The organism is Sanguibacteroides sp. AM78-02pH3A (assembly GCF_027666085.1).
Lineage (GTDB): Bacteria > Bacteroidota > Bacteroidia > Bacteroidales > Marinifilaceae > Gabonibacter > Gabonibacter massiliensis.
Map to the genome: position 1 here is coordinate 1 of NZ_JAQEHX010000005.1, position 57671 is coordinate 57671.

Sequence of the window (57671 nt, forward strand, 5' to 3'; positions counted from 1 at the left end):
GCTCGCTTTTTGTCACTTCAATATCTTTAAGAACTCGTCTGCTTATTTAGCTCCCTTCCCCTCGATCTTCCCGCGGAAAGCGGGTGCAAAAGTAGGGCTTAATTTTCAACTTCCAAATTTTTCCTCCACTTTTTTAAAAGTTTTTTTTCAACTCTCCATACTCTCCCCCGCCGGAAAAATCATCCACCATTCACCTTCTCACGACTACTCCACCTCCCACCATTCCTTTCTAACGTCATGAACTCTTTCTCTCTCGAAAGCGGGTGCAAAGATAAAAAATGAATCTATCCCTTTCCAAATTTTTACGCCTTATTTTTTCAAAAAAATAACGAAATCACTATTCCGTCTATCTCTCAACGACTTTCGGGCAAAAACAACAACAGTAAATTGCAAATTCTCAAATCACGAAATCGTCTAACCACTAAATCTCCCGCTCCCGTCATCTTCTTATCCCCGGTTTTCACAATTGTTTTAAAGCTAATTTGATCAACTCCTCCACACTGCTCACACTTCCGGTAGCACATATTTTATCCAACGTCTTTACCACCTGCGCACGTGCAAAACCGAGCATCACCAAAGCCGCTAAAGCCTCCTCTTTCATCGTATTGGACAATACTCCCATATTTTCCAATACCACACCCTCCTTACCCACTTTATCCTTTAACTCGATAATTACCCTTTGAGCCGTTTTTATACCTATTCCCTTCACACTCTTAATCGCATTTACATTTTCGGTTACGATAGCCCCGGTAATCTCTTCCACACTCATAGAGCTCAACATGACATTTGCCGTATTCGCCCCAATCCCCGAAACTGATATCAAAGAACGAAACAAACTCCGCTCCTCTTTGGTGAAAAAACCATAAAACAGATGTACATCTTCCCGTATAACTTGATGAATATAAAGCAAAACCTCTCGTTCCGAAGCGATCTTAGAATAAGTATTCAACGATACATGAATATTATATCCGATTCCTCCACATTCGACAACCACATAGGCAGGAGTAGCCTCTATCAGTATTCCTTTAATATATTCGTACATAATAAACCTGAATTAAAATACCCTTAAGGACGGAATCCGATGATTTCCCGAACTTCCTTTATCGTCTTCTCCGCACTCGTTCTTGCTTTTTCAGCTCCCATAGCCGCAATCTTATCCAAATAAACCGGATCGGCCGAGTATTCCAGAATCCGCTCTCGGATGGGGGTACAAAATTGAATAATATCCTCGGCTAACTGCTTTTTCATATCCCCGTAACGAATCTCGCAAGCATTATACTTATCATTGAAATAAGCATAAGTATCTTTGTCGGAAACCACTTCCATTAAAGTAAATAAATTTTGTATCACCTCAGGCTTTATGCTATTAGGTTCAGTCGGCCCGCTATCGGTTACCGCTTTCATCACTTTTTTACGAATTGTAGCGGCATCATCGATCAAGTATATGGCGTTACCCTCGGATTTACCCATTTTCCCCGAACCATCCAAACCGGGAATCTTCACCGCTTCCTTGGAAAAGGTAAATGAAGCCGGTTCCGGAAAAAACTCCCGGCCATACATCGTATTGAATCTCCGGGCAAATTTACGAGCCATCTCCATATTCTGCTCCTGATCTTTACCAACCGGTACTTTATGTGCTTTATGAATAATAATATCAGCGGCCATAAGCGTCGGATACGTCAATAATCCGGCATTTACGTTATCAGGCTGTTTCCGGGCTTTTTCCTTAAATGTTGTCGTACGCTCCAATTCACCCAAATAAGCATTCATATTCAGGAAAAGGTATAGTTCCAAAATCTCCTTCACGTCACTCTGAACATAGATCGCCGATTTTTCCGGATCTATGCCACAAGCTAAGTATTCGGCTAAAATCTTTCGGACACTTCCCATGATATCGTCCGGACGAGGATGCGTAGTCAACGAATGCCAATCGGCAATAAAAAAGAAACAATTATATTCATTCTGCATCTGAATAAAACTCTTTACCGCACCGAAATAGTTTCCTAAATGCAAATTACCCGTAGGTCTAATTCCGCTTACTACTGTTTCCATCGTTAAAAATTTTCAATGTTTACGAATGACAAAGATATATTTTTATTCCTTTTAGAACAATATAATCGGTTGCTCTTCCTCCCAATACCGAATTTCAAAATTATTTTTTTACGAAAAAACGAAGAAAAAGTTACGTTCAAATCCTTCATTTTAAGCTTGAATACTGACCTTTCCAGCACATGCACCAGCTCATTTTACACAACTTACTGATTGTCAAAATAAAAAATATTGAAAAAAAAAGATGTTCTTATGTTGTTTTTTCCTACATTTGAAACGAAAACTCAAATTTAAACTTTAATTTAACATGGAAGGATACGAAAAAAATGAAGGTATGGAAATGAATGATCGGGAAGAGATCTATTCAAAACCAGTGAGAGCAGGGAAAAGGACCTATTTTTTCGATGTAAAAGCTACTCGTAATAATGATTATTATTTAACGATTACCGAGAGTAAGAAAAAATTTGACAAAGAAGGTAATCAAAACTACGAGAAACATAAAATTTTCTTGTACAAAGAGGATTTTGAAAAATTTGCAGAAGGCCTGGATGAGGCTGTAGCATATATCAAAGCGGCTCTGAACGGCGAGTTGCCGGAATCTCATCAAGACAGAAGCAATGATTTCGATGACATTGATTTCGACGATTTATCAAAATAAAAAAAGAGGCTTAAGCCTCTTTTTTTATGGTAATAATCCATATGGTATTTTAGCCAAACCTTCAGCCAGTTGATTTATTCCTTTTTCCAGCTTTCCTTTCAGCATCATTTTCATCACGACATTCAAATCCGCCTCAAAAGTGATCCGCATACGGGTGTCGTAAGGTCCATTCTCCAACAATTGAATCCACATACTAAAATCAAAAGGAACACGTCCGTCTCCTCCCAATTTTATGAGTTTAGGCTCTTCCCGCTCCACTATTTTCATTCCCATCTCCCCCACACCTTTGATTATGAAAGAACAACTATCCTCCGTCGTACGAATATCTTCAATTTTATCCGAAATAGAAGCCATCTGTTCCCCTCCCATCTGGCGGGCCATATTAATAATGGTCCCTATCCGATTGAAGTCGGAAAGAAAATTATAAACCCTATCTATTGTACATTCAATTCTCTGAACATCGCTTACAACCTTCGTAGACATAAACAATATTTATTTATAGGTTTCAGGACTCAATCTCCACTCTTTCAATTTTTCAACCTCATTCGAATGAACATAACCCGTTCTCACGGCTAAATCGATCATCGCCCCATAATTACTCAACGTATCCAAAGCACAATGAGCAGCAGCAAAATTATCTTCCGCTTTCTGAAAACCGTACGTAAAAATAGCTGTCAATCCCAGCACGTTACAACCAGCGTTCCGTAAAGCTTCCACGGCTTGCAAGCTGGAGCCGCCTGTTGAAATCAAGTCCTCAACCACTACTACCTTCTGTCCGGGCTTACAGTCCCCTTCAATCAAATTCTCCAATCCATGATTTTTAGCCGAAGACCTGACATACACAAACGGTAAGCCTAACTCCTGAGCAACTAATGCTCCTTGTGCTATCGCTCCGGTAGCGACACCGGCAATGACCTCCACTTGAGGATATTTACTCCGAATTAATTCGACGAATTGATCCCTGATATAGGTACGAACTGCCGGAAAAGATAAAGTCTTACGGTTATCACAGTAAATCGGCGATTTCCAGCCGGAAGCCCAGGTAAAAGGGTCAGAAGGTTGCAATTTAATAGCTTTTATCTGCAATAAATGAGAAGCTACCTGCTCAGCTACACTATTCATTTTACACTTTATTTAATAGTTATTCATTCTCTTTCGGCGTGCAAAGGTACGAAGTATTTTTTAAAGCGCTCTCTACGACCCGTAGAATTTCAGGATATTCTTTTTCCAGTTTTCCTGAACCGCACAACTCCACAATTTCCCGTAATCCGGGAATAATAGAATCGATAAAATGTTGTTTCCTTTCGTGTATACCCCTCAAACCGAAAGCCCCCATAGCCTGCAAAAGACGTATCAACACGAAATGATAATAAGCCTTACGAAATATCTTCGCCCGCTCTTTACTATAAGTAGATAATCGCCGGATATAATAATCCAGCAATTCATTTTTTTGCTCTTCCGGCATCTTCACCACGGCATCATACAATAAAGAAGCCACATCATAATGCAATGCTCCCTGACGTCCACCCTGGTAATCGATAAAATAAACATCATCATCCGACACCATGATATTTCGTGACTGGAAATCCCGGAACATAAAACAATCGGCTGCCACTACCGCCAAATGCTTTGTCAACCGGTCAAAATCATTCTCCAATTTCTCCTCGTCCGCTTCCACTCCGGCCAACCGTAAAAAGCAATATTTAAAATAATTCAAATCCCAACGAATACAACGCTCATCAAAAACAGGACGAGGTAAACAAGCCGAATAATCCAATCCTCTCCCCCCTATCCATTGAAAACGCAATAATTCAGACAAGGACTTTCTATACAATTCCATCGTGTGTTCGCTCAATCCCTTTTCCTTCCGTTCCCGCTCCACGATATCCAACAGCATATCCGTTCCGAGATCTTCCTGTAAATAGAACTTTCCGTCTTCCGACACCCGATATATTTCAGGTACATGCAATCCCTTTTCTTTAAAATTCCGGGAAAATTCAACGAACAACCGGTTTTCCCTCAAGTTTTCATGATACACGCCGATACAGGAAAACCTCTCGTCTTTCATACGATAATATTTTCTTGCAGAACCGGATAAAGGCAAGGCCTCCATGCTCTTTACCGCATGTCCCGCGTACGATTTAAAAAGAGATTCCAACTGTTCTTCCATAAACTTTATTCGTTATTACTCCCCGCTTTACTTCTACGGTAATCCAAACACAGGTTACGCCGCTTACCGATAATATACCTCCCCAAAATTAAAACATCGACCGACAACAAAGCGCATATCCTTTTCATTCTCCGGTATGAATGCAAAAGTAAAGCAAATCGCCCATAATCCAAAACCTTCCCATCCAAAATAAAAATCCTGCCAATCATCACATTAGCAGGATTTGTGCCCAAGACAAGACTCGAACTTGCACAGCCGAACGGCCACTACCACCTCAAAGTAGCGTGTATACCAATTTCACCACTTGGGCATTTAACGCTGCAAAGATATTTTTTTTCTCCAAAAAAAAGAAAGATATCCCCCAAAAAATACGCAAGAATCCGAGCCGAACCCCAAAATATACCTTATATCTTACTTCACCTCGCACCAAACGGTTTTTGCCACACAATGCGTCTTTTCACGAGTTTCATTCATCACCCGGTGAAAAATAACGGTTTCGCCTTCCTTCTCCGCAACCCGTTGTTGGCAAGAATATATCTCACTATCAGGCATAATCTCATGCTCGTACACGATCTCTAACTCTCTTAATTCGTGATTTTTCAAAAAATCAAAAGGCAACGAATTGGTCACCCATCCGACATAAGTAGCCTGCGTCACATGCTTATTAAAGTCAATGTTATCATAAGTAGCCACGAAATGGCGTCCCGATTCGTACTCGAAAGGAACTTCTTTGGTGTTCAAATCAAAACCAAGTTTTCTTTCAAGGCCTTCACAAGATCTAGCCGCTTCAATTACCACTTCCGGCAAACGCACGGGACGACGGCGAGCCAGATCGATAACCATCCATTCCGAGGTCGCCCTTAACAAGACCTCACCTTCCGTCGTCATCATTTGAAAATCCCGAAGAGCAAACAGACGATCGATTCCGGAAGGCCAAGTCTCCAAAATAACGGTATCATCTTTCTGCGGCATACGCGACACCACTATATGCAATTTATGTAACATCCAGGTCAACCCCCGAGCATTCAGAGTCCCCACGTCAAATTTCAACAACAACGTCTGCTCGTTAGCAATATCATTAAACAAATCACATAACGTTTTCACGAAAAGCCTCTCCCTCAAATCGGTGTAATGCGTGCAAATCTTTATCTCGTCAGTATGCTTCAACATTTTATATAACTTTGGTTTACTAATTACAAATCAGATACACATGTTCAGGATCTCAGATTATATTGACCTCCGGTTCTAACCAAATACCAAATTTCAAAAAAACTGATTTTTTTATCTCGTTAGCCAAATGGGCCACTTCAACTCCATTGGCCTCTCCTTTATTTATCAATACCAACGCTTGCTTATCATGAACCCCGGCGTTTCCGATACCCTTCCCTTTCCATCCGGCAGCCTCAATCAGCCAGCCTGCAGCCACCTTTACCCACTCTTCATCCACGGGATACAAGGGAAGTTGCGGGTAACTTTTCGAAAGAGTATCCGACAGTTCCTTAGGCACCACGGGATTTTTAAAAAAACTTCCCGCGTTGGGCCATACCTTCACATCGGGTAATTTAGTATTACGAACGCGTATCACAGCCTGTCGTACATTTGCTAACGATACCCCGCCCAATCGATCGACCTCCTCCCGGATGCTCCCGTAATTCAAATTAAAACGAGGTCGCTTGGAGAGACAAAAAGTAACATACGTAATGATAAACCGATTTTTCCATTCATGTTTAAAAATGGAATCCCGGTATCCGAAACGACATTGATCGGCATGGAAGCCAACAACCTTCCCCGTCTGCAGGTCAATTGCCCGTACCCCAGATATAACCTCTTTCACCTCGACTCCATAAGCCCCTATATTCTGAACCGGAGTAGCCCCGACATGCCCGGGAATCAACGACAAATTTTCTATCCCGTAATACCCGCGTTCAACCGTCCAAGCCACAAAATCATCCCACACGACACCGCTTCCGACCTGAACGATTACCTCATGTTCATCTTCCCGCAGTATAGTATATCCCTCCATTAGCGGATAAAAAACAACTCCCGGAAAATCCGTCGTAAACAAAAAATTACTTCCGCCGCCTAAAATGATAATTTCTTCCGGGTTCAACTCGTAATCCGTTACAAACTCTGAAAGCTCTTTTTCCCGATCACTTTCCACGAAATACTTACAGGTCGCATCCATGCTAAACGTATTGTGCGCTTTCAAATTATAATTCTCCCGAACTCTTATCATCTATTTTTCATTTAAATTTATCATCAGCAATACGGCAAAGGTAAAACATATCACAAATAATTCATTAATTTTGTCTGTTTAATCTACACTTGTATGATGCAATTACCAACTCTTTTCAGCGAACGCATGAGTCAAATTCTCGGACAAGAAGCGTCGGATTTTTTCGAAGCATTAAATAACGCGTCTCCTGTTTCCATTCGATTGAATCCTCACAAACAAACGCCCCTGCCCCCCTTCCAAAACCTGATCGACACCCCGGTTCCCTGGTGTAACAATGCATTTTACCTGAAAGAGAGACCCCTGTTTACTTTAGACCCGTTTTTACACGGGGGAGTTTATTACGTGCAAGAAGCCTCTTCCATGTTTCTCCAAACAGTCCTTCAACAAATTACGGGCCATATCCCATTGAGGGTTTTGGATTTATGTGCCGCCCCCGGAGGAAAATCCACCCTGTTAGCCGCAAAACTTCCCCAGGGTTCCTTATTGGTTTCAAATGAAGTCATTAAATCCAGAGCCGTAATCCTAAAAGAAAACATGATCAAATGGGGTAACGACCATACGGTTATTACCCAAAGCGATCCGCAACAATTTTCCTCTTTCACCGGAGCCTTCGATCTTATTCTGGTAGATGCCCCCTGTTCGGGCGAAGGTATGTTTCGGAAAGACCCTAAAGCCATCGAAGAGTGGAGCGAAAACAACTTACGTCTATGCGAAGAAAGGCAAAAACGGATTCTATCGGACATCTGGAACGCCTTAGCACCCGGGGGATATCTGATTTACAGCACATGTACCTATAATCCGGGAGAAAATGAGAAAATATTAGAATGGCTTTTAACCCATTACGATGCCACCTCCATCGAGATACGACATCCCTTCGAAAAGATCACGAAAGCAAAATCTTCTGCCCACGGCTATCGTTTTTATCCCCATCACACGCGAGGAGAAGGATTTTTTATAGGCGTAATGCAAAAAAACAACGGGGAAAGATTCCAAATCAAAAAAGAAAAACGGAACAATAAAAACAAAGAGATCGGCCTGCCCAAAGAATTCAACATCTACCTGCGGAATCCCGATCTTTACTATGCCTATCAGAAAGGAGACACGATAGGGATTATCCCCCGGGAACATGCGGATTTTATTCAACAATTATCCTCTAAAGTCGACCTATTGTACAAAGGGTGCGAATTAGGCGAAGTCATAAAAGGAAAAAACAAACCGACACATGCCTTGGCCCTATCTCCCGTTCTGGCGAAAAATAATATACGGATACAAGAGGTAGATTTACAGACAGCGATTCGATACCTGAAAAAAGAAGAGCTGCGGTTCGAGGCTCCTCAAGGAGAATGGATCCTGATATCCTACCTCTCTACCCCCTTAGGATGGGTAAAAGAAGTAGGAAACCGAATCAACAATTATTACCCTAAAGAATGGAGAATCCGAAATTTCTGATTAACGATCCTGCTCCACGGAACAATAACGTTTAATAATATTGTAAGAGTCCGTAATTCCCAATTCACCCGCTTTACTGAGATCAGCATTGGCCTGAGCTTTATTCCCCTTGTAAATATACAACAACCCTCTATTGTAATAGGCTTCGGCAATATCTTTATCCTTTTCCAATAATTGGGTATACAAATCGATAGCCTCATCCACTTTCCCGCTCTTCGCGTAAACGTTAGCAATATTAAACATCGCGAATACGAAATCGGGATCGATCTCCAAACATTTGTTGTAATCATCTAATACCGTGGAATAATCGACAACCCGCACGACCTTTTTATCCTCCCCTACGACCCGGGAGGTTTTCTCTTCCACGGACTCGATGTAATCATACATCTTCATCCGGGCTCCGGCCAAATTTAACCGGGCAAACAAATGATTCGGATCTCGTACCAAAATCGCCTTGAAATCCTCTATCGCATCGGTATATCTTCCGAGTTCCAAGTAAAAACCTCCCCTTAACAAAAGGGCTTCTATATCATCTTTATCCCGTCCTATCCTCTCCGACAAAACTCGTATCTGATTATCTAAAAATTCTGACGGGAAATGAAACTTTTTATCGGATATAGTCAATGCCGGATTATAATTATGAGACTGATTATAAGTCATAATATGCTTATTGAAATACTGGACCTTACCTTTCCTCAAGGTATCTATATCCAGGTATTGTACCAGAAATACATCCTGCAATCTTATAATCACCTCCTTATCCTGCAAACGACCGTTGATGACATCTTTTATCCTGTCCGTACGGGAATTGATGTCTATCAGTCTTCTGAAATTCTCCGTCGTATCGACCAAAGCATTCCGATCCCCGTCTTTCATCTTTTTATAACGATCCAAAATCTCTGCCGCCTTGTACTGATCCTTCTCGGCCTCCGCGTAATCGTGTTTCCGTGAACTTACCATGGAACGAGCTTGATAAGCTTTTACAAAATCGGGATAAAGCGAAATACTCTCCGTAAAGTCATAATAAGCGCCGTCTAAATCCTTTATCTCCATTTTCAACAATCCCCGGTTAAAATAGATCAGAATATTATCCGGATTCATCTTCAACACCTGATCGAAATCTTCAATAGCGCGGTTGTAATCCCCCACCTCTGCCCTTAACAAAGCCCGATTATAGTACGCGTAGGCATAAGTACTATCGATCTGAATCACGGTGGTATAATCATCCAACGTCTCTTTGTATTTTTTCATTTCATACCAAGCGTAGGCCCGACTCATCAATATTCTCTTATTTTGGGGATTTATCTTCAATGCCTGATTGTAATCTTCTATGGCATCATGATATTTCTTCTGCTGAAATTTCAAATATCCCCTCAACCCATACGCTTCATCGGAAAACATATTCAATCGGATCGCGGCATTACAATCCGCGATGGCTCCGGTCACATCCTCGAGCTTATCCCGCATGATCGCCCGGTTCAAATAAGCGGCCAACAGTTTATTGTCAATAATCAAAGCTTTCGAATAATCTTTTTCCGCCCCTTTATAATCTCCCATATCAGCCTTTGTTATGGCCCTATTGGCATACACGTATGCATCTCCTGGATTTATAGAAACAGCCGTATTGTAATCCTCCAGAGCCTGCTCGTATCTTCTCAGGTTATGCCAGGCTATACCTCTGTACATAAAAGCATGAAAATAATTCGGATTCAGGTCTATCGCCTTCGTGTAATCCTGAATGGCCCCTTCGTAATCTTCCAGGTTTAGCTTAGCCAACCCCCGGAAAAAATAAGGTTCGGACAAATAAGGCTTTACCCGTATAATATTATTGAAATTTTCAATGGCACTCACGTAATCGTCAAAATAAATAGCACTTTGCCCCATACGCATCATATTTGTCGTATTCCATTGAGCAAATAGGCTCAATCCCCACCAACAAAAAAATATAAGGAAGACAATCTTTTTCATTTTTCTGCTCCTGTTGTCTATTATTTCATGCCTTAAAGGTAATAAAAAAAAGGGAAGCACAAAGCCTCCCTTTTTCTTTATGATTAAAATCCTACGATTAATAATCGTTTCTCTTATCTTCCTTAACATCGGGAATAAATTTCCAAGTAGCAGCATAAACACGAACGCCATATTCATCCGTACCACTACCGCCGGTCGTATAGTATCCGTAACCGCCCACGGCAAACCCTACACCCATGGTCACATTAGCCGCATAATAAGAAAGGTCTTCCATCTGATGCCATTGATCGCGGTTATGATTGTATCTCCAAACAGTTCTCGGAGCTGTTCCTCCCATTCCCGTAGCCACATAAGCATAAGGTTGTCCGTCTTTTCCCTTATCGGAAATAAACGTGATAGCATAAGCACGAGGAATACGATCATAATCCTTATCCTGTTTTACATCCGGCTTATTCGTCAAAGCACCCATCGGAGTCCATGTTTCCGTTGTGAAATCAAATTTACTCATATCGCGCAAAACACCCGCACCATCCGTACCTAAACAAACATAAGCATAACCTCCTACAACGAAAGCAGAGGCACCGTAGCGTTTATCTCCGATAAATCCACTTTTCCCGTCCAAAATCTTCCATTGTTGTCCGGCACCGGCCTTCGGATCGAATTTATAAAAATCTTTGTAGATGAGATCCTGATTATTTTCACGATTACGACCCGTACCCACATAACCGTATTTGTCATTAGCAAAAGCAACGGCATCGCGACATTTAACAGGTAAATTATCTATTTGACTCCAAGCTCCTTTTCCTCCGTCAGCAACCGGATCGAACTCCCAAAAATCATCATAATATTTAAGTGTCGTGGTATTCGTATTCGATCTGTAACCAGAACCCACATATGCTTTATTCCCGATAACAAAAGCAACGGCAGCATGACGGGCCTCTCCCGGGAAATCGTTAATCCTCGTCCATGAACCACTCGTGTAATCGAATTTCCAAAAATCCTGATACTCCGCATCATTATTACCGTATCCTAATCCCACGTATGCGACATCGTTAATTACAAAAGAAACAGCTCCCAAACGATCGGAACCCGCGAACTGAGAAGCCTTTGCCCAGTCACCCAAATGGTCGTCATCTGATCCACAGGATGCAAAGAAAAAACCTAAAATAGCTAGAACTAAAAAATTAAATGTTCTCATACTTATTTATTTACCTATTTGTTTATTGTTATTTTCTAACTTTTCTATATTATACTTTTATCTTTTCTACCCAAAAAGGATAGGCAAAACTACACATTTTATCCACAAATCCAATAAAAAAACAGGTGAAATATATCTTGTTATTCTTTTTTACACTTTATTCCGATAAAATACAATCGCTCCTTTCGGTTTTTTAGAAAATAGTTATACCTTCGCATTCTGTTAATTCAAAATAAAACTACAACATGAGAATATTCTTTCTGATAGGCTTTTTCTTTATTGTATTGTATGCTTGTGACAATGATTTAAATACCATCGGGGAAAATCTGATTCCGAATACCGGCTACGTGGAAGTGCGAAAATATAATATAGACAAAACTTCCACCATACGTTTGGACTCTTTTCCCACTTCCAGTCTTTCCTACATGATCATGGGATCGATAAAAGACGATTTCACGGGCAGAACGACAGCGACACCTTATTTCCATCTGGTTAAAACGGGATATGAAAAAAACCTGAATTTTGAGAGGGAATATGTTTACGACTCCTTGACCCTGCATTTCAAATACAATCAAGTCATTGCCGGAGATACGAGTCAACACCAGACCTATTATCTATATAGGCTAACAGAATTTCCTGAATTTGATTACCTTAATCCTTTTTTCTATAACACGGATTCACTTCCCCGGGCAAGCGAACCTATCTCCACTTTAAAAATTTATCCGCAAAAGGAGTATCTGTCGAGAGCTTATTTTAAAGTAGACGATGAATTGGGGAAAAAACTCTTTGACCTTATGCGGGCAAGAGATACCGTCTTTAGCAATGGACTGGATTTCTTACGCTACTTCAAAGGCCTATCCATTGTTCCCGATAAAGATAACAGCAACCTGATATCCATTGACGCCACTTCGGCCAACCTGTATTTACGTTGTTACTATCATTTCGGAGAGACCAAATACTGGTTTGATATTCCGACAATAGGGTCATCCGGCAGTTATTACAATTTTACCAATTACAAAAACGATCCTCCGCAAGAATTGGCCCATGTAACCCAAACCGACTCTTTGCAGTATGTAAAAGGCGGATTGGGGGTAGTCCAAGGACTGAACGGATACATGCTGAAGCTCAATTTGCCTTTTATCAAAAATATCGATTCCTATCGCACCATCGTCAGGGCCGAAATAGAATTAAAACCCTATTTCAACGTCTATTCCAAGGTACCGGATGCCAAACAATTGGGAGTGTTCGTGTCTGACCGGGAAAACGGGTTAAAAGGGATTCTGTTGAACGGAAGCGGACAACAGGTTTATGGATACTTATACCAAAATTCGACGAACGTAAACGATCGGAAATATACCATAGACATCACGGATTACTATAACAGTCTGGTAAGCGGAGTTCCTCCTATCGATCAAAACATCCATCTATTGTTAGGATTACCCGGTACGTTGCGTTCGCAAGATAAAATAAACCTAATGGAAGGAAATATCAGCAGCTCATTTAATCGTGTAGTACTGGAAGAAGTTCCGGTTTTACGGCTCTATTATACACAATATAAATGATAAAGCAGTTATCAAATATGAATTTTATGAGAAAAATAGTTTTTAGTATCGTCATATTCCTTTGTTCAATCAGCGCATTCGGTCAAAACAATTCAGGTACTCCGTATTCCAAATACGGCTTAGGCCTTTTTCCCGATAATTACGGTCCTTACACGGCCATGGGCGGCGTGTCCGTTGCCATGCGGGACAATTACAATATCAACTTTATGAATCCGGCTTCTTATACGGCTTTGGATACGCTCCGTTTCTATTTTCAATTGGGGGTCAGCGGAGAATATGTTGATATTTCAACAAACAAGGAACATTCCAAATATCAAGTCGCTCAAAATGCCTCTATAAACATGGCTTTCAGACTATACAAAAAATTATTCATGTCTTTCGGTTTCAATGAAAAAAGCGATATCGGATACGATATTTTGTATAACAACGAAGTAATCGGCGATCCGAGCATGCGTTTTCTTCAACACATAGAGGGAGAAGGAGGTTTAAACGAAGCCTATCTCGGTTTGGCTTATCAATTCGGAAAGCTCTCCATCGGAGTAAACTCCTCTCTGATATTCGGTAAATTAGAAGAACGTCAGACTTTACAAATATTACCTGTCGGTAGTGGATATTATCTAAAAACCCGAACCCAAACCAATGTTTTCGATGCACTATTCACGATGGGAGCCCAACTGCCGTTACAATTAAACAAAAATTCAAATCTGACCTTAGGAACCAGTTTCAATTTCGGAACCAATTTCCATGGGAAAAAAACATTTGAAGCCTATAAAATCAGTATGGCAACCGGAGCTCAAACTCCTATCAACGACGAAAAATGGGAAGACGGGAATATTCATTATCCTTTCAAAATGATTATCGGTACAACTTACGAATATAAAAAACGATGGTTGATTTCCGGAGACTATACGTTTCAAAACATGTCTCAATATCAAGAATTTGGCGGAGAAAGAGTGTATAAAAATTACCATAAAGCTGCATTAGGGGGATATTTCCAACCGGATGCAACCGGACGTTATTGGTGGCAACGTAACAAATATATGGCTGGTACGTATTTTACAAGGTCCCATATAGATTTGAACGATCATTCCATCAATACTTATGGGATCACGGTCGGATCTCAGATTCCGGTTCGACTTCGGACACAGGAGTTAATGTTAGGCGTTGCCTTCGATTTCGGTATGAGAGGGACCCGTTCTGACAATTTAATTCTGGAGAAATATGCTAAAGTAAGAATTAATATTGCTTTCAAGGAGATATGGTTCATGAAAAGCAAAATTAATTAGTAATTAAAAAGTTTATATTGAAAAACCCAAAACATGAGAAAAATTTTATTCACTTTTGCAGCAGCAGGTTTAGCACTTGTAGCATGTAATAACCAAAGCGGTTATACGGTAACCGGAAACATAGAAGGTCTGAAAGAGGGTAAGGCCTATATGGTAAACGTAGACAACGGAAAGGTAGATACATTAGCCTCTTCCGACATCAAAAATGGTAATTTCACATTCAAAGGCAACGTCAAAGGGATAACCGCCGCATTTATAACGGTGCAAGGTCAAAGAGGCGGATTACCCATTTTTCTGGAAAATGAAAAGTTCACGGTAAAAATAAATCCGATGAACCCCATGGAAACCAGTGTAAAAGGTGGAGCCGCCCAAAAACTAAACAATGAATTCAACGACATTCAATTAGGAATATACAAGCAACAACAGGTACTGAATCAAAGCTACATGCAAGCTCAACAAGCTCAGGACCAGGCCAAGGCTGACTCTATTGCCAACGTATACAACCAATTGGTTGAAAAGGCGATGGCAAAAGAAGATTCTTTGATCAAAGCAAACCCCGACTCCTACGTATCGGCACATATGGTTGCCGCCATGATGGGAGAAATGGAGTTAGAGGCATTAAAAGGGAAATACGCGTTACTGGGAGAAAACGCCAAAGCAACGATTCCCGGACAAAAAATCGCCCAACACATTGCCCGCCAAGAGAGCGTTGCCATAGGACAAATAGCCCCGAATTTCACACTCGACACTCCGGAAGGGGGAACCATTTCCTTATACGACATCAAAGGGAAAGTTAAATTAATCGATTTCTGGGCATCCTGGTGCGGACCCTGTCGGCAAGAAAATCCTCATGTGGTTGCTCTTTACAAAGAGTTCCATCCGAAAGGTCTCGAGATCATCGGTGTATCTTTAGATAATGACAAAGCGAACTGGGAAAAAGCGATCAAAGACGACGGTTTGACCTGGTACCAAGGTTCCGATCTGAAAGGGTGGCAATCGGCCGTAGCGCAATTATACGGAGTAACGGCAATACCTCATACCGTATTGTTGGATGCAAATAATAAAATTGTAGCCAAAAACCTAAGAGGCAACGAATTAAAAGCAAAAATAGCCGAAATGCTAAAATAATTGTTTTTAACAATCATTAAAAAAGAAGAGGGTAAAAATAAGTTTATACCCTCTTCTTTTTTGCTACTTTTGTTTCATGCAGGAAAACAGAAAAAAGGTTCCTGCCGGTAACGATAATCGGTAAGTATATATTCTATGTATAAAATTCTTCTGAATCTTGTAATTTGTTCGCTTATCTCTCATACGATCTGGGGACAAGACACCATCGGAAAAGTAGACTCCATCCTTTCGACAATGACTTTGGACCAAAAAATCGGACAACTGTTCATGATTGCCGCTTACAGTAACAAAGATGCCGATTATGAAAAAGAATTAGAAGAAACCATCACCCGGTATCATGTCGGAGGAATCATTTTCTTTCAAGGTTCCCCTGTTCGTCAAGCCCTTATGACCAATCATCTTCAACAACTATCTCCCATCCCTCTATTAATAGGGATGGATGCTGAAAGCGGTCTCGGCTGGAGAATAAAACAGGCTATGGAATTTCCGAATCAAACATTATTGGGAGCCATACGCGACAATGATCTTATCTATCGTATCGGACAATCGATCGGTGAAGACTGCCGCCTGTTAGGAGTTCATGTCAATTTTGCCCCGGTTGTCGATATCAATACCAATCCCAAAAACCCGATTATCGGAATACGTTCTTTCGGAGAAAAGAAAAAAAATGTAAGCCAAAAATCCATTGCTTACATGCAAGGATTGAGTTCTCAAAACGTCATGGCTGTAGCCAAACATTTCCCGGGACATGGAGATACGGATGTCGATTCGCACTTAGCCCTTCCGTTAATAAAATTCCCTGCAACGCGTCTGGATTCTGTCGAGTTATATCCCTTTAAGGAGCTCATAGAGGCCGGAGTTCCGGGAGTAATGGTTTCCCACCTGAACGTCCCGGCCTACGATACCGCCAATCTTCCCGCCTCCTTGTCCCCCCGTATCGTGACGGAACTTTTAAGAAACCAACTCCGTTTTGAAGGATTGTGTTTCACGGATGCGATGAATATGAAAGGGGTAACTCTCGGAAGAGCCAAGGGTAAAGCAGACTTGTTAGCCCTGATGGCAGGCAATAATGTTCTCCTGTTTCCGGAAAACATTGCCGCCTCAATCAAGAAAATAAAAGAAGCGATTAAAAACGGTAAAGTAAGCGAAGAGCTCATCCACGAAAGATGCAGACAGCTCTTGTTGGCGAAAGAAAAATACGTCATGCCTTCCTATTATCCGATCGATACGAACCGGCTTATCCAACGCCTGAATACGCCGCAAGATTCGGGAATCCTGCAAACGGCTTACGCTAAAGCAATTACATTAATAAAAAACAATGATCTTTTATTACCCTTCACAAAATTAGATACGTTGCGTATGGCTTCCTTAAACTTCGGCGACAGAAAAGCGACCGCCTTCGAGAACATGCTTTCCAACTATGCACCGTGTGATCATTTTTCCATAAGTAATGAAGCTTCTCCGGAAAAAATACAACAACTACTCAAAAAATTAGCTTCATATAACTGCATTATCATATACAATAGCGCCGCGCGCAACAGCATGGCCCGGCAATTCGGAGCCTCGTTACAGTTATCGAATATCATTAAAAAATTAAAAGGGAAACGCCTCGTTCTATGCCATCCGGCTACACCCTACGGCGTAGATCTATACAGCTATCTCCCCGTAGATGCAATACTTATCAGTTATAGCCACGATCTCCCGGCACAGGAATTTTCAGCTCAAGCCTTGTTCGGGGGAATCCGCGTAGAAGGGAAATTACCGGTCAGTATCAACCTCAGCTATCCTGCCGGAACAGGCCTAACGACCCCCAAAATCCGATTAGGATACCATCTCCCCGTTTTAAGCGGAATGGATAGCTTTGTATTACAACGCATCGACAGCATCTGCCAGGCTGCCATACAAGCAGAAGCAACTCCCGGCTGCGAGGTACTTGTGGCAAAAGACGGCTATATAGTCTATAACAAAGCCTTCGGATATCATACCTATCAAAAGAAAAAACCGAACCGGACAAACGACATTTACGACATAGCCTCCGTAACAAAAATCGCGGCTACACTCCCTACCGCAATGATGCTTTACGATGAAAAAAAAATAGCGTTGGATTCACCGATTTCCCGTTACTATCCACCAATCATACAAACGAACAAGGCAAATATTACAATTAGAGAAATTCTCCTGCATATGGCCGCCTTAAAACCGGCCGTTTCTTTTTTTTATCATGCCATAGATAAAGGAAAATTATCCGGTCGTTTGTTCTCTCCGCGCAGAACGAAAGAAAATTGTCAGAAATTACGAGAGCGCCTCTATCTGAACCCGCATTTCAGTTACCGGGACAGTACGTTCTGCCACGAACCCCGAGAAGATTACACTCTAATATCTCCTCATTTCTATATTCACAAACAATTTAGGGATTCCATCCATGAGATCCTACTGAATAGCGAATTATTGCCGCAAAAAAAATACACGTACAGCGATATCGGATTCGTTCTTTTAAAAGATATTTCGGAATCACAGACATCGACCTCTTTCGATCGTTTTTGTAAAGAACAACTATTTAAACGCATCGGGGCAAACAACACGGCTTTTCAAGCCTATCGGACACTCAACCCGGAGCGCATCGTACCTTCGGCGGAAGATCTGGTTTTTAGGAAATCTCTACTGAAAGGATATGTACACGATCCCATTGCAGCCCTACTAAACGGAATATCCGGAAATGCAGGTCTTTTTACGAACACCGGAGACTTAGCCAAAATCATGGCAATGTATCTGAATCACGGCGAATACGGGGGAGAACGCTTCATCGACTCGGCAACCGTAGCCCTTTTCACAAGCACCCAATTACCCGCAAAACTAAATCGCCGGGGATTAGGCTTTGACAAACCTGAACAGGATGCCTCTAAAACCAGCCCCGCTTGCGCGGCGGCTCCCCTGTCCAGTTACGGACACAGCGGTTTTACAGGTACAATCGCCTGGAACGATCCGGATAATAAAATGATATACATATTTTTATCGAACCGAACGTTCCCCAATGAATACAACGATAAACTTATTCAAGAAAACATCCGTACCAAAATCCAAGAAGTTCTTTACAAGGCATTATCAACACCGACACAAGCCCCCCTTTACACCCCTTAATTACGGAAATAATTCTTTATATTTAGAATGATTTTAAAATAGCTGAAACCGTTCCATATGCCGGAAAAAAAGGTACTTTTGTTGACGCAAAAGAATTTAAATAGTTATCAATAAATAGACTTAATTATGAGTAATTTCTTAACATCGTCGATCGGGAAAAAGATCATTCTGAGTTTATCGGGTCTTTTTCTTATTGCGTTTTTGTGCATTCACTTGGCACTAAATCTACTTTTAATTGTGGATAATAGTGGTGAGTTATTTAACATCGGAGCTCATTTCATGGCAACCAATCCATTAATCAAAATCATCGAACCGATTTTGGCTTTGGGATTTATCATTCACATCGTATTAGCCTCCATCTTAACGCTCCAAAACAGAAGTGCACGTCCAGTCAAGTACGATTTGCGGAACCAAACAGGTAACTGTACCTGGTCTTCCAGAAATATGTACATCTTGGGAGGACTGGTTTTAATCTTTTTGGTTGTACACCTCTGGAACTTCTGGTGGAAAATTAAGTTTGCAGGAGATCCTCTTTTAACGGAAATCAACGTGGATGGAGTGGCCATGGAAAACACTTACGCTTTGGTAGCAGGATTATTTAAATCCAGCATCATCTACGGTTTGATTTATATCTTAGGCGGTGTATTCTTAGGTCTTCATCTCACTCACGGATTTTGGTCGGCATTTCAATCCATCGGTTTTTGTAACCAGATATGGAGAAAACGATTGGAATGTCTTGCTAAAATTTTCGCGATTATCATTGCCGCAGGATTCAGTATTATCCCACTCTATTTTATTTTGGGTTTAGGTGGTAATTAATAACCGCTAAGTTCCTATGAGAAATCTGAATCTAAAAATCAAAATTAAAACTTATTCGTTATGACAAAATTAGACGCAAAAATACCTGCAGGACCGTTAGTAGAAAAATGGTCGAACCATAAAGCTCATATTGGTGTTGTCAGTCCTGCTAATAAAAGGAAATTAGATATTATTGTCGTAGGTACCGGACTTGCCGGCGGATCTGCGGCTGCCAGTCTTGCAGAACTTGGCTATAACGTTCTCGCTTTCTGTTATCAGGATTCCCCCCGTCGGGCTCACTCCATCGCCGCACAAGGTGGTATTAATGCAGCAAAAAACTACACGAACGATAACGACTCCGTTTATAGGTTGTTTTACGAAACCATTAAAGGAGGAGACTATCGGGCCCGTGAAGCTAACGTATATCGTCTGGCAGAAGTAAGTAATGCCATCATCGACCAATGCGTGGCTCAAGGAGTTCCTTTCGCACGTGATTACGGCGGCCTTTTGGCAAACCGTTCATTCGGAGGTGCTTTAGTTAGCCGTACGTTCTATGCCCGCGGTCAAACCGGACAACAATTATTGCTTGGCTGTTACGGAGCCATGAATCGCCAAATCGAAAAAGGACAAATTAAAGTATATAACCGCCATGAAGTTTTAGACGTAGTTCTTATCGAGGGAAAAGCAAGAGGAGTCATCGCACGCGACTTGGTAACCGGTAGAATCGAGCGTTTCGGCGCACACGCCGTTGTACTGGCAACCGGAGGTTACGGTAACGTGTTCTTCCTCTCGACAAACGCCATGGGATGTAACGGAAGTGCCGCATGGCAAGCTTACAAACGAGGTGCATTTTTCGCCAATCCTTGTTTCGTACAAATTCACCCGACCTGTATTCCGGTACACGGAGAACAACAAAGTAAACTGACGCTGATGTCCGAGTCATTACGTAATGACGGTCGTGTTTGGGTTCCGAAAAAAATAGAAGATGCTAAGAAATTACAGGCCGGAACTCTAAACCCGAACGATATACCCGATAAAGATCGCGACTTTTACTTGGAACGTCGTTATCCGGCATTCGGAAACTTAGTTCCTCGCGACGTGGCCTCCCGTGCCGCCAAAGAGAGATGCGATGCCGGATTCGGAGTAAATAACACGGGTAAAGCCGTGTTCCTGGATTTCAAATACGCCATCGACCGTTTGGGAAAAGAGACCATCGAAAAACGTTACGGAAACTTGTTCCAGATGTACGAAAAGATCACGGCTGTCGATCCTTACAACAACCCGATGATGATCTACCCGGCTATCCACTACACCATGGGAGGTCTTTGGGTAGACTACAACCTGATGACTACCATTCCGGGTTTGTATGCCATTGGAGAATGTAACTTCTCTGACCACGGCGCCAACCGCCTCGGTGCTTCTGCCTTGATGCAAGGCTTGGCCGACGGTTATTTCGTACTGCCGTATACCATCGGTGATTATCTGGCAAAAGATATTCAAACACCGAAAATTAAAACCAATACACCGGAATTCGATGAAGCAGAAAAACGGGTAACCGACCGTTTGCGCAAACTATACGATATAAAAGGAAGTAAGTCTCCGGATCATTTCCACAAACTATTAGGACATATCATGTGGGACTATATCGGAATGGCCCGTGACGCGGAAGGTTTGCAAAAAGCAATAAAATTAATTGCCGAACTAAAAGAAGAGTTTTACAAGGATCTTCGTATCACCGGAGAATTCACCGCTATGAACAACGAGTTGGAGAAAGCCGGACGTATAGCAGATTTCTTAGAGATCGCCGATCTGATGGCTCACGATGCCTTGGATCGTAACGAATCTTGCGGTGGACACTGCCGTTTGGAATCTGTTACGGAAGAAGGCGAAGCAAAACGGGACGACGAGCATTACCAATATGTTTCCGCGTGGGAATATAAAGGAGAAGGTACAGCTCCCGAATTGCACAAGGAACCCCTTGTATTCGAAAATATTGAAGTAACCCAACGCTCTTATAAATAATGACAATTCAAATTGTAGGCATCGACATGAATAAATTACCTGCAATTCAGCATTTAAAACAAAATTGGTTATGGCAGATAAAATATTAAAAGAACTAACTCTGAAGATCTGGCGTCAAAAAGATGCCAAATCCAAAGGCGGGTTTGAAACATACAAAATCCATGATATCTCTACCGGCACTTCATTCCTTGAAATGTTGGATATCCTCAACGAACAGCTTGTAAGCGAGAACAAAGAACCGGTTGCATTTGACCACGATTGCCGCGAAGGTATTTGCGGAACATGCAGTCTGTTTATCGACGGTCGTGCTCACGGACCGGACGATGACGTGACTACCTGTCAATTGCATATGCGCCGTTTCGAGGACGGAGCGACCATCACGATCGAACCTTGGCGTTGCGGAGCTTTCCCCGTAATCAAAGACTTAATCGTTGACCGCGGAGCATACGAGAAGATTTTGCAAGCAGGCGGATATGTATCCGTGAACACGGGAGGCGTTCCTGATGGTAACGCGATTCCTATCGCTAACGAAAAAGCAGAAGAAGCCATGGATGCGGCAGCCTGCATCGGATGCGGCGCTTGTGCAGCAACCTGTAAAAACTCTTCAGCCATGCTTTTCGTTGCGGCTAAAGTCTCACAATTGGCATTATTGCCTCAAGGTAAAATCGAAGCGGCACGCCGGGCAAAAGCCATGGTTGCCAAAATGGACGAACTCGGATTCGGAAACTGTACCAATACAGGGGCCTGTGAATCCGAATGCCCCAAGAGTATCTCTATCGAGCATATCGCCCGTCTGAACAGAGAATACCTGAAAGCAAAATTAAAAGACTAAATAAGAATTTTTTCGCGAAGAAAAGGTCGGAAGATTTTTCCGACCTCTTTCTTTATTAGTAGATTTAAAGATTCTTTTATTTAGTGATTTAATTTGAATCTCCCGATTGTAAATTTTAAATTGTAGATTGTAAATTAATCTCTGAATATCTATAACATGGGCAGTTCATAAAATCGAAATTCAATCCCTTGATCACAGAATCCTTCAATTCCTTTTATTTACAATCGTCAATCTGCAATTGATAGCACTTTAACCCCGTCCCCAAGTGCTATTATCCTGGAAATATTTGCATCGATCTGGTATCGCAAACAACCGAGACAAATCAACAAAACACTCGAGGAATTAAAAGAATTTGAAGAGAAATAGTTTCTTTTTTGCGAATAGCTTTTAAATTTGCAATGATAAAATAAACCATGAAACTATTTTATAGAGAAATCGGACAGGGAGATCCTTTGATTATTCTTCACGGTTTATGGGGCGCCTCGGAAAATTGGCTTCCCATCGCCCGTTTATTAGAGGACAGGTTCAGGGTAATCCTACCGGACGTTCGTAATCACGGTCAATCGCCGCACTCGAACGAAATGAATTACGACGTGATGAGTGACGATATCATAGAATTGATCGAATCCTTGCAATTACCGGTACGCCCCTGCATCGCCGGACACTCCATGGGCGGGAAAATAGTCATGGCCATACTCATGAAAAAACCGGAACTTATCCGCAAAGCCGTCGTCGTCGATATCGCTCCCATAGCCTACACTTCTTCCGACGGTGGAAGGCATAGTAAAATCATCGATTTCATGTCTGCCTTCAACCTTCGTTCGTATCAAACGAGAGAAGAGATAAAAAACGCTATTGAAACCCGTTTCAAAACACCCCAATCTCAGCAATTGTTTTTGAAGAATATCCGGAAAACAAAAAACGGATTCGAATGGAAAATCAATCATGAATCCATACAAAAACATTTTCAGGAAATCAGCGGCTGCCCTTCCCGTCTCCCCCTGTCGCAATACACTCGAGAGATCCTTTTCATCAAAGGAGAACATTCCGACCTTATTCCGACGGACAAGACTTTCTTGTATGAACAATTTCCGGCTGCCCGCTTCATTCAAATACCCGATTGCGGGCATTGGATCCATAGCGAACAGCCGGAAAAATTAGCACAAGCCATTAAAACATTTATTCTCCCCAAACAAAAGCTTTCGTCACATAGCTAATGGCCTGGATGTTCCGATCGGCATTATTATCGTATCTTCCGATTCCAGGCTCATACAGGATAGCCGACAACCGTATTTTATACACCTCTCCTTTTACCAAAGAAGACAATCGATTCTCTACCTTTCCTTGTGTCGCTTCCGTTATATTCAACTCCCCCGTTCCTGCCAGCACTTCACTTTTGAAAAACGGATTATTAGCATCCGAATTTTTATCCAACACCTCAACCTGATAATATATATTCGACTCTTCAACAGGAGTCCAGGTAACGTCTATGCCCGTAGAAGTAGCCGTCGGCTTCCACTCTGCCCTTAAATCAAAGGCGTGCTCCGGAACATTCGAATCATACAAACTTTCATCGAATTTCACATTCCATTTGGAACCGATCTTACAATAAAACCTTACCCGATCGCAGTTTCCGGTGAAATCGATATTTTTCCGGTAGACCAAACTTCCAAGATAACTTCCTCTATCCAAAGGAATTTGTCCTCCTTCCGCATCCGACACGATGGCATAGGCCTCCCGGATCGAACCGTTCCCGCTTATCTTAAACTCCAGCGTTCTTTTCCAGGTTCCCTCCTCACTCGAATATTGATTAACCCAGTAAGCATCTCCGCTCAAGTTTTCCAAATAAGAAAGTCCCTCGTTGTATTCGCGGGCTCCCCATCCGTCATGCAAGGACAATATTCCCTTCCCGCATCCCAATACATTCCATGTCTTCTCTTCTCCGCTATCGTCTGTTATCCTCAAAGCATTATTTTCCAAATCCCTCCATTTTCCGGCAATCGTATCTTTCAAACCGCTATATTCCACACCAATCAAATTTCCGTTATTATCAAAACGAATCACCTCCAGTACATCATTCGTCCGGTAACCCAACTTATTGCCTATCCAACCGTTATAATACCAATTCTTACCCGTCAGATCATTCCGATTCAACACAAATTCTTTGTCGTCGCTATCGCTACACGCACCTAAAATAAGTAAAGTCATAAAGGCACCTAAAATTCTCATGTTTCCCATTTTTACTACGTTATTTTCTATTCTTAGAATCAAAATTACATTTTAAAGCGAAACTCACGCTAAGATTATGCATTTTTAATATCTTTGTCTTCATACAATAATTATGCCTAATACAAACAGAGAAGATGTTGTACCCGTTAAAATTTCATCCGATTCTAAAAAAAACACTTTGGGGAGGCCATAGGTTAGCCTATAAAAATGAGAATCACATGGAGACCGAGCACATAGGAGAAAGCTGGGAAATCTCAGCCGTACAGGAACGCGTATCCGTAGTTTCTAACGGACTTTTGGCGGGAAATGATCTTCAGGAACTGATCGAAGTATACATGGGAGACTTGGTAGGAGATCGCGTGTACGAACAATTCGGCATCGAATTCCCGTTACTTATCAAATACATCGACTCTCAGGCCGACCTCTCCATTCAGGTTCATCCCGACGACGCCACGGCTAAGGAAAGACATAACGCCTACGGGAAAACCGAAATGTGGTATATCGTGGATGTCGAAAAGGAGGCTTCCCTGATTTTAGGTTTTAATAAACCTTTGGACCAAGCGGAGTATTTACAAAAGTTACACCAAAAAAAATTGCAGGAAATTCTAAACGTGGAACACCCGCACAAAGGAGATTGTTTTTTTCTCCCTTCCGGTTTGGTTCACTCCATCGGAAAAGGATGTTTTATCGCGGAAATACAACAAACCTCCGATATCACTTATAGAATTTATGATTACGACCGGAAAGACATAAACGGAGAACCGAGGGAATTACACACGGAATTAGCAACGAATGTTATAGACTACAACTATTACCCGAATCATAAAATCCATTATGCACCCAAAGATAACGAATCCGTGCAATTAATCGATTGCCCTTACTTTACGACTAACCTGCTCACGTTCGACAAAAACATAGAGAAAGAATACATCCGGTTGGACTCTTTTGTCATCTATATGTGTCTACAAGGAAAGTTCACCATCACGACAGGAGAATCCGAGCCCGTGGAGGTAAAACAAGAAGAAACGGTACTTATCCCGGCCTCTCTCAAAAATTTAACCCTCTACCCCGACGAATACACCAAAGTTCTTGAAATCTATATTGACGATTGACGATTGTAAATTGAAATGCAGGGTCCAATCTACAATCGTCAATCTCTGTAATCTCCCCATCTCAGAATCACTTAATCTCCTAATCACTTAATCTCCTAATCTCAGAATCATTATATCTCCCCATTTTTTGATCAACAATTAAAGAACGGCTTTTCGGATCCTTACCAATTTTTCCAATAGCCCTTCCAATAAATCCAAACGCAACATATTGGCTCCATCCGACTTGGCCCGGCTCGGGTCTGCATGCGTTTCGATAAAGAGTCCGTCCGCACCCACGGCAATCCCGGCCTTGGCAATCGTTTCTATCAACGCCGGTTGTCCTCCCGTTACGCCAGAAGTTTGATTAGGCTGTTGCAACGAATGGGTAACATCCACCACGACTGGACATTTACAAACATTTTGCATGATTTGGACACCTCTGAAATCGACCACTAAATCCTGATAACCGAAAGTGGTTCCCCTCTCCGTTACCATAACCTCGTTATTCCCCGACTCCCTGATCTTGTCTGCTGCAAAACGCATGGCTTCCGGGGATAAAAATTGTCCCTTCTTAATATTAACGATTTTTCCGGTTTTAGCGGCAGCAACCAACAAATCCGTCTGACGGCATAAAAAAGCCGGAATCTGCAATACATCCACGTATTCTGCGGCCAACTCGGCATCTCGTTCGCTATGAATATCCGTCACCACCGGAATCCCGAACTCCCGCCTCACCTTTGCCAATATTTTCAAAGCTTTTTCATCCCCTATACCCGTAAATGAATCCAGACGCGAACGATTGGCTTTCTTGAACGATCCTTTGAAAACATACGGTATATGCAAACGCTCCGTCACTTTTTTCACATGCTCGGCAATATGCAGTGCCATCTCCTCACCCTCGATCACGCAAGGCCCCGCCAGTAAAAAAAACATCTCTTTATCTATCAATTCCCTATACATAATCTATATCCTAATTAATTTCTATATTCTCAATTGATAACTCCTATTCTAATTGCAAATTACAGATTGTAAACCTGATAAATTCCGTGATTCAATGATTTAGTGATTCTGTGATTTAAATTTAATCACTTAATCTTCCAATCACTTAATCCTCTAATCACTTAATCTTCCAATCACTTAATCCTCTAATCTCTTAATCCTCTAATCTCTTAATCCTCTAATCTCTTAATCATTATATTACTAAATCACTTAATCTTCCAATCACTTAATCGCTCAATCCTTTAATCCACCATGTTCCATTGTTACTTCTTCCATCTGTTTTTCCACCACATCGCCAACCTTTCCCATATCTTCTGTTCCTGGGCATTGGATTGAGGTCTATAAAATCTTCTACCCTTCAACTCTTCCGGAAGATAATTTTGTTCCACGAAATTTCCCGGAAAATCATGCGGATACTTATAGTCCTGCCCGTAATTCAACTCTTTCATCAACTTCGTCGGAGCATTACGCAAATGCAGGGGGACAGGCGAATTACCCGTATTATGAACGGCCTCCATTGCCGCGCCGATAGCTAAATAAGCCGAATTACTTTTCGGTGACGTTGCTAAATAGATAACGCATTCGGCCAAAGGGATACGAGCTTCCGGCATTCCGATCTTATGAACCGCCTCAAAACAGGCATTGGCAATCAACATGGCATTCGGATTGGCCAAACCGATATCCTCCGAGGCGGATATGATCAACCGGCGGGCAATGAATTTCGGATCCTCCCCTCCCATCAGCATACGAGCCATCCAATACAGGGCGGCATCCGGATCTCCTCCCCGGACAGACTTTATCATGGCCGACACGATATCGTAATGCTGTTCCCCGTCCTTATCATACATCAAAGGGTTCTCGTGCAACTCCCGGTGTACGGCTTCATTGTCTATGACGATGTCCCCCTCTCCTAATCCGTTGACCACCAGCTCCAATATATTCAACAATTTCCGGGCATCTCCCCCACTATACGAGATCATCGCCTCTTTCTCCTTCACCACAATACGGCGGGTACTCAAGTAAAAATCTTTTTGGATAGCCCGGTCTATCAATTTCTCCAAATCGACTCTCTCCTGCGCTTTCAACACGTAAACCTGACATCTGGACAACAAAGGGGAAATAACCTCAAAAGAGGGATTTTCCGTGGTCGCTCCTATCAATGTCACCGTACCCTTCTCCACGGCAGCCAACAACGAATCCTGTTGTGCTTTGGAAAACCGATGGATTTCATCGATAAATAAAATAGGATTCGGGGTATTGAAGAACCGTTGATTTTCCGCCTTCTGAATTACCTCCCGAACATCCTTAACTCCCGAACTCACAGCACTCAACACGTAAAAAGGACGTTGCAACTGCTCCGCAATAATCATGGCCAAAGTAGTCTTCCCGACCCCGGGAGGTCCCCACAAAATAAAAGAAGAGACAACCCCGGAATCGATCATCTTCCGAAGTACCTTACCCGGCCCCACCAAATGTTGCTGACCGATGTAATCTTCTAAAGATTTCGGCCGCATTCGCTCTGCTAACGGTTTGTTATCCATCTCAATCCTTCTTATTGTAAATCGTAGATTTTAAATCAAGGAAATTCTGTGTTTCTGTGATTAAATTCGAATCTCTTAATCCTTCAATCACCTAATCACTAAATCTTTTAATCGCTAAATCTCTCAATCTACAATCATCTAATCACTTAATCCTCTAATCTACAATTTCAAATTTACAATCGCCAATTGTAAATCGTCATTTATCCACACAAAGATAACACAATATTTCCAACGAAATAAAAAAAAGCGGGTGATACCTCTCACCCGCCTATATTACAGCACACTACAGCTTTTAATCTTCTTTTTTCGGCAACTCGCCATTAATAGCAGCTTTCACCACCCCGATAGCTTCTTCTAAACCTTCTGCAAACTTCTCGAAATCTTCCTTATACAAAAATACTTTATGCTTCTCGTAACTCGGATTTCCGTCTTTATCAAATTTCTTTTTACTCTCGGTAATAGTAAGATAATAATCACTATTACGGGTTGCCTTCACATCAAAGAAATAGGTTCTTTTCCCTGCTTTCACTGCGTTAGAATAGATCTCCTCTCTATCAATCGTATCCATTCCTTCATTTTGTTCGTATCCTTCCATTGCTTTTGAATTTTATTTGACTTTGCTGCTCAAATGTAGGAAAAACAAAGTAAAAATAAACTTTTTTAATCCTTTTTTTTTAACCTTTCTCCCCGATCAACGTAAAAAAAAGAATAACATCATTTATACAGAATAAAATTTACCTTTTTCGAGCTATATATGCTTCAAAAAGCTAATTTTGAACTTATATTTTAAAATCCATATAAAAATGATCTGGAAAATTTTTCTCATCGTTCTCGTACTAATCGGATTGGCTGTTATCGGCCTGGGTATCTCCACTTTTTTTTCCAAAAAGAAAAAATTCCCGGAAACTCATATCGGACGCAATAAAGCCATGAACGACCGGGGAATCAGTTGTGCAGCCACGACCGATCGCAAAGAACGGGCGACCTACAAACCGATAGAGATTAAAAAGAACGACTAAATAGGTGAAAGTCTATAAGGACTGTATCTATTCAGTACATCACTCTCTTTTGATTTTAAAAAGTCCTCCAACAACTCGATTTGTCTCAAGGAGTGAATGTCGCCCGACAAATAATCGATCAAACCTCTTTTCAATAAAACGTAAGCCCCTTTCCGGGCCTCTTTTCCGTAATACCCCGTGAACGACAAAAGGTTGACCTGCAAGCGGCATCCTTTACCTTTCAACTCCCGGCACGCTTTCTCAATATCCTCACCGTAAAAACGATAACGTTCCGGATGGGCCAACACCGGTTCGAAACCCTCGGTTTGCAATTGAAATAACAACTCCTCGAAATAAAGAGAAGGAGCTAAAAAGCTATGTTCAAGCAACACGCGTTCCCCCCCGGATGCCATGATTTGTTTTTGCCCGATCAAATCGAACATATACCTTCCGACCCGATATTCAGCTCCGATATCGGCATCCAAACGAATATCCTCCCGCTTCAAACGCTCCTCCAACTCTTCCCATCGTTTTCCTATATTCTCCGGTCCGTTCATCAGCAAGGGATAAACGATATGCGGGGTAAACGTGAAGCGCTTCACGCCCAATTTCAACATACGCTTCACGATCTCCGCCGATTCCTCCACGGTTTTTACACCGTCATCCAATCCCGGCAAAATGTGCGAATGCAAATCGTGCCCGTAAAAGAAATACTGCTTCACCGAACGTTTCCTGAAAAACATAAGCTTTCAAATTTTCACGACGACGCCCTCTTGCAACCGGTACTTTTCCCCGCTTTCCGGACAAACAGCCACACCTTCCGCGTCAAAAATCAACCGGTGCCCGTACTCGCTCATCCACCCCGTCTGCCGGGCCGGATTCCCTATTACGAGAGCATAATCGGGAACCGTTTTGGTCACGACCGCCCCCGCCCCGATAAAAGCATATCTGCCGATATCGTGACCGCAAACGATCGTAGCGTTGGCCCCGATCGTGGCTCCCCTCTTTACAAGAGTTTTGGCGTATTGAGATTTCCGGTTCACGGCACTCCTCGGGTTCACCACGTTGGTAAAAACACAGGAAGGCCCTAAAAACACATCGTCCTCGCACGTTACACCCGTGTAAACGGATACGTTATTTTGTACCTTCACGTTATCTCCCAACACCACCCCCGGAGAGATCACCACGTTTTGGCCGATATTACAATTCTTTCCCAATATACAACCGTCCATGATATGGCTAAAATGCCATATTTTACAACCGCTTCCGATCCGGCACTCCTTATCGATTACCGCTGTCTCGTGCGCAAAAAATTCAGTCTTCATCTCTCTTTGTATTTTGTCCGTAACCATAACCGTATTTAGCCCCGTAACCATAGCCGTAACCGTATCCGTAACCGCCCCGTCTGATCTTTATCCCGTTGACGACGATCCCCAGGTTAGGCAATCGTTTTTTCTTTTCCAAATCCGTAACCAACCTTAAATCTTTCCGATCCAACAGGTGAGCCCGTACGACATACACGCAGGCATCGGCCAACCGGCTTAATGTAAAGCCTTCCGCCAAAATACCCAAGGGAGGAGTATCCAACACGATGCAATCGAACTCTTCCTTTAATTCCGTTATCAACTCTTCCATCCGGGGACTGGCTATCAACTGGGTAGGATTAGGAGGTACGCTTCCCCCGAATATAGCGTAAAGACAATCGTCTATCTTATTTATAATGTTCTTTTTATCATTTTCCATTCCGGCCAAGTAGGCGGACAATCCTTTATGATGATCGCATTTAAAATAGAGATCCATCTTCGGATTTCGCAAATCACAACCGATAGCGATCGTCTTTTTACCGGATTTGGCATAAGCGTTGGCCAAATGAGCAGAAACAAGAGATTTACCCTCTTGAGGAATGGTCGAAGTCACCATGATAACGGGACATTCCGCCTGCCGTACCATATAATTCAAGTTCTCCCGGATCAGATGCATGGATTCCGACATCATAAAATTCTCCTGAAAAACATCCCTCTCTCCTTCCGGCAGTTCAGGCGTACTTCCCAATACAGGAGCGTTCACGGCCTTCTCGACATCTTCGGTATCCCGCACCTTGGAGTCCAACACATCCAATAGAAATATTCCCCCGAAAGGCAATGCAACTCCCAACACCAACCCGATCAACAAAATCATGGATTTTTTCGGTGATACGGGACTCCCTTGCGTGTTCGGGTCTTCTATGATTTTCGCCATGGGTACGTACATCAATTTGGCGATCTCCGCTTCCTCCCGCTTTTGCATCAGGAACAGGAAAAGATTCTCCTTCAACCCCTGTTGCCGGGAGATCTCCCGGTACTGTTTCTCCTGCGTGGGTACCGACGTCAGCTTCTTATCCACCAACTGACTCTCTTTCTCCAAACTTTGTATCTTGATCTCCAATCCTTTCTCCACATTCTCTATCGCCATCCGGATATTCTCTTTCAATCCCCTTAACTGACTCTCTATTCCTTTTATCAAGGGGTTACTCTCCCGGGCCGTCTGCAACAATTTATTCCTTCGCAGGATCATCTCGTTATACTTCCCGATGCCGTTGTTCAACGCGACATCCGCCAACCCCAAGTTTTCGGGCAGCAAATGAAACCCAGCTTTCTGATCCAAAAAATCCCGTACGCTCCTCATCACGTCCAAATCAGTCTCTAATTTCAACAACTCGGCCCCGGCCGATTTTTTCCGCTCCATAATAAAAGTTGCATCCGAAGCCAAATCAGTCAGACGATTCTGTTTTTTAAAGTTTTCTGCCCTATCCTCGATTTCACTTAATTCCTGATTGATCACCTCTAACCGGCTATTGATAAAATCCACCGTATTTGTCGATACAATCCGCTTATTACTCACCCCGTTATCGTTATACGCCGCGATCAACCGATAAATCAAATCAATGGCCCGGGGAGGCAATTCGTCCTTCACGGAAAGTCCGACGGCATTGGTATTCTTCTCCAAATTACTTATATCGAGTTTTCCGTAAAATACATCCGTGGCCACAGGGAAAGAATTGATACTCACCCGGTATTCTCCCTCTTTTACGTTCGCGGGCTCTTTCTCTATCGAAATCGAATACCCCCCTACCGTTATCCTTTCCGAGTAGTTTCCCTTAAAAACAGATTCTCCCTCCGGGGTTAAAACTTCCACCCGATCATCTTTCCCTATACTCACATAAAACGAGGTATCCCGGATATTTTCCGGGTAATCGATCAAAATACGAAACGGGGCATTTTTATAAAATTCCTTTTCCCTTATTCCCCCTTCTTCAAAATAACGTACATTTAAATCCAACTCCTTCACCACCTCCCGCATCAGATTTTTCGAACGTAATTCGATCATCTCGTTTTCCACGAACACATCCCCCTGGAAAAAGCCCAACTCTTTCATCATGGCATTAGTTCCCAGCTCTCCCTTTCTCGAATCGTTTATCATTACTTTCGTTTCCACGTTATACACGGGGACCCGACTCATATAGTAATAAATAGCTCCACCTAAACACAACGGTACACTAATTGCAAACCACCACCATCTATACAGGATCTTGTTAAGAAACTTGCGGAAATCAAAATTTTCCTCCTCTTCCACCAAAAACAGATCATTGTTCAACTCATTCATAAGCCTGATATTATTTTACACACCCTATTACCTGACAATTAAAGCGATTATCGCCACCATCGTGGAGACGCTCGACAATATATAGGGTAGGAAAGCACCCGCATTTCCCCCGGCTATCCGTCCCCGGTTCGGCTCCACGTAAATCACGTCATTCTGCCGCAAAAAGAAAAAAGGAGTATCCATAAACTCCGTGGAGGTCAGATCGATCCGGGCAAACTGCTTCTCTCCGTCCACTTCCCGCACGACCAACACGTTTTTCCGTTTGGCATTAATCTGCAAATCCCCCGCCATTCCCAAAGCATCCAGAATGGAAATACGTTCTCCCAACACCTTATAGCTTCCCGGATTTTTCACCTCTCCCAATACGGTCACCCTGAAATTCAAATATTGTATGGTCACGATCGGATTCTTCAAGTATTTACCCAATCGCTCCTTCAGCGAATCGGCCAACTCGTTTCGGGTCATTCCCATCACCCTCAATTTACCCAACACGGGAAAATCGATACTTCCCTCCTTATCGACAAGATATCCCTGAGGAACCTGTTGATTAGACGAACCTACCGTCTCCCTCCCCAAACCGATCATCGGCGTATTAAAAGGAAGTGCCGCCTCCACATCGTCACAGGAAACGATGATCGACAACAGATCATCCGGCTGAATCACCGTTTTATACTCGCACTCGGCTTTAATACGTTTATTCACGTCGGCATCCTGTAAATAAACCACCTTTTTACTCGATCCGCAGGAGGCACACAACAGGCCCCCCAACAGAATCCACACTCCATTTTTCAAAAGTCCCATATAATTAAAATTATTGATTTAACGAAAGTCGAATAGACCTGAAAATTTATTTTTGATTTATGATTTACGATTTATGATTCAGTCAGTGATTTTGCCATCTTTAAATCGTAAATCTAAAATCCGAAACCATAAATCTTTTTAATCTCAGAATCCCTTAATTCATTTTCCTACTACCCGTTACGATTTTTCTCGGTAATGTCATTCATTACCGTCCATATTTTTTGTTTATTCCTCCAAATTAATTTTAGGAAACAGAGTAACTATTCAGAGAGATTATTTAAGAAATAGTTCAGATAAGTTCTCAAAATATCAGGATTTCTCCTTACATCCCAGATCATTGCAATATAAATTTTATCAGAACTCAAACAATAAAAAATTTTAGTTCTCTTATTGACGATTACTACACGTAAAGATTTTATTTCTCCCAATTCAACCTCTTTACCGATTAAAGGAGAATCTTTTAATAACGTAATTTTTTGATAAAGCGTTGCACGAACTCTCGAAGCTACCTGATGACTCCAAGATTGATTCAAATAAAAAATCAAATCCTTTAACGTAGTAATAGCCAAATCAGTCCACACTACTTCCATCCCATTTTTTTATCTATTTCATCAAACACTTCTTCCGTGGTGTAAAAAGGTCCTCCTTTGGCGATCAGTTTATCGGTATAATCAGCAACTTGCTGCAACAACTCTTCAGGCAATTCATATTCCTTCACTTTCTCTTCTTGTTTTAGTAATGAATTGACAAAACAATAAACCTCTTTGAGTTTATCTTCATTTAATTCCATCACTTTACGAAGGATATCAACACGTAGTGTATCTGCTGTCATTGCTTTCATAGTCTTTCTCCTTATTCTTACAAATATAGAAAATAATTTTGTCTATTCCTACCATTCATATTTTACTGAAATCATAATCTTCTGAATCGTCTAATCACAGAATCCATTAATTCTTTAAATCGTAAATCTAAAATCCGAAATCGTAAATCTCAGAATCACTTAATCTCTAAATCACTTAATCGTCAATTATTTATTGTCAACCGCAACATCACTCCCACGTTCTCCCGTAACAATTTTCCTTCGTCCCCATAAATTCCGGCTTCCGTTTTAAACGGTAATCTTCTCCAGGGAATTCCGACCTCCATTCCCCATGAACATTGTCGTTTTACCCGCTCAAAAGGCTCCCGGTATCTCCCGTAATTCAACGAATAGGAAAACCTTCCCAAATAAGAAACCTTCCCGGCAATCCACCCTTTGATCCCTAAATAATGAGCGATCACCCGGTTATTATACATCCCGATAACGAAGCCCTCCTTATTCTTTGGGTTCGGCAACAAAAAAGGCGTTCCGATGATTCGCCCGTCTGTCGTCCATCCCGATTTATATTCACCATGTAAAAAATAATCATCCCTTCCCCCCACCTTCTTCCATCCGTAGCCGGGAGCATCAGGATCTTGCTTTTCCATCTCCGCGGGAGTTGCCGGACGGTCGTGATACGGTCCCGACTGGTATTTGGTATAAAGGAACTCGTAGATCACATCCGTACACCATCCCGACCGATTCCCCGCCCCGTAATAAAAGGCATAAATCCCGTCGGGAAACGAACGGAAATCCGTTCCCGAACCATCCTCGAAAGGAATATCATGGTAAAACGTCAACGTGTAACGGTCTCCCTTGTAATTAATCCTCAAATGCTCCCGTCCCAAATGGTTTCCCAGGGCATTGTTCTGTGCACTGCCCGAAGCATCACTCCCTCCTTCGCTACCGACCACGATACGGATATAGTCTTTCAAAGAGGAGGGCTGTTTTCCCAAATCAGGTGAAATTCCGCCCCATTGGGCATAATGATCCAATCCCACGATGATATCCCATCGTTTATGCGGCGTAATCCGTAGAAATAGCGACTTATGATGCAGGCGCACCTTCTCCGCGTACCGTTTCCCGATCATCCGGTAATCCCCGTAACTAAAACGGAAAGCCAATACCTTGCCTATAAAAGGTAAAGGTATATACTCGCTACGCAAATTATACCCCGGATTCACCCGGGCATTACCCGATTGAACAAAATCCCCGTTGGTCGAAGAGACCCCGTTGTATTCCGTGTCCGGATGTATCATCCCGATATCCAAACGCAATCGCCTCCAACGGGCACTCGCGTACAACTCATCCACCGACACCCGGTTATTCCCTTTCTCACCTATCCCCACACCCGAAAAACCATAAGCCGTTTGGATCTTCCTTCCCTCCCGGAAATCGGAAAACAACCCAAGCCTCAACACCCCTCCCGCCCGATCCGGCATAGCTCCCCAGCGATCCCTACCCATCCAAAAAGGCAAAACACCCCCTCTCCCGGCATAACCGCTAAGCTCCCCGACATACCCCACCTCCCGCTTTTGCGCACAAAGAACAAAGGATAATAACAACATTATCCCGAATAAAATAGCCTTCAATAATTGTAAATTTTAAATTGTAAACCTGAGAAATTCTACGATTCAATGATTTAGTGATTCCGTGATTCTGTGATTTAAATTTAATCACTAAATCACCTAATCTCCTAATCCCTAAATCTCTTTATCTCCCAATCCCTTAATCATCTAATCCTTTTATTGGAAAAGAATCCCACTCTTTTATATTATAAATACAGTGCTATCCATCTGCTTTTGAATAGCACCACCCTAAAATTTACAATAAAATAACACATTTGATTTAGTGATTCCATGATTTAATTTGAATCTCCTAATTGTAAATTAGACGAATTCTGTGATTTAGTGATTCCATGATTATATGATTCAAATTTAATCTCTAAATCTCCTAATCCTTCAATCATCTAATCTCTTAATCCCCCAATCACTAAATCTTTTAATCTACAATCGTCAATCTTTTTAATCTCTTAATCCCCAATCACTAAATCACTGAATCCTTTAATCCCAGAATCCCTTGATTCTTTAAATCGTAAATCTTTTTCTGTCATTTAACCAATCCTATAGGATTACATTTTACATGTACCGATTTGATTTTCAAGTGCGATTGTTAATAATTTATGTTTTGGTATCACGTTAGTATCATTTTTTATCTTCATGATCCGGTAATATGTACCCGATCCGATTCCTCTCTTTTAATCCCCGGTCTTTTGCTTGCAACTCGGACAAGGTCTGATTTATTAATTCGAGTTGTATTCTAGTATCTTCATTTATGTCGTTTTGATCCATAAAAACCTCTTCCATGTACTGTTTAAGTTCCTTTATTCGATTTTCTAATACTTCGATTTTATCACCTGGAGGACTGTATAGAACTTGTCGCACGGCAATGAAAGCACGCATGATATTGATATTTATTTCGATGGCAACCTCACTATTCAAAATAGAAGAAAGCATCGCTACACCCGATTCTGTAAAAGCAAAAGGAAGGTATCTAATACCACCTCTCTTGTTTGAGGTCACAAATTGTGACCTCAAAGTACCGAATTCTTCTTTAGTAAGTTTAAACATAAAGTCCACAGGAAATCGTCTTATATTACGTTTTACGGATTGTTTCAATACCTTTGTTTCTGTTCCGTACATTTCCGCAAGGTCGAAATCCAACATCACCTTCTGACCTCGTATTTCATATATCTTACTTCGAATTAATTGTAGTTGATCCATTCTGATTGTAAATTAATTTACAATTTATGATTAAGATTCTGATCTTACCCTCTTTAAATCGTAAATCTTTTTAATCTCTTAATCCCCAATCACTAAATCACTGAATCCTTTAATCCCAGAATCCCTTGGTTCTTTAAATCGTAAATCTTTTTCTGTCATTTGACAAATCCTATAGGATTACGCGGCTTATTTTCCAATTTCTTTTGTGCTTGTAATTCTGCCAACGTTTGATTGATAAGCTCCAATTGCATCCGGGTATCATCATTAATATCATTGTAATCAACGAATACCGATTCTATGTACTTCTTAAACTTTTTTAATTCGCTTTGAAGCTCTGATACCTTATCCGCCGGGATCTCGCTTATCACTTGACGAACAGTAACAAAAGCACGCATTATATTGATATTTACCTGAATTGCAATATCGGAATTTAATATTCCTGAAAGCATTGCTAAACCTTGTTCTGCAAAAGCATACGGAAGTTTACGAACTCCACCCCAACTTGATCTTCCAAAATGGAATATCAAGTTTACTTTTAATTGATCAAATTCCTCTTCCGTGAGTTGAAACATGAAATCGCCGGGAAAACGTTTAATATTCCGTTGAACAGCCTTATTCAAATTACCGGTTGTAACCTGGTACAATTCAGCCAAATCTTTATCAATCATCACCTTCCGACCCCGTATCTCGTAAATCTTACTTCGAATTAGTTGTAGTTGACTCATTTGATTGTAAATTTTAAATTGTAGACCCGATAAATTCTGCGATTCAATGAATTAGTGATTCCGTGATTCAAATCTCCTAATCATTATATCTCCCAATCACTTAATCTCCTAATCACTTAATTCTTTAATCTCTAAATCACTTAATCATTATATTTCATTCCCGATACATTATCACGATATTTAGGCCTACAATACTTAAGTTTTTATAAGATTTCCGTTTTCACGACAAAGATTTGAACACTGACTCTTTTAAGCTATTGGTTTTACAATTTCAATTTTTAACCCGAGAGCACCAATAATACGATAAAACATAGCAACACTCGGAGTTATTACTCCGTTTTCAACACGAGAAATATATGATTTTGTTGTATTTATCCTTTTAGCTAATTCTGACTGAGTTACCTTTGCCTCTTTCCTCGCTTCTAATAAAATTTGCCCAGTATAGTAAGCATACGCCTCCTCGTCAAATTTTGCACGCTCGGGGGTCCCGGGAGCTCCAAACTCTTTTTCTAATTCTGCGCTAATATCAATTAACATGTTTTCTTTTATACACATAATATTCCTCCTTTATCTTTAAAGCCCTCTCTATCTCTGATACTAAAATTTTACGAGACTTTTTTTGAAAACCATTAAACAGTACAACTATTTTTTCCTCATCAAAAATAAAAAAGATACGATATATATTACTATTATACTGCATACGTAATTCATATAATTCATCACGTACAAATTTTATGAATCTTGTAGGAATACGATCTTCTGTCTCAAGTAACGAAAGTATATACTTTACCTTCAGCCTTTCTTTCTCTGTCAATGTAGAGAGAAATTCATTATAATACCGACCGTATGCTATTATTTTTCTTCTCACTTACAAATATAAATAAAGTTTCAATATAATACAACTCATTCTTTTTTCTTGGTAAAAAGACAACAAGTTAAAAAATCTTCATAAATCCATGAACAACAGTACTACCCGGAAATTACGCCGGATAGCACCATCATTACTAAACCTTAAAACTATTATTATGAAAATATCAGGTCGAATAATGCAATCTGGCTCTAAAACGAGCATTCGGCACCGTACTGTGAACATGAACCGAAATCGTGGTGTTCTTGCCGAAATAGGTTTGTAAACTACAACTCACATTCCCGCCGGAAGGAATCCCGTACCAATCGCCTCCACCGCCTTTCGAACTTCTGACCGACACGTCGAACAAGGCATTAGGCGGGGCCAGAATCGTGGCAGTAGCTTTGATCGTGGCACCCCAACCGTTTTTATTGATGGAATAACTCCCGTTCCCTTGCGCATCAAGATTCATCTCGAAATCAATGTCCCCACTGATTTTTAAATCATCACTCTCGGTCATGGCAAGTCCTGCCTTTTCCGCTACCTCATCGAGTTGCGAAAAAATAGAATCAAAATTTTCAGACATCACTCGTAAATTTAAATCGAACAGAATAAATTCTTACTGACGGTCCTGAAAAACATCATAGATCATCGTGTACATTCCCAAAAAACAATCACACTCAGACCGATCTTTATACTCCTTTCTCCGTAATCGGCAGACAAATAAATAATGAACTATAAAATTACAACATTAAATCATAAAAACAAAATATAAACACAATTTATTCATTATTGGAATTAAATTCATATATACTTTCATCTATTTGACTATAAATCTTTTTATTTGGTTTTTTAATCCCTGTATAAATAATTCCTGCATCCAAGCTAATCTACAATCTGTCCATCGTTGTGGATGATTTGTAACCATCACCCGTTCCGGAAATTCTTCGGCCTTCACGGCTCGAATAATATCCGAGGTAGAATGGTAAACCCACCCGTTCCGTTCCCACGTTCCCTGTAATTCAGGAATCTTATCCCTAACACTAACCCGGTAGCCATCCCATCGTCTACCGGTATCCGTCACATAAAACAGATTAGAAAAATCAATATCCAGATAAGGCTCGGCGATAATTCCCAACTCCCGGTAATCGTATTTTGTCCAGATATCCTTACTATCCCAAGGTGAACGGGGACTTCCGTGCATACAAATGGTAGCAACCGGCACCAGTCTCCTCAACCGCTCCAGATTCCGGCAAAAATCTTCGTAAGCTTTATCGACATCTCCGTGACAGGTAGTCAAACTCTCGTAATGATACCCCACTTCATGTCCCAAATCCCGGATTTCCCGGATAATCCCCTCATCCCAACTTTCCGGCACAGCCCGGAAGTAGTAAGTCCCCCGAACTCCAGCCTTCGCCTGTACCCCGGCAAACGCCAACGAACGCCCGGGACATTTGTCCACATCATGCCGTAAAATGATCAGCTTTTTATCTTCCGGTTTCCCGATATAATCTTCAAAAGTCTGGAAAGCATAGCAGGTTTTCAGAACTGCAAGCAATTCCTGATAGATTTTTAGTGTAAAGTCCATAGTTATTTAAACCGATTCTGATAATCAGGATCTTTTTTCATTATCTTAAAGCTATCCGGCCAGTTCTCCACAAACCAAACCAAAAATGCTGTCACATCGATTTTATCAGCCAGCATTTTATCCCTTTTCTCTTTCCATCTCTCCTTAACATTTTTCATCTGGAGTAACTCAACTCCTTTGGCAATTGCTTTTATTTGATCTTCTTCCGATTCCGAATAATTAAACATCAATCCATAGTCCTCCTCTAAATGTCGGGTATAAAAAGTACTTTTTGTAAGAAGATATACTGCTGGCGTCCCCAGCATTACGGCTTCTTCTGACATTGTCGAACTTTCTCCAAAAATTAAACTTGCAAAAGCCAAAGCATCATGCATTCGATGTGGTTCTATCTTAATCTGATATTTTCTCAATTCTTCAGGTAATTCTGCTTCTGAAGAAATAAATACTTTCGCAAATTTTGAAAATTCTTCTATTGCTTTCAGTTTATTCTCATAAAAGATCCCTTTATGTCCCACATCATGCGTGGCTTTCCACGATACCAAACGAACAATTACATATTTTTCATTTCCAACTACTCCTAATTCTTCTAAAATCGATCCGTTTGGAGTAAACCGTTTAGGGTGAAGATATGCTAATTCATGATAACCAGAATAATGAATTTCTTTCTTAGACACACAAGGATGTCTATAATCAGATGTAAAAATCACCTTTGTAAAGGGCTCATAAAGTCTAACTTGCTCATAATTAAATGTATCTTCAAAAGACAAATGAGGTTTACACATCAGATATGCAACATGAGCAGCATAAAACGATCCGGCACTAAGAAATAAATCCGGTTTAAACCGCCATGCGACTAAAAGCAATTGCATATCAAAACGAAGTAAGCCCCATACCTTTCCTATTTTAGTCGAATAATGCTTACCTAAACATACATAATTATTTCCATAAGCCTGAAGTAGTGTTTTCTCATGTTCTTTTTCCCGGCATGTAAATAAAATTTCATGTCCTTTCAACTTCATTTCAGAAGCAAAAGGAGAGAAAAGATGTACATGAGCAGGGTGACCTATGTCAATCAAAATCCGCATTTTAATATTAATTTATTTTTTCAACATCAAATTATACCCAAACATTACCACTTTATACCAAAAAGATTTTGATAATGTAAATCTTCCTACATTCTCAAAGACAGTCCCAAATCTCTCTTTATACTCCCGGGGGCCATATTTATAATTGGGATTCCCACCTCCCCCAAAATCAAAATAATCGCATTTATTCTTAATTCCTTCTTTCAACAAATACCATATCAGCAAATCTCCTGCATGTTTCTCCAAATGTTCTTCCAAAGTCGCCGTATATAAGGCGGTGATTTTTTTATTGTATACTACATACAACTGTGAAGCAATAGGAATACCTTCATAAATTGCAAAAACAATCTTTATTGTCCCTTTTGCCTCTCTTAATAAATTATAGAAATAATCCTTACTTTTCAGTGCATGTCTTTTCCGTTTAAATAGCTTTGCCTGCATTTCATAAAAGACATCAATACTTTGATTTACAGAATTATATTCCCGAACATCTATATTGAACTTCTCTTCTGCTTTCTTTATCCCTTTTCTTTTATCTTTCTTCAATAAAGTCCAAATTGTATCATTTGTTTTATTTGTTAACGAGATGTATGCATTAAGATGATCTGATAAAACAAACCCAAATTTCATATAAACAGATTGCTCATTTTCAGAAAAAGGAAAAAAAGTTCTAATCTGAACAAAAAGTCCGGCATTAATTTTTTTCAGGTGTCTTACCAGGTACAATAAACTCTCTATATCTTCATAGAGCGGTGCATCTAATATCAATAACCTTTTAGATAAGAAAGGAACTCTTTTACTTTCATTTGCCAACTCACCTATAGTTAAAGCCGTTATCTCTTTTTGTTCATTTTCCACCGCAATAATAACAGGCATAATTTCTTTTGATTCTATTAATGCCTTACAATAACCATAAGAATGGAAAAATGATGCTTTTACAGATTTTTCCAATAATTTACTCCATTGATATAGATCTATTTGATTTACATCATCACATATTTGTATCATCATAATTATATTTAAAATAGAAAATCCTCGTACTCCCCGCAATCTTCAGAGCCGAATATTCCGGTTAATCCAATTCTCCTTCTATTTTCTTCAAAACTCTGGCGGGATTTCCAACCACGACCGTATAATCCGGAACATTACGAGTAACGACACTACCGGCACCAACAATACAACCTTTACCGATTGTTATTCCGGGCAAAATAATCGCTCCTGCTCCAATCCAGGAATCATCGCCAATAGTGACAGCACCTCTATTATACCCGGTAATTTTCTTTAATCTGCTGCTATTGGGATGAGAAGAGGCAACTATTGTCACATTCGGGCCGAAGCTCACTCTATCTCCTATTTCGACATTCATCTTAGGAGCACGAAGTTGCACCAAAATAGTAATCCCTTCCCCAACATACACTTGCTCTCCTATTTTAAACCCGATCCGCTTCAATGCCCAAACCCGAACTTTATGCAAAGAGATTTTTAAAAATACTGCAAATAGAATTTTCCTTTTTAATCGTAATAAAGAAGAAATCATTTTTTATCCTTTAAATTTTACAACCCGTTCGCATGCTTGTTTCATTGTCAAAAAACGAGCTCCTCTCTTTTTCAACCTCTCAATTATTTCAATATAATCATCCATCACACCGGGATGATCCAATGGATCCAAATTCGCATTATGATAATTTATTACCAAAAAAGCATTTTTACTTTCACACTCATCGCAGATATCTTCAAATCGAGACCACTTATTTTTAATAAGAACAAAAGGATAATCCATTATTACTAATGGAATTTCACAAAACAAAGATCCCGGTACAGGAAAAAAAGGAACAATTTTATTATCCTTAAAACCAATATTTTTTCTATATCCCCATGAAGAATCGTATTCAAACCCTAATTTTTCGTGAATTTCCCAAGTATGTTCCTCCCAATTCAGATAATGTTGTCTTATACCCGAAACAGGATGTCCTAAAATATATTCCAACCCTTCTTTTTCAATTTTCAGCAATTCATGATTTTTATAAGACCAATAAGAACCATGCAGACCTATTTCCCATCCATTATGATCTAAATACTTAATAATATCGATAATCCTTTTATCTTGAAAGGTATAACGCCCCATACTTAGCTTCCAATTTGAAGGCTGAAAAAGGGAAAATGGAACCGATTCATTTAAAAAAAATAACGTCGATTTTACATGAAACTGGTTCTCTATTTCGATAATATAGTTAAACCCCCAATACGGTTTTCTTACATATAAAAAAGAAAACAATCTTTTAAAGAACAAGTCAAAATCTCTTACTTTTAAAGCCCGTAAGGGTTTTGTAAAATATTGATATGTCTTATCTATTCTATCAATATCATGCGTCAGACAAACATTCATCATATATATTTCTATAAATTTTAACAATAGAACTCTAATAATATCCATCAGCAGATACCTTATATCCGGTAGATATTTCAAAGCAATTACTATAAATTCTCAATAATCTTTTTTGCTATTTCCCGTGCCTATAACTATTAACCCAATTGCCATTTTTATATCCTGTCATTCAAAACCTTGTTTCACAATCCATGTAACCGGAATATCTCAATCATTTATTTTTATAAACTTATCTCGAACTATTTCCCAAAAAATCTGATATCCCTCTATGTGCAGGAGACGAGCCAATCCTATATATAATAACAGATATACCCCTGTTTGAGCCACGATTAAATAAAAACAAGAAGAAAATAAAAACGAAATAAAATATACTACAAAACCTGTAAATAATGAGATTACAAAATTCATCCCAATATCTTTCACTTGTTTTACAAAACCATATTGCACCAATTTACCTGTGACAAGAGAACTGATCAAAAAAAGCAAATAATATGAAAGAGCATAACCTCCCAACAATCCCTCTATACCATACAACCAAACCCCTCCGAGCATCAATATTATACCCAATATTTCATATATTATTTCTATAAAAAAATATTTTTTACTATTTCCCAATGAGGTTATCAGGTCTTTATTCAAATAGACCAAAGTGATCATCATTCCTCCCATGCAAAACAATTGAAAATAAGGTATAGATTCGCTCCATTTTTCAGTAAATAAAATCAAAAAAAGAGGTTTAGCGATGACAATAAGCCATACCATCAAAGGAAAATTTATAAAAGTAATTGCCTTTTGATTTTTTCTTACCCCTCTTATCAATCTTTCCTTATCATCTCGAATTTTAGAATAAACAGGAAAGGATACTGAACTAACTATAGTTGCCAAAGTGACAACCGGAATTTCTTCCAATTTCCTTGCTTGTGTATAAAACCCTAACTTTCTTGCGGAATAAAAACGCCCAATAATCAAATCCGGAATACCTTGATATAATTCTCTCATTAAATTAGAAAAGAACATAAAACTTCCGAAGCCAAACAAACTTTTAAATGATTTTATACTAAAAATCAGCTCTGGTTTCCAAGAAGAACAATACCACAATATTAAACTATTTACAAAAAAATAAAGCATCATTTTTAACACGAGACTCCACACTCCCCACCCTAACAACGCAGTAACTATTCCTGCCGAGCAAGCAATAGATACACTTATCAAATCATATATAGCGATCCTTTTAAAATTTAATTGCTGTTGCAAAATGGTTATTTGTACCACCGATAAAGCATTAAATATCAAAGCAAGTCCTTGCACTCTTAAAACTGTCGACAACAAAGGTATCCGATAAAATACAGAGATTGCGGGAGAAAAATAAAAAAGTAATAAATAGGCAACTAACGAAACGACTAAATTCCAATAAAATGCAGTGGAGTAATCCGCTCTTGTTACATTCTTTTTTTGTAACAAGGCTAAACTAAATCCCCCGTTAATAAATACATTTAAAATGGATAAAAAGATCATTAACATCCCTATACAACCGAAATCATCGGGAGACAAAAGCCGGGCTAAAACAAGGTTCGCAATAAACAATATAATCCGATTTCCAAAACCTTGCACAGCTCTCCATATCATACTTGCAATGGTTTTCTCCTTTAAAGACCCCTCCATAAATTACACGGTTTTTCGAATATGTTTTAAATCCAACGGATGAATTTTTACAAAGCACAACAACAAACCCAGTAAGACAATGTTTCCCGTCAGATCACCGCTAATCATCGACCTCATAAAAAATACGGTAAATAAAAGAAATAAATAGGCATTGTTAAGTGTTCTGAATCTAACCATATTAATTTTTCGCCTACTTACCCAAAATGCCCCCAAACACATCAAAATTACCATAAAACCAACCATGCCTAATTCACATAAGATCTCTAAAAATAAATTATGCGGATAATTTTTATTTGCATAATCCGGATATCCACCAAAGCCGACTCCAAATACGGGATCAATAGCCAAAACCCTGAAGGGTGTCACAAAATCTCTGTTCAGACGAGCCTCCACAGTATTCCGTTGAGATAAAGTTTTTTCCAAATATTCGGAGCCGAACCACGATACAACGGAGACCACAATATAAAAGATTACGAGTAACGTGAATAAATTTCTAAATGAGATAATTCTTCTCTTATTCAAAAATAACCTCAAAGCAAAAATTACAATTAAAACACCTAAAGCCTGACGAACTCCGGACATTAAAATCAAACCGAATGAGAGTAAAAAAAAGACAATAGAGAGACCTATTTGCTTTTTTCCAAGAATATTTTTATCCGACATCCAAAATGTTAAAGCTCCAAGTGGTAAATAAGCTAACGTATGGGTATTTAATATATTCCCACCTGTAAAAGTCGTTCCCATTTTAATTGCAGAGTTTCTAAAAAAAGAAATATCCCCCAAATAAGCGGGTCTTACACCATATAATTGGTAGCTTTGAGAGAGATAAAATAATGCCAATATAATAAACAAAATCGCTAAGTTTCTATTGGAAATCCGGTAGGTTTGCACATAAATTAAAAAAGCGACTAACCAAACATATCCCCTTACAAATAACTTCAATATTTTTTCTTTTGCATACTCGTTCTGGGGACCTAATAAAAACATAATTGTAAAATACAGAATGAGAATAGAAAAAAAAAGAAAAGAACGTTTATTAAAGACCAGTATTTTCAATATCTCTTTTCTTAAAATAAACATCCCAACCAACAAAGGAATTATCGTAAAAATAAGTACTAATTCCTTCGATGCAAATAATCTTCCCCAAAGACTGGAACCTAAAAAAAGTAAGAATATTCCCAATTCAATCCTACGGCACATTGCAAGTCTCGTAATCAAAAGAAATATCCAAAAATACATGTTTACAATACCGACATATATACCAAGAATTCCTAACAATGATATATAACAAAATATAAGGTCGAGCCTATATCTATTCTGTTCGATTCTTTTTATCATCAACACATTTCTAATATTAATACTTCTATCATTAATAGTATATACAATAATCTCTTAATAAACCGATAAAGCCTGCCCCACCGGTTACCACTATTTTCAAAGTATGCATCTTCTAATTGTAAATTTTAAATTGTAGATCTGATATAAATTCTGTGATTCAATGATTTAGCAATTCCGTGATTTTGTGATTCAAATCTCCTAATCATTATATCTCCCAATCACTTAATCCTTTAATCTCTTAATTTCTCAATTGATCTTTAGATATCTTTTTACCGCTTTCCCTACATTTTTAAATGTATCCGGAAGCAGGTTCATTATACCTCCCATAGCCCGGTAGGCATCGGAAAGCAATTGCATATCGGTATTGTTCTCTAACTGGTACTGGAGTTTCCGCATCTTATCGGAAACGCGCTGCCTGACTTTCCTGAGTTTTCGAATGACGGCCCGCCGTTGCATGACGCTATCCCGGCTTGTCCCTTTTATCTCGTCCCACTCCCGGCACGACTCTAAAAAGTCTTCGACCATCTTGTACAAGGGTTTACCGGACAGCACCCCGCTCGGAACCTCGGTCAAAGCATTGATAAAATATTCCAAGGAAAGACGAATCTCCCCAAAGCACTCGGCATCCGCCCCGACGGATTCCAATTCCACCAAGTCATCCAATAGAGCGGTCAACATCTTTGTCCGGTAGTAATTGACTTTCCACAGCGGAGTCCCGCGACTACCATCTACCGGACAAGAGCGGTTCGTATTTTCAACTTTATTCATTACTAAACGCAAATAGATATCCTCTTATCCAAGAATAGAAGAGGAACGATAAGTTATATCCGAAAAAATATTTAAATTACGGTATAGCTGTTTTTATTCCGTTTCTTTATTGATCTCCCAATGACCTCCTTTATCCGGTCCTACCCTCAAAATTATTCCATTCTTCCTTAGTTGTTGTAGATTCCATTCGACTCCACGACGCGATAGTCCTGTTATTTTTGCTAATTCACTTTGTGTTATAAAAGGATTAACCTTTATCGCTCCTACTATTTTCTCCACAGAATCTTTTAATCCGCTATCTTCGATTTCGGCCGTTGATATTTTTTGTCTTTCATAGCTTAATTCCGAAAAGCAGCCGTTTCCCATCACGTAAAAATCATACTTCATCGTAGGGTAGGGCACGATAGCTTCCCGGATACGGGTAAATCCACTGCCATACTTTTCAATATCATTAGTCAGGTAAAAAGCCTCTGCAATTAGTTTAGGTATGTAGGTGCCTGTTTTAAATACAAAGTCAATAACACATCGCCATTTTAATATAAAATTAGAATATACAATAAATACAAGTAGCAAAGTTTTAAATACAATTAAAATTTTTCGCAGAATTCCATAAAGTTTTAAGTATACTTAAAACTTTTAGGCCGAACGTTTCCGTTTGATCAGGATGTTGTTCCAGATTTTCCAAAAATAGTTCCAGTCCGTCAAAAAGGGGTGTTGCAAATAGGCTTCCAAATAACGGCGTTCACTGGCCTCTATCTCTTCCAAATTTTTAGGCATATCCGCGTAAAAAGGAGGCAAAAGTCCCGGTTTGGTACGGATACGCAATTGCTGCAACTCCGGGGAGTAAAGACCGTAATAATGCTGGCTCAACGGACGTACCCCGATCAGCTTCATGTCGCCTTTCAAAATATTGATCAGCATCGGCAATTCATCCAACCAACATTTACGCATAAACCGGCCGAAAACGGAAATCCGGTAATCATCCGCAAATTTTCCGCCTTCCTGTAAACGGTTATGCTGATAGATATAAGGTTGCAGGTATTCGGCATAGGCATGCATAGTCCGGAACTTGTATACCCCGATCAATTTTCCGTCTTTTCCCACCCGTCTCAACCTCACCAAAGGCCCGTAACTGGGTGAAGGATCATCGAAAGGCGGTTTTGTTTTGACCGCAATCACGTAAAGCAGACCGTGAATATACTCTTCCTGTTTTACCTCGAAACCGCAACAATACAACCGTCCTAATATCTCCGGACGGGGAAATACCCGATAACGACCTCCCGTGAGAGTAAAATAGATTTTTTTAAGACAAGGTAGTTTCGGACAAATCCGGTTCCAAGCATAATCCGTCGTATAGATCAAATAGTTTAATCCCCAGGGATAGATACCTAATATTTGAGATTTGCGTATTTCACTCGTCTGACAACAACAAACGAAAACATCTCCTACATTCAGTAATTTATTTACATGAATAAAAAACTTATTCACCCGACGAATCTTATTCACCCGGGACAGGTTCACGAACATATCGAAACAACCGCGGGAATACCCCTCCAACTCCTCCCGCTCTTTAATAGCCATTAATTTCGTTTCCCGGGCAAAACGAGCCTCGTAAGTATTCCTCCACCTCACGGGATTACTCATGGGATGACACCGAAGCAATTCCAACAATTTTTTTAAATCGGGACTTTGTTCTCCCGTTAACATCCGGGCCGCATATTTTGCCGACAACCGATGATAACGTTTTATTGCCTCATCTTCCTGTTGGAAAGGAATTTTGCGCATGACCAACAGCCGGACGACAAGATAAAAACAACACTCCAAAAGGATTAATGATCCGACAGCTATGACATAATTTCCGCCACCGTAAAAAGTCAGCTCTAAAATCTCATACAACGCATAAAGCAGGACAGCAGACAATACGTCGACCAATCCGATCGTAATAAAAGCATAGCGAATCCGTTGAAATTCAGTGAAATTAAGTTTCCGCGAAATCACGCCCAACAATACCCAGAGGCATGCGGCACTTCCCGATATCCACCATCCGGGAAATCTTCCTATCCAACCGGAGCCCCCGAATACCAGGACCACCAGTAAAAGATCGAAAAGGATTAATATTCCCCACTTCCGGGTCGTTTTCATGCTACTATTCAGAGATAAATAAACCGTAAATTTTTCTTCTATACCTGTTCTTACAAACTCCAGTATTTCAACGAATGTATTTTCTCCCGCAAAATTCCTTTAATATCTACTAAAAGAGCGTTCTCATAAGTCAACGACTTAAAATAGGTCTCGTCCAACATTTCATATTCTTTATGGGAGACTGCCACAACGACCGCATCGTAATTATCGCGGGGTTTTTCCACCAATTTAAAACCATATTCCTCCTGCACGGCTTCCGAATCGGCATGAGGGTCGACAACATCCACATCCACACCGAAATCCCGTAACTCCCGAATGATATCGGCCACTTTCGAATTACGAATATCCGAAACATCCTCTTTGAAGGTTACCCCCATAACCAAAACCCGGGCTCCCAATACACTTTTACCCATGGCAATCAATTTCTTTACCATCTTCTTGGCGATATAGGCACCCATCGAGTCGTTGATAAAACGCCCCGCGTTTATGATCTGGGGATGGTATTTCAGCTCTTTCGCCTTATGTACCAAGTAATAAGGATCGACCCCGATACAATGTCCCCCGACTAATCCGGGATAAAACTTCAGAAAATTCCACTTCGTCCCAGCGGCTTCCAACACATCGAAGGTATTGATGCCGATCCGGGAAAAGATAATAGACAATTCATTCATCAAAGCGATGTTGACATCCCGCTGGGTATTTTCGATTATCTTCGCCGCTTCCGCCACCTTAATACAGGGAGCGGGATGAACACCCGGTTCCACCACCAATTCGTATACCTTGGCAATCGTCTCCAAAGCCTCGGCATCGCACCCCGAAACGATTTTTATCGTATTACTCAGTATATGTTTCGAATCCCCCGGATTAATCCGCTCGGGGGAGTAACCGATTTTAAAGTCCCGACCTACTTTCAGGCCGGAAATCTCTTCCAACAAAGGCAAACAATCCTCCTCCGTGCATCCGGGGTAAACGGTGGATTCGAAAACCACGTAATCACCCTTTTTCAAGACTTTCGCCACCGTCCGGGTAGCCGCCAACAAGGGCTTTAAATCCGGCTGATTGTACTCGTCTATGGGGGTTGGAACCGCCACAATAAAAAAAGAGGCAGCCCGTAATTGATCCACGGAAGAGGTGAATTCGATATCGCTATGATCGAACGCCTCAGGCGGCAACTCTTCGGAAGGATCGATCCTATTCCGCATTTTCTCCAGACGATCCTCTTTGATATCAAAACCGACCACGGAGATCTTTTTGGCAAACGCCAAGGCAATGGGCAACCCCACATACCCCAAACCCACCAAGGCTAACTTCGCTTTCTTAGAAACCAATCGAGTATACATAAGCGTATTATTTATTAAAATTACCAACCAAAGGGATGTTCCTCCAATACCAATTCAGCCAAAGGGTGATAATCCCCGCAAAGTCCGATAGGTTTCGCGTGACGGATATCGTGCACGATTTGAATGGAGGTACGGGCATCTTCCAAACCGTATCCTTCGCCGGCAAGAATATGCCGGTAGCTCTCCGTGTGCAGATCGGTAAAACCGTCGCTGAACTCCATTTCCTCTCCCTCTACGCGAAACGAACGAAATGTTCTTTTCCCCGCTTCCTTTACTTCCGGCGGAAGAGTATCGTAATTAATGCTTAAAAAGTAACGGACATGAGCCCTGTCAAAACGCAATAACCCGGCCACCCGGTCATGACTGCTCACGTACACGATATTATCCCGGACGGGACCGAACACCCAAGAGAGCATATCGTAAAAATGAACCCCGATATTGGTGGCTACCCCACCGCTTTTCCGGCTATCACCTTTCCAACTCGTATAATACCAATTGCCCCGGGAGGTTATATAGGTAAGATCGACATCGTATATCTTCTCTTTCGGTCCCTCTTCTATTTTTTTCTTTAAAGCCAGAATCGCCGGATGATGCCTCAATTGCAAGATCGTGAATACCCGGTGTCCCGTTTCCTCTTCCACTTTTTGCAGGGCATCGATATTCCAGGGATTCAATACCAACGGTTTCTCGCAGATAACATCCACCCCCAAGCGTAAAGCGTAACGCACGTGAGCGTCATGCAGATAATTCGGCGTACAAACGGATATCACATCCACCTCCTTGTCCGTTCCTTTATTTTTCGAAAGGTGACGGTCGAAAAGCTCGAATTCCGTAAAGAACGACGCTTCCGGAAAATAGCTATCCATGATTCCCACGCTATCGAATACATCGTAAGCGGCTACCAATCGGTTTCCGGTCTCTTTTATGGCACGCAAATGCCGAGGGGCGATATAGCCTGCAGCCCCGATCAATGCAAAATTTTTCATTATACTTTATTAATATAAAATCTTAGTTTATTTTTTCCAGATAGGATCCCGGTATATAAGACGTCGCGATAGAAACTACTCCTTCCAACCGGATCACCACCCGCTTATGTCCCTTTACCCGGACCAACTCTCCCTCTAAACCGACAAATGGGCCTTTGATCACACGCACCTTATCCCCCCGCCGTAACTCCTTGTTCACGATCTCTATCACTTCATCCGAGAAATCGAGCAGAAACATAAAATCTTTCATCTGCTTATCGGGAATAATCAGCGAACGACGAGTCTCCCGATCCCTGATATAAACAATGTTAAGAGAGTAATCATTCAGCAACACAAAACTCGTACGCCGATCCGTCCGTAAAAAAATCAACCCTCGGACAAGAAGCTCACGAACCTTTTTCCGTCCCTCCGGTTCCTGTCGCACGACCTCCTGAAGGGGCAGATAATTCTCTACATTCAAGGCATCCAATTTCTTTTTTATACTCATCTCCTGATTCACCCTCGTGTAGGCCGCATACCAGTATTTTTCGTCGTCCCGTATTACCATATTAACCATAACGATATTACTCCTTACCCATCTATCTTCACGAACCCACCGGACACGCTTCGCGCACGAACCCTGTTCCGGCTTATTCTTCGTTAACCACGCGTCAATATTTTAGTTTCTTAAACAGAAACCAAATACCGAACTTTATACTTTCTTATCTGCACTTCAAATACGGTACATCACCTACCGTCTTATCCTTTAAAAAACGCTTCGATCCTCGCTATCACCCGATCCTGTTGTTCCCGCGTAAGTTCCGTGTGCATCGGCAACGAAAGAACGGAATCCGCTAATTTTTCCGACACCTCCAATGTCCCCGAAATTTTCGCTATCCCCGTGAAAGCCTTTTGCCGCTGCAAAGGAAGCGGGTAATAAATCATAGAAGGAATCTCCCCTTCCGCCAAAAACGCTTTCAGGCGATCCCGCTGCCCATCCTTCACTTTCAACGTGTATTGATGATAAACATGAGTGGAATAAGGCATCTCGCACGGCGGTACAATTCCCTTCACTTCTTTTAAACGAGAAGTGTAATACCGGGCTGCTTCCCGCCTGGCCCGGTTATATTCATCCATATGTTTTAATTTCACTTTCAATATCGCAGCCTGAATCGTATCCAAGCGAGAATTACATCCCAACATTTCGTGGTGGTATTTCACCAACTGACCGTGATTTGCAATACAACGAGCCCGTTCGGCCAATTCCTTATCCCGAATCATTAAGGCTCCTCCATCCCCGTAACAGCCTAAATTTTTGGAAGGGAAAAAAGAGGTACATCCGATATCTCCCATGGTTCCCGTCTTGAAAGAGTTTCCTGAAGAAAAAGTATAGACAGCTCCGATCGCCTGTGCATTATCCTCCACTACATACAAACCGTGCTCCCGGGCAAATGTCAAAATAGACTCCATATCACAACTCTGCCCGAAAAGATGTACCGGCACGATCGCTTTCGTTCGGGGAGACAAGGCTCGTTCCAATTCTTTTACCTCTATATTGAACGAAACAGGGTCGACATCGACCATAACCGGAATAAACCCTAATAAACCTATGACTTCCGCTGTTGCCACATACGTAAAAGCCGGTACGATCACCTCGTCTCCCTTTTCTAATTCCAAAGACATCAAAGCGATCTGTAACGCATCCGTACCGTTGGCACAAGGGATCACATACTCTGTTCCGATATAACGGGCAAGCTCTTCACTAAACTCCGTCACCTCCCGCCCGTTTATAAAAGCCGCACTATCCAATACCCCTCGTATCCCGGCATCTATCTCGTTTTTAATCTTGTTGTATTGACCCTTTAGGTCGACCATTTGCAACTTCATACGACATTCATTTTCCACGCCGATCAATTAAAACCCTGATATCTGCACGCAAAGTAATAGTATCAGAAAATGATCGTTTTTTAGTACATCCAATATTAAAATATTCTCATGATTTAACATTTTTAAACCACATTAAAACATCTGATAATGACCACTTATTTTATCGGTTAAATTTTACTGTTATTATTTATTTAGTTATATTTGCACTCGAATTAAACGATCATTTATTGATCGTTTTTTTATATGATTTTTTACTTTTCTCATGACTGAATTTTATAAATCTCCCTTCACGAAATACTTACTCAACACACTAATTACATGCGTATTAAACAATAAAGAATTAAAATAAAACAAATACATCAAGCTCAAAACCCATCTACGCGATCCTTTCGACCCGACAATCATTAAAGCAAGAATTATCCGGAAATGATCCATTAGATATATGGTTAAATTTAACTCTTCTATTAACATATTTTATATCAACAAATATATACATACAACAAGAAAATATATTTTATTATAAATACAATAGAACTATATATTTCATTATTGTACAAAACACGTAATATAAAACTATCCGGATGAAAAATGTTAATGAGCCGAAAATAACCCCGCTAATTGTAAGATTTAGTGATTAGAGGATTTAGTGATTGGGGACTAAGGGATTCTGGGATGGGGATTAAGGGAGAAAAACGGAGGGGCATAAATAGAGAACGGCGAGCGTCGTGTTCGATTTACGGAACGGCCACCCGACGGTTTGTTTGAACGAAGTGAGTCCCGGAGGGTAGTGAACGAAAAGCGTTTACACGACCGACGGGAACGTCTCGGCCCCGGAGGAGTTATCCCTTCCAATTGTAGATTTACGATTTCGGATTTTAGATTTACGATTTAAAGAACCAAGGGATTCTGGGATTAAAGGATTCAGTAATTGAGTGATTGGGAATTAAGAGATTAAAAAGATTTACGATTTGAAGAGGGTAAGATCAGAATCTTAATCATAAGTCATAAGTCATAAATCTTAAATCAAAAATTAATTTGCAATTTAAAATTTGCAATAAAAAAATCGTCTGCCTTTAAAAACAGACGATTTTTATATCCGAGAGGGATTGTATTATTTTTTATACATCCCCATATCTTTCAGTTCGAAATTATTGATAAAAGCTGCATATCCGGCAACTTTAGCCTGTCCGTACTTCACGAATACTTCCGTAGATTTATAGAAGCGTGCGTCTCTCTGCGAATCCAACAACAACAAGTATCCGATGATCACATACCCGGCCATCTCTACCAAACGGCGCGCATGAAAATCAACATATTCGGGATCTCCTACTGCCGTCACATTCGCTACAGCAGCCTCAAAAGCAGCCGTCATACCCTTCAATATCTCACGAATATACTCCTGCTCCGGACATATAGGCGCCTTTTCATACTCATCGCGAATATACTTGGCATATTGTCCGGTAGTCACCCCGCGTATAGCCGCCACAACCTGCAACTGAGATGTACCTTCGTATATATTGGTAATACGGGCATCACGAACCAAACGTTGAATAGGGTAATCCTTCATATAACCCGATCCCCCGTGAATCTGCAAAGCATCGTAAGCGATCTCGTTAGCGTATTCACTCGAAAACAATTTCAACATGGGAGTATAGATATCGGCCAATTTCTGGTATTTCTTCATCTCTTCCCGTTCGGCCTTATCCAAGGTACGTTCATTGGAAATATGGGTATAAGCCTTATACATATCCACGAAACGGCTGGTTTCGTACAGGATGGCACGGGCACCTTGAAGTTTGGCTTCCATATTGGTCAACATTTCGTACACCGCGGGAAAATCAATAATGGCTTTACCGAACTGACGTCTCTCCCGAGCATATTTCAACCCCTCGCGATAAGCAGCTTCCGCTATACCTACCGATTGAGCGCCTACTCCCAAACGTGCGCCGTTCATCAGCGACATAACGTACTTGATCAATCCCAATTTGCGTTCTCCGACCAATTCCGCCGGGGCATCCTTAAATACCAATTCACAAGTAGGCGAACCTTTGATACCCAACTTATTTTCGATACGGCGAACGGTCATACCTCCATTGGCCTTATCATATATAAACATGGAAAGCCCGCGGCCATCATGCGTTCCCTCTTCCGAGCGAGCCAACACCAGAGCAATTTGAGCATCCCCGTTCGTGATAAAACGCTTCACCCCGTTCAGATACCATTTTCCGCTCTTTTCGCAATAAGTAGCCTTTAACTGTACCGCCTGCAAATCCGATCCGGCATCCGGCTCCGTCAAATCCATCGCGTAAGTTTCTCCTTTAGCCCCGCGCGGCAGGTAATGTTTTTTCTGTTCCTCGCTTGCAAACTCATGGATCGTTTCGGCGCAATCCTGCAAGCCCCAAATATTTCCGAAACCGGCATCCGCACGAGAAACCAACTCTGCCGCCATCACATAGGGAACAATCGGGAAATTCAATCCGTCATACTCTCTCGGTAAAGACATATTATACAAACCCGCTTGAGTCAACACATCGTGATTCTGTTGAGTTCCAGCCGCGTATTTCACTCTCCCGTTAATCACCTCCGGTCCTTCGGCGTCTACCCCTTCTGCATTTTCAGCTAACACGTCGCCGCAAATCTCCCCCAAAATCTCCAACACTTTATCGTAATTGTCCAACGCATCTTCAAAATCTCTCGGAGCAGTATCACATTTTCCGGCATCCGCAAAATTACGCTCTTTCAACGCAACAATTTTTTTCATGAGAGGATGTTCCAGATGGAACTTCAAATCCTCGTTATCTATATAGAAATTCGCCATAACACTTTTAAAATTTTAAATTTTAGATTGTAAATTGAAAATTACTGATTGTAAATTCAGATGAAAACATTCAATTCGCAATTTACAATTACCTATTTGCTGTTCTTCTTGTAATACTGAATCATCTTCGGAATTACAACGTTCAGGTCTCCCGTGATCACATAGTCCGCAAATTTATTGATCGGAGCATTCGAATCCGTATTAATGGCAATAACCATGGAGGACTCTTCCATTCCGGCCGTATGCTGTATCTGTCCGGAAATACCACAAGCTATATACAACTTAGGACGAACAGTCGTTCCGGTTTGACCGATCTGACGTTCATGTTCGCAAAAGCCCGCATCCACGGCCGCACGAGAAGCGCCTACTTCTCCTCCCAGCACGGAAGCCAGTTCATACAACAAATTAAAATTCTCTTTCGAACCAACTCCATAGCCTCCGGCCACAATAATCGGAGCTCCCTTAATATTGACTTTGGATTTCTCCATCTGACGTTCAATCACCTTCACTACCAGATCCGTGTCATCGAGGAATTCATCCGCGTTCAACTTCTTAACCTCTCCTTTATAGGCGGCATCGACTACCTCCTTTTTCATCACGCCCTCGCGGACGGTAGCCATTTGCGGGCGACATTCCGGGTTGACGATCGTGGCAACGATATTACCACCAAAAGCCGGCCGAAT

General features: G+C 40.9%; 55 protein-coding genes and 1 tRNA gene (1 of these 56 running past the window's edge). 13 read left to right on the forward strand and 43 right to left on the reverse strand.

The window, feature by feature from the left end:
- Window positions 1-241, forward strand: a 241-nt coding sequence (locus PGR74_RS08770) for a hypothetical protein (RefSeq protein WP_270516922.1), incomplete at its 5' end; no start/stop codon positions are given.
- A 219-nt stretch (window positions 242-460) separates the two neighbouring features.
- Here PGR74_RS08770 and ruvA read toward each other — a convergent pair.
- Window positions 461-1042, reverse strand: a complete 582-nt coding sequence (gene ruvA, locus PGR74_RS08775) for a Holliday junction branch migration protein RuvA (RefSeq protein ID WP_041502939.1) — start codon at window positions 1040-1042, stop codon at window positions 461-463.
- Window positions 1043-1065: 23 nt separating this feature from the next.
- Window positions 1066-2052, reverse strand: a complete 987-nt coding sequence (gene trpS, locus PGR74_RS08780; RefSeq protein ID WP_041502938.1) for a tryptophan--tRNA ligase — start codon at window positions 2050-2052, stop codon at window positions 1066-1068.
- A 304-nt stretch (window positions 2053-2356) separates the two neighbouring features.
- On the opposite strand from trpS, the gene PGR74_RS08785 reads away from it, so the two are divergent.
- A complete protein-coding gene (locus PGR74_RS08785) occupies window positions 2357-2707 on the forward strand; it encodes a DUF3276 family protein (protein ID WP_041502937.1) in 351 nt (116 codons plus the stop codon).
- Window positions 2708-2731: 24 nt separating this feature from the next.
- Here PGR74_RS08785 and PGR74_RS08790 read toward each other — a convergent pair whose 3' ends face one another.
- The 7 genes from PGR74_RS08790 to murB all read right to left on the reverse strand — a co-directional run bounded on the left by PGR74_RS08790 (window position 2732) and on the right by murB (window position 7110).
- Entirely contained in the window at window positions 2732-3190 is a 459-nt protein-coding gene (locus PGR74_RS08790; RefSeq protein WP_041502936.1) for an SRPBCC family protein, read from the reverse strand.
- A 9-nt stretch (window positions 3191-3199) separates the two neighbouring features.
- Window positions 3200-3829, reverse strand: a complete 630-nt coding sequence (pyrE, locus tag PGR74_RS08795) for an orotate phosphoribosyltransferase (RefSeq protein ID WP_041502935.1) — start codon at window positions 3827-3829, stop codon at window positions 3200-3202.
- Window positions 3830-3848: 19 nt separating this feature from the next.
- The gene (locus tag PGR74_RS08800; protein WP_052634493.1) at window positions 3849-4877 is read right to left on the reverse strand and encodes an aminoglycoside phosphotransferase family protein; all 1029 of its coding nucleotides are present in this window, start codon (window positions 4875-4877) and stop codon (window positions 3849-3851) included.
- 5 nt (window positions 4878-4882) lie between these two features.
- Entirely contained in the window at window positions 4883-5086 is a 204-nt protein-coding gene (locus PGR74_RS08805; RefSeq protein ID WP_041504684.1) for a hypothetical protein, read from the reverse strand.
- A 17-nt stretch (window positions 5087-5103) separates the two neighbouring features.
- A tRNA-Leu gene (locus PGR74_RS08810) sits at window positions 5104-5187 on the reverse strand.
- Between the two features lie 101 nt (window positions 5188-5288).
- Window positions 5289-6047, reverse strand: a complete 759-nt coding sequence (locus tag PGR74_RS08815) for an acyl-[acyl-carrier-protein] thioesterase (RefSeq protein ID WP_041502934.1) — start codon at window positions 6045-6047, stop codon at window positions 5289-5291.
- Window positions 6048-6099: 52 nt separating this feature from the next.
- Window positions 6100-7110 carry a UDP-N-acetylmuramate dehydrogenase gene (murB, locus tag PGR74_RS08820; RefSeq protein ID WP_041502980.1) on the reverse strand — a complete coding sequence of 337 codons (1011 nt, stop codon included), beginning with the start codon at window positions 7108-7110 and terminating at the stop codon, window positions 6100-6102.
- A 96-nt stretch (window positions 7111-7206) separates the two neighbouring features.
- On the opposite strand from murB, the gene PGR74_RS08825 reads away from it, so the two are divergent.
- Window positions 7207-8562: a methyltransferase RsmF C-terminal domain-like protein gene (locus PGR74_RS08825; RefSeq protein ID WP_052649338.1), complete on the forward strand. Its 1356-nt coding sequence runs from the start codon at window positions 7207-7209 to the stop codon at window positions 8560-8562.
- On the opposite strand, the gene PGR74_RS08830 is transcribed toward PGR74_RS08825, so the two are convergent.
- On the reverse strand, window positions 8563-10530 hold the full coding sequence (locus PGR74_RS08830) for a tetratricopeptide repeat protein (RefSeq protein ID WP_041502978.1): 1968 nt from the start codon (window positions 10528-10530) through the stop codon (window positions 8563-8565).
- A gap of 97 nt (window positions 10531-10627) precedes the next feature.
- On the reverse strand, window positions 10628-11728 hold the full coding sequence (locus PGR74_RS08835) for a Kelch repeat-containing protein (protein ID WP_052634489.1): 1101 nt from the start codon (window positions 11726-11728) through the stop codon (window positions 10628-10630).
- A gap of 245 nt (window positions 11729-11973) precedes the next feature.
- Here PGR74_RS08835 and PGR74_RS08840 point away from each other — a divergent pair, with 245 nt between their 5' ends.
- The 8 genes from PGR74_RS08840 (at window position 11974) to PGR74_RS08875 (ending at window position 23711) form a co-directional block, all read left to right on the forward strand.
- The gene (locus tag PGR74_RS08840) at window positions 11974-13290 is read left to right on the forward strand and encodes a DUF4270 family protein (protein ID WP_041502933.1); all 1317 of its coding nucleotides are present in this window, start codon (window positions 11974-11976) and stop codon (window positions 13288-13290) included.
- A gap of 26 nt (window positions 13291-13316) precedes the next feature.
- Window positions 13317-14576: a hypothetical protein gene (locus tag PGR74_RS08845; RefSeq protein WP_052634501.1), complete on the forward strand. Its 1260-nt coding sequence runs from the start codon at window positions 13317-13319 to the stop codon at window positions 14574-14576.
- Between the two features lie 33 nt (window positions 14577-14609).
- A complete protein-coding gene (locus PGR74_RS08850) occupies window positions 14610-15704 on the forward strand; it encodes a TlpA disulfide reductase family protein (protein WP_041502932.1) in 1095 nt (364 codons plus the stop codon).
- Between the two features lie 135 nt (window positions 15705-15839).
- A complete protein-coding gene (locus PGR74_RS08855) occupies window positions 15840-18842 on the forward strand; it encodes a glycoside hydrolase family 3 N-terminal domain-containing protein (RefSeq protein WP_052649337.1) in 3003 nt (1000 codons plus the stop codon).
- Window positions 18843-18968: 126 nt separating this feature from the next.
- Window positions 18969-19661: a succinate dehydrogenase cytochrome b subunit gene (locus tag PGR74_RS08860; RefSeq protein ID WP_041504683.1), complete on the forward strand. Its 693-nt coding sequence runs from the start codon at window positions 18969-18971 to the stop codon at window positions 19659-19661.
- A gap of 60 nt (window positions 19662-19721) precedes the next feature.
- Complete coding sequence (locus PGR74_RS08865) at window positions 19722-21662, forward strand: fumarate reductase/succinate dehydrogenase flavoprotein subunit (RefSeq protein WP_270516923.1); 1941 nt, start codon at window positions 19722-19724, stop codon at window positions 21660-21662.
- A gap of 70 nt (window positions 21663-21732) precedes the next feature.
- The gene (locus tag PGR74_RS08870) at window positions 21733-22494 is read left to right on the forward strand and encodes a succinate dehydrogenase/fumarate reductase iron-sulfur subunit (RefSeq protein WP_041502929.1); all 762 of its coding nucleotides are present in this window, start codon (window positions 21733-21735) and stop codon (window positions 22492-22494) included.
- Window positions 22495-22907: 413 nt separating this feature from the next.
- Window positions 22908-23711: an alpha/beta fold hydrolase gene (locus PGR74_RS08875; RefSeq protein WP_052634485.1), complete on the forward strand. Its 804-nt coding sequence runs from the start codon at window positions 22908-22910 to the stop codon at window positions 23709-23711.
- Here the strand turns inward: PGR74_RS08875 and PGR74_RS08880 are convergent.
- Window positions 23674-24723 (reverse strand): hypothetical protein, encoded by a 1050-nt coding sequence (locus tag PGR74_RS08880; RefSeq protein WP_152614085.1) that lies wholly within the window; start codon window positions 24721-24723, stop codon window positions 23674-23676. The genes PGR74_RS08875 and PGR74_RS08880 overlap by 38 nt on opposite strands.
- Before the next feature lie 134 nt (window positions 24724-24857).
- Between PGR74_RS08880 and PGR74_RS08885 the strand changes: the two genes are divergently transcribed.
- The gene (locus PGR74_RS08885) at window positions 24858-25835 is read left to right on the forward strand and encodes a type I phosphomannose isomerase catalytic subunit (RefSeq protein ID WP_041502927.1); all 978 of its coding nucleotides are present in this window, start codon (window positions 24858-24860) and stop codon (window positions 25833-25835) included.
- 138 nt (window positions 25836-25973) lie between these two features.
- Here PGR74_RS08885 and kdsA read toward each other — a convergent pair whose 3' ends face one another.
- The 3 genes from kdsA to PGR74_RS08900 form a co-directional block, all read right to left on the reverse strand.
- A complete protein-coding gene (gene kdsA / locus PGR74_RS08890; protein ID WP_041502926.1) occupies window positions 25974-26774 on the reverse strand; it encodes a 3-deoxy-8-phosphooctulonate synthase in 801 nt (266 codons plus the stop codon).
- A gap of 302 nt (window positions 26775-27076) precedes the next feature.
- Window positions 27077-28354, reverse strand: a complete 1278-nt coding sequence (locus PGR74_RS08895; protein ID WP_270516924.1) for a replication-associated recombination protein A — start codon at window positions 28352-28354, stop codon at window positions 27077-27079.
- Between the two features lie 292 nt (window positions 28355-28646).
- Window positions 28647-28949 carry a DUF3276 family protein gene (locus PGR74_RS08900; protein WP_041502924.1) on the reverse strand — a complete coding sequence of 101 codons (303 nt, stop codon included), beginning with the start codon at window positions 28947-28949 and terminating at the stop codon, window positions 28647-28649.
- Between the two features lie 208 nt (window positions 28950-29157).
- On the opposite strand from PGR74_RS08900, the gene PGR74_RS08905 reads away from it, so the two are divergent.
- Window positions 29158-29373, forward strand: coding sequence for a hypothetical protein (locus tag PGR74_RS08905; protein WP_041502923.1), 216 nt, complete (start codon window positions 29158-29160; stop codon window positions 29371-29373).
- Here PGR74_RS08905 and PGR74_RS08910 read toward each other — a convergent pair.
- From PGR74_RS08910 to PGR74_RS09045, 28 genes are all read right to left on the reverse strand, one after another.
- The gene (locus PGR74_RS08910) at window positions 29370-30095 is read right to left on the reverse strand and encodes a tyrosine-protein phosphatase (protein WP_270516925.1); all 726 of its coding nucleotides are present in this window, start codon (window positions 30093-30095) and stop codon (window positions 29370-29372) included. The genes PGR74_RS08905 and PGR74_RS08910 overlap by 4 nt on opposite strands.
- A 6-nt stretch (window positions 30096-30101) precedes the next feature.
- Entirely contained in the window at window positions 30102-30677 is a 576-nt protein-coding gene (locus tag PGR74_RS08915) for an acyltransferase (protein WP_041502973.1), read from the reverse strand.
- The gene (locus tag PGR74_RS08920; RefSeq protein ID WP_052634483.1) at window positions 30667-32994 is read right to left on the reverse strand and encodes a GumC family protein; all 2328 of its coding nucleotides are present in this window, start codon (window positions 32992-32994) and stop codon (window positions 30667-30669) included. The genes PGR74_RS08915 and PGR74_RS08920 overlap by 11 nt, the downstream gene beginning before the upstream one ends.
- A gap of 27 nt (window positions 32995-33021) precedes the next feature.
- A complete protein-coding gene (locus PGR74_RS08925) occupies window positions 33022-33795 on the reverse strand; it encodes a polysaccharide biosynthesis/export family protein (protein WP_041502921.1) in 774 nt (257 codons plus the stop codon).
- Between the two features lie 260 nt (window positions 33796-34055).
- Window positions 34056-34385 carry a type II toxin-antitoxin system RelE/ParE family toxin gene (locus PGR74_RS08930; RefSeq protein WP_041502920.1) on the reverse strand — a complete coding sequence of 110 codons (330 nt, stop codon included), beginning with the start codon at window positions 34383-34385 and terminating at the stop codon, window positions 34056-34058.
- Window positions 34376-34636: a hypothetical protein gene (locus PGR74_RS08935; RefSeq protein ID WP_041502919.1), complete on the reverse strand. Its 261-nt coding sequence runs from the start codon at window positions 34634-34636 to the stop codon at window positions 34376-34378. The genes PGR74_RS08930 and PGR74_RS08935 overlap by 10 nt, the downstream gene beginning before the upstream one ends.
- A gap of 182 nt (window positions 34637-34818) precedes the next feature.
- Window positions 34819-36246: a capsule assembly Wzi family protein gene (locus tag PGR74_RS08940; RefSeq protein WP_236684927.1), complete on the reverse strand. Its 1428-nt coding sequence runs from the start codon at window positions 36244-36246 to the stop codon at window positions 34819-34821.
- 612 nt (window positions 36247-36858) lie between these two features.
- A complete protein-coding gene (locus tag PGR74_RS08945; protein WP_041502918.1) occupies window positions 36859-37437 on the reverse strand; it encodes an ORF6N domain-containing protein in 579 nt (192 codons plus the stop codon).
- Window positions 37438-37592: 155 nt separating this feature from the next.
- Window positions 37593-38162, reverse strand: coding sequence for an ORF6N domain-containing protein (locus tag PGR74_RS08950; protein WP_041502917.1), 570 nt, complete (start codon window positions 38160-38162; stop codon window positions 37593-37595).
- 249 nt (window positions 38163-38411) lie between these two features.
- Window positions 38412-38717 carry a helix-turn-helix domain-containing protein gene (locus tag PGR74_RS08955; RefSeq protein WP_270516926.1) on the reverse strand — a complete coding sequence of 102 codons (306 nt, stop codon included), beginning with the start codon at window positions 38715-38717 and terminating at the stop codon, window positions 38412-38414.
- On the reverse strand, window positions 38689-39030 hold the full coding sequence (locus PGR74_RS08960) for a type II toxin-antitoxin system RelE/ParE family toxin (RefSeq protein WP_041502915.1): 342 nt from the start codon (window positions 39028-39030) through the stop codon (window positions 38689-38691). The genes PGR74_RS08955 and PGR74_RS08960 overlap by 29 nt, the downstream gene beginning before the upstream one ends.
- Window positions 39031-39196: 166 nt before the next feature.
- On the reverse strand, window positions 39197-39595 hold the full coding sequence (locus PGR74_RS08965) for a hypothetical protein (protein WP_041502914.1): 399 nt from the start codon (window positions 39593-39595) through the stop codon (window positions 39197-39199).
- Between the two features lie 234 nt (window positions 39596-39829).
- A complete protein-coding gene (locus PGR74_RS08970) occupies window positions 39830-40597 on the reverse strand; it encodes a hypothetical protein (RefSeq protein ID WP_041502913.1) in 768 nt (255 codons plus the stop codon).
- Window positions 40598-40599: 2 nt separating this feature from the next.
- Entirely contained in the window at window positions 40600-41682 is a 1083-nt protein-coding gene (locus tag PGR74_RS08975; protein ID WP_041502912.1) for a DUF354 domain-containing protein, read from the reverse strand.
- A gap of 12 nt (window positions 41683-41694) precedes the next feature.
- Window positions 41695-42693 carry a GNAT family N-acetyltransferase gene (locus tag PGR74_RS08980; RefSeq protein WP_082032888.1) on the reverse strand — a complete coding sequence of 333 codons (999 nt, stop codon included), beginning with the start codon at window positions 42691-42693 and terminating at the stop codon, window positions 41695-41697.
- 61 nt (window positions 42694-42754) lie between these two features.
- Window positions 42755-43219, reverse strand: a complete 465-nt coding sequence (locus PGR74_RS08985; protein WP_041502910.1) for a DapH/DapD/GlmU-related protein — start codon at window positions 43217-43219, stop codon at window positions 42755-42757.
- 3 nt (window positions 43220-43222) lie between these two features.
- Entirely contained in the window at window positions 43223-44071 is an 849-nt protein-coding gene (locus PGR74_RS08990) for a hypothetical protein (protein WP_146216424.1), read from the reverse strand.
- 204 nt (window positions 44072-44275) lie between these two features.
- On the reverse strand, window positions 44276-45730 hold the full coding sequence (locus tag PGR74_RS08995) for a lipopolysaccharide biosynthesis protein (protein WP_041502909.1): 1455 nt from the start codon (window positions 45728-45730) through the stop codon (window positions 44276-44278).
- A 3-nt stretch (window positions 45731-45733) separates the two neighbouring features.
- The gene (locus PGR74_RS09000) at window positions 45734-46672 is read right to left on the reverse strand and encodes an O-antigen ligase family protein (protein WP_270516927.1); all 939 of its coding nucleotides are present in this window, start codon (window positions 46670-46672) and stop codon (window positions 45734-45736) included.
- Window positions 46673-47314: 642 nt separating this feature from the next.
- Entirely contained in the window at window positions 47315-47836 is a 522-nt protein-coding gene (locus PGR74_RS09005; RefSeq protein ID WP_270516928.1) for a hypothetical protein, read from the reverse strand.
- A gap of 93 nt (window positions 47837-47929) precedes the next feature.
- A complete protein-coding gene (locus PGR74_RS09010) occupies window positions 47930-48409 on the reverse strand; it encodes a winged helix-turn-helix domain-containing protein (protein ID WP_041502906.1) in 480 nt (159 codons plus the stop codon).
- Between the two features lie 63 nt (window positions 48410-48472).
- Window positions 48473-49978: a sugar transferase gene (locus PGR74_RS09015; RefSeq protein WP_041504673.1), complete on the reverse strand. Its 1506-nt coding sequence runs from the start codon at window positions 49976-49978 to the stop codon at window positions 48473-48475.
- A 50-nt stretch (window positions 49979-50028) separates the two neighbouring features.
- Window positions 50029-51318 (reverse strand): nucleotide sugar dehydrogenase, encoded by a 1290-nt coding sequence (locus PGR74_RS09020; protein WP_041502904.1) that lies wholly within the window; start codon window positions 51316-51318, stop codon window positions 50029-50031.
- A 20-nt stretch (window positions 51319-51338) separates the two neighbouring features.
- Complete coding sequence (locus PGR74_RS09025; RefSeq protein WP_041502903.1) at window positions 51339-52304, reverse strand: Gfo/Idh/MocA family protein; 966 nt, start codon at window positions 52302-52304, stop codon at window positions 51339-51341.
- Window positions 52305-52326: 22 nt separating this feature from the next.
- Entirely contained in the window at window positions 52327-52860 is a 534-nt protein-coding gene (locus PGR74_RS09030) for a UpxY family transcription antiterminator (protein ID WP_316929908.1), read from the reverse strand.
- Window positions 52861-53042: 182 nt separating this feature from the next.
- Window positions 53043-54170, reverse strand: coding sequence for a DegT/DnrJ/EryC1/StrS family aminotransferase (locus PGR74_RS09035; RefSeq protein WP_041502902.1), 1128 nt, complete (start codon window positions 54168-54170; stop codon window positions 53043-53045).
- A gap of 1111 nt (window positions 54171-55281) precedes the next feature.
- The gene (locus PGR74_RS09040) at window positions 55282-56988 is read right to left on the reverse strand and encodes an acyl-CoA dehydrogenase family protein (RefSeq protein ID WP_041502900.1); all 1707 of its coding nucleotides are present in this window, start codon (window positions 56986-56988) and stop codon (window positions 55282-55284) included.
- 92 nt (window positions 56989-57080) lie between these two features.
- Window positions 57081-57671, reverse strand: partial view of an electron transfer flavoprotein subunit alpha/FixB family protein gene (locus PGR74_RS09045; RefSeq protein ID WP_041502899.1) — the 3' portion only. The gene runs 429 nt beyond the window's last position; only the last 591 of its 1020 coding nucleotides appear in the window; its start codon lies beyond the right edge, outside the window; it ends in the stop codon at window positions 57081-57083.

Coding starts and splice junctions, on each gene's coding strand:
- ruvA (WP_041502939.1), bottom strand. CDS start 1,042: ATGTACGAATATATTAAAGGAATACTGATAGAGGCTACTCCTGCCTAT.
- trpS (WP_041502938.1), bottom strand. CDS start 2,052: ATGGAAACAGTAGTAAGCGGAATTAGACCTACGGGTAATTTGCATTTA.
- PGR74_RS08785 (WP_041502937.1), top strand. CDS start 2,357: ATGGAAGGATACGAAAAAAATGAAGGTATGGAAATGAATGATCGGGAA.
- PGR74_RS08790 (WP_041502936.1), bottom strand. CDS start 3,190: ATGTCTACGAAGGTTGTAAGCGATGTTCAGAGAATTGAATGTACAATA.
- pyrE (WP_041502935.1), bottom strand. CDS start 3,829: ATGAATAGTGTAGCTGAGCAGGTAGCTTCTCATTTATTGCAGATAAAA.
- PGR74_RS08800 (WP_052634493.1), bottom strand. CDS start 4,877: ATGGAAGAACAGTTGGAATCTCTTTTTAAATCGTACGCGGGACATGCG.
- PGR74_RS08805 (WP_041504684.1), bottom strand. CDS start 5,086: ATGATTGGCAGGATTTTTATTTTGGATGGGAAGGTTTTGGATTATGGG.
- PGR74_RS08815 (WP_041502934.1), bottom strand. CDS start 6,047: ATGTTGAAGCATACTGACGAGATAAAGATTTGCACGCATTACACCGAT.
- PGR74_RS08825 (WP_052649338.1), top strand. CDS start 7,207: ATGATGCAATTACCAACTCTTTTCAGCGAACGCATGAGTCAAATTCTC.
- PGR74_RS08830 (WP_041502978.1), bottom strand. CDS start 10,530: ATGAAAAAGATTGTCTTCCTTATATTTTTTTGTTGGTGGGGATTGAGC.
- PGR74_RS08835 (WP_052634489.1), bottom strand. CDS start 11,728: ATGAGAACATTTAATTTTTTAGTTCTAGCTATTTTAGGTTTTTTCTTT.
- PGR74_RS08840 (WP_041502933.1), top strand. CDS start 11,974: ATGAGAATATTCTTTCTGATAGGCTTTTTCTTTATTGTATTGTATGCT.
- PGR74_RS08845 (WP_052634501.1), top strand. CDS start 13,317: ATGAGAAAAATAGTTTTTAGTATCGTCATATTCCTTTGTTCAATCAGC.
- PGR74_RS08850 (WP_041502932.1), top strand. CDS start 14,610: ATGAGAAAAATTTTATTCACTTTTGCAGCAGCAGGTTTAGCACTTGTA.
- PGR74_RS08855 (WP_052649337.1), top strand. CDS start 15,840: ATGTATAAAATTCTTCTGAATCTTGTAATTTGTTCGCTTATCTCTCAT.
- PGR74_RS08860 (WP_041504683.1), top strand. CDS start 18,969: ATGAGTAATTTCTTAACATCGTCGATCGGGAAAAAGATCATTCTGAGT.
- PGR74_RS08865 (WP_270516923.1), top strand. CDS start 19,722: ATGACAAAATTAGACGCAAAAATACCTGCAGGACCGTTAGTAGAAAAA.
- PGR74_RS08870 (WP_041502929.1), top strand. CDS start 21,733: ATGGCAGATAAAATATTAAAAGAACTAACTCTGAAGATCTGGCGTCAA.
- PGR74_RS08875 (WP_052634485.1), top strand. CDS start 22,908: ATGAAACTATTTTATAGAGAAATCGGACAGGGAGATCCTTTGATTATT.
- PGR74_RS08880 (WP_152614085.1), bottom strand. CDS start 24,723: ATGAGAATTTTAGGTGCCTTTATGACTTTACTTATTTTAGGTGCGTGT.
- PGR74_RS08885 (WP_041502927.1), top strand. CDS start 24,858: ATGTTGTACCCGTTAAAATTTCATCCGATTCTAAAAAAAACACTTTGG.
- kdsA (WP_041502926.1), bottom strand. CDS start 26,774: ATGTATAGGGAATTGATAGATAAAGAGATGTTTTTTTTACTGGCGGGG.
- PGR74_RS08895 (WP_270516924.1), bottom strand. CDS start 28,354: ATGGATAACAAACCGTTAGCAGAGCGAATGCGGCCGAAATCTTTAGAA.
- PGR74_RS08900 (WP_041502924.1), bottom strand. CDS start 28,949: ATGGAAGGATACGAACAAAATGAAGGAATGGATACGATTGATAGAGAG.
- PGR74_RS08905 (WP_041502923.1), top strand. CDS start 29,158: ATGATCTGGAAAATTTTTCTCATCGTTCTCGTACTAATCGGATTGGCT.
- PGR74_RS08910 (WP_270516925.1), bottom strand. CDS start 30,095: ATGTTTTTCAGGAAACGTTCGGTGAAGCAGTATTTCTTTTACGGGCAC.
- PGR74_RS08915 (WP_041502973.1), bottom strand. CDS start 30,677: ATGAAGACTGAATTTTTTGCGCACGAGACAGCGGTAATCGATAAGGAG.
- PGR74_RS08920 (WP_052634483.1), bottom strand. CDS start 32,994: ATGAATGAGTTGAACAATGATCTGTTTTTGGTGGAAGAGGAGGAAAAT.
- PGR74_RS08925 (WP_041502921.1), bottom strand. CDS start 33,795: ATGGGACTTTTGAAAAATGGAGTGTGGATTCTGTTGGGGGGCCTGTTG.
- PGR74_RS08930 (WP_041502920.1), bottom strand. CDS start 34,385: ATGGAAGTAGTGTGGACTGATTTGGCTATTACTACGTTAAAGGATTTG.
- PGR74_RS08935 (WP_041502919.1), bottom strand. CDS start 34,636: ATGAAAGCAATGACAGCAGATACACTACGTGTTGATATCCTTCGTAAA.
- PGR74_RS08945 (WP_041502918.1), bottom strand. CDS start 37,437: ATGGATCAACTACAATTAATTCGAAGTAAGATATATGAAATACGAGGT.
- PGR74_RS08950 (WP_041502917.1), bottom strand. CDS start 38,162: ATGAGTCAACTACAACTAATTCGAAGTAAGATTTACGAGATACGGGGT.
- PGR74_RS08955 (WP_270516926.1), bottom strand. CDS start 38,717: ATGTGTATAAAAGAAAACATGTTAATTGATATTAGCGCAGAATTAGAA.
- PGR74_RS08965 (WP_041502914.1), bottom strand. CDS start 39,595: ATGTCTGAAAATTTTGATTCTATTTTTTCGCAACTCGATGAGGTAGCG.
- PGR74_RS08970 (WP_041502913.1), bottom strand. CDS start 40,597: ATGGACTTTACACTAAAAATCTATCAGGAATTGCTTGCAGTTCTGAAA.
- PGR74_RS08975 (WP_041502912.1), bottom strand. CDS start 41,682: ATGCGGATTTTGATTGACATAGGTCACCCTGCTCATGTACATCTTTTC.
- PGR74_RS08980 (WP_082032888.1), bottom strand. CDS start 42,693: ATGATGATACAAATATGTGATGATGTAAATCAAATAGATCTATATCAA.
- PGR74_RS08985 (WP_041502910.1), bottom strand. CDS start 43,219: ATGATTTCTTCTTTATTACGATTAAAAAGGAAAATTCTATTTGCAGTA.
- PGR74_RS08990 (WP_146216424.1), bottom strand. CDS start 44,071: ATGATGAATGTTTGTCTGACGCATGATATTGATAGAATAGATAAGACA.
- PGR74_RS08995 (WP_041502909.1), bottom strand. CDS start 45,730: ATGGAGGGGTCTTTAAAGGAGAAAACCATTGCAAGTATGATATGGAGA.
- PGR74_RS09005 (WP_270516928.1), bottom strand. CDS start 47,836: ATGAATAAAGTTGAAAATACGAACCGCTCTTGTCCGGTAGATGGTAGT.
- PGR74_RS09015 (WP_041504673.1), bottom strand. CDS start 49,978: ATGAAAACGACCCGGAAGTGGGGAATATTAATCCTTTTCGATCTTTTA.
- PGR74_RS09020 (WP_041502904.1), bottom strand. CDS start 51,318: ATGTATACTCGATTGGTTTCTAAGAAAGCGAAGTTAGCCTTGGTGGGT.
- PGR74_RS09025 (WP_041502903.1), bottom strand. CDS start 52,304: ATGAAAAATTTTGCATTGATCGGGGCTGCAGGCTATATCGCCCCTCGG.
- PGR74_RS09030 (WP_316929908.1), bottom strand. CDS start 52,860: ATGGTTAATATGGTAATACGGGACGACGAAAAATACTGGTATGCGGCC.
- PGR74_RS09035 (WP_041502902.1), bottom strand. CDS start 54,170: ATGAAGTTGCAAATGGTCGACCTAAAGGGTCAATACAACAAGATTAAA.
- PGR74_RS09040 (WP_041502900.1), bottom strand. CDS start 56,988: ATGGCGAATTTCTATATAGATAACGAGGATTTGAAGTTCCATCTGGAA.